Origin of the sequence: Mycobacterium sp. 1245499.0 (assembly GCF_001673615.1) — a bacterium.
Classification (GTDB): domain Bacteria; phylum Actinomycetota; class Actinomycetes; order Mycobacteriales; family Mycobacteriaceae; genus Mycobacterium; species Mycobacterium europaeum_A.
Genome location: NZ_LZMG01000382.1, coordinates 1 through 44,090, shown reverse-complemented (window position 1 = coordinate 44,090; position 44,090 = coordinate 1). Strand labels below are relative to the sequence as shown.

The following is a 44,090-nucleotide window of genomic DNA, read 5'->3' as shown; positions in this document are numbered from 1 at the left end:
GATGGCCATGTACCGCTCGTAGCGCACCATGATGTAGACGCCGACCAGCACCAAGAACACGGCCAGCGCGATCAGCGCCTTGTCGGTGATCTGATCACCCCACGTCTCGGAGACCGCCGCGTCGCTGATCGCCTGCTTGCTGGGCTTGCCGTCGGCGCCCTTGGGTCCGAACGCATCGAAGAGGGCGTTGCGCAGCTTGGTCGTCTGATCGTTGGTCAGCGTCTCCGAGCGAATCTGCACGGTCGCGCCGGCGCCGTTGCCGACGACCACCACCGATTCCGGATCCTTGCCGAGGGCCTGGTGGAACACCTCCGAGACCTGCGAGGTCTGCACGGTGCCCGTCTTCCCGGCGGCCGGCATCGACACCGTCGTGCCGCCGTTGAAGTCGATGCCGAAGGTGAAGCCCCGCAGCAGGATCGACAGGATGGCGACCGCGACGATCGCGCCGCTGATGCCGAACCACAGCCGGCGCCGCCCGACCACCTCGAAGGCGCCGGTGCCGGTGTACAGGCGCGACAGGAACCCGTGGTGCGGGGCGCCGTCGGTCAACTCGGTGGCGCCCTCGGAGGCTTCGGTGAGCTCGGTTGCGTTCTTGGAGGCTTTGGAGGAAGTCATGCGCTATCCCCGTCCCGTCTTGACCTGCGCCGAAGCCCGGCGTTCGCGGGCCACCTGCTGAACGGCGCCCAGGCCGTTGTAGGCCGGCTTTGCCAGCGTCGGGGACTTGGACGCCAGGTACACCAGCGGCCAGGTCACCAGGAACACCACCACGATGTCGAGGACGGTGGTGAGGCCCAACGTGAAGGCGAAGCCGCGCACCTGGCCGATCGCCAGGGCGTAGAGCACCGCGGCGGCCAGGAAGGTGACGGCGTTACCCGACACGATGGTCTTGCGGGCCCGCACCCAGCCTCGGGGCACCGCGGACCGGAACGAACGGCCTTCGCGGATCTCGTCTTTGATGCGTTCGAAGAAGACGACGAACGAGTCGGCGGTGGTACCGATACCGATGATCAGACCCGCGATGCCCGCCAGATCCAGGGTGTAGTTGATCTGGCGACCCAGGATCACCAGGATCGCGAAAATCATTGCGCCGGAAGCGCCCAGCGACAGGGCGGTGAGCAGTCCCAGCACCCGGTAGTAGAGCAGCGAGTACACCAGCACCAGGATCAGGCCGATGGCGCCCGCGATCAGGCCCGCCCGCAGCGAGGTCAATCCCAGTGTCGCCGAGACGGTTTGGGCCTCCGAGGCCTCGAAGGACAGCGGCAGTGAGCCGTATTTGAGGACGTTGGCCAGCTGCTTGGCCGTCGCGGCGGTGAACGGCGGATCGCCACCGCTGATCTGGGTGCGGCCGCCGGGGATCGCCTCCTGGATCATCGGCGCGCTGACCACCTGCGAGTCCAGCGTGAAGGCGGTCTGGGTGCCGATGTGGGCGGCGGTGAAGTCGGCCCAGGTGTTCGCCGCGGCGGACTTGAACTGCAGGTCGACAACGTAGCCGATGCCGCGCTGGTTCTGGCTGGCGCTGGCGTCCTGGATCTGGTCACCGCTGATGATCGACGGCCCCAGCAGGTAGGCGACCTTGTGGTCGGTGGAGCAGGTGATCAACGGCTGGGCGGGATCGTCGTTGCCGGCCAGGATGTCTTCCTTGTCGCAGCGCGTCGCCTGGAATTGCAGGGCCAGGAACTGGATGCCCTGACGCGTGCTCTGGCGCCACTTCTTCTCGTCGGCGATGCGGTCGGCGAGTTCCTTGCGCGGGTCGGGCGGCGCGGGTTGTTCCCCGGGCGGCGCCTCGGCCGCGGGACCCCCGGGCGCGGGCGCCGGTGCGGGTGCCCCGGGCGCTGGCGCTGGCGCGGGGCTGGGTGCCGGGCTGGGAGTCGGGGGCGGGTCCTGCGGATACGGCCGGGGCTGGGCACCCGGGTGCGCGGGAGCCGGCTGAGCCGGTTGTCCCGGAGCCGGCTGTGCTGGCGCCGGTTGTCCCGGAGCGGGCTGGCCGGGCGCCGGTTGTCCCGGAGCGGGCTGGCCGGGCGCGGGCTGGCGCGGCGCCGGCTTGGGCTCCGCGCTCTGGGCCGGCATGGAGTTGAGCACCGGCCGGATGTAGAGCCGGGCGGTCTGGCCCAGGTTGCGCGCCTCGTTGCCGTCGTTTCCGGGGACGGTGATGATCAGGTTGTCGCCGTCGACCACGACCTCCGAACCGGAGACGCCGAGCCCGTTGACCCGGGCGCCGATGATCTGCTGGGCCTGCGCCAACGCCTCACGGCTGGGCTTCGACCCGTCCGGGGTGCGCGCGGTCAGCGTGACGCGGGTGCCGCCCTGCAGGTCGATACCGAGCTTCGGAGCGGCTCGCTTGTCCCCGGTGAGGAACACCAACAGGTAGACGCCGACGAGCAATAACAAGAAGACCGACAGGTAGCGGGCAGGGTGCACCGGCGCCGAAGACGATGCCACGTTCCTTCTATCTCCTCGAATATCGGTTACTTACCCCGGAGGAGAGCCTACGTGGCCCTCGATTACCGGTTGCGCAAGCGGTCCGCCGGGTGGCGATCGGCCGTCAGGAATCCTTGCTGATCGAGCCCTCGTCGGCGGGGTCGTCGCCGTCGGCCAGGTCCTCGTCGTCGTCGGGCAGGATCCGGTCACGGATCGCCAGCTTCATCCAGGTGGTCACCACCCCGGGGGAGATCTCCAGATCCACGTTGTCCTCGGTGATGGCGACGACGGTGGCCTGCAGGCCAGACGTGGTGTGCACCCGATCGCCCGGGCGCAAGGACTCGTGCAGGTCGATGGTGGCCTGCATCGCGCGCTTCTGACGGCGCGATGCCAAGTACATGAACCCGCCCATGATGAGCAGGAACGGCAGGAACAGGATCAGACTCTGCATGGACGCGCCTGTCTTTCGTCGTAAATATTCTTCGGCATACGGGGCATTACTACGGCTGGGTGCCGGTAGGACTCGTGCGTCGCGCACCTCGTAACGGTCCAGTGTGCCCGTTCAGTCTGGCAGGCCACGGGTCGCGACCGACCGCCACGGTGCACGCAGTGCCCGCCGGGGTCAAGCTCGATAGGCTTTTGATGCGACGTGACACGCGCGCCGCGGGGAGGAGTTTTGTGGTGGCCAGCCTCGAGCAGACCCGCCAGCTGGTCACCGAGATCCCCGGTCCGGCATCGCTGGAACTGAGCAAGCGCCGGGCCGCGGCGGTGTCGCACGCGGTGAACGTGTCGGTGCCGGTTTTCGTGGCCCGCGCCGGCGGCGGAATCATCGAGGACGTCGACGGCAACCGGCTGATCGACCTGGGCTCCGGCATCGCGGTGACGACGATCGGCAACTCGTCACCCCGGGTGGTCGAAGCGGTGCGCGCACAGGTCGAAGAGTTCACCCACACCTGTTTCATGGTGACGCCCTACGAGTCCTACGTCGCCGTCGCCGAGACGCTCAACCGCATCACCCCGGGTTCGGGCGAGAAGCGCTCGGTGCTGTTCAACTCCGGCGCCGAGGCGGTGGAGAACGCCGTCAAGGTCGCGCGCGCCTACACCCGCAAGCCCGCCGTGGTGGCGTTCAACCACGCCTACCACGGCCGAACCAACCTGGCCCTGGCGCTGACCGCCAAGTCGATGCCCTACAAGGGCGGCTTCGGCCCGTTCGCGCCGGAGATCTACCGTGCGCCGCTGTCCTACCCCTATCGGGACGGCCTGGTCGACAAGGAACTGGCCACCGACGGGGAGAAGGCCGCCGCGCGCAGCATCAACATCATCGAGAGCCAGATCGGCGCCGACAGCCTGGCCGCGCTCATCATCGAGCCGATCCAGGGCGAGGGCGGGTTCATCGTTCCGGCCGAGGGCTTCCTGCCCACCCTGCTGGACTGGTGCCACAAGAACGACGTGGTGTTCATCGCCGACGAGGTGCAGACCGGATTCGCGCGGTCGGGCGCCATGTTCGCGTGTGAGCACGAGGGCATCGAACCCGACCTGATCTGCACCGCCAAGGCCATCGCCGACGGACTGCCGCTGTCGGCGGTCACCGGGCGGGCGCAGATCATGGACGCCCCGCAGGTCGGCGGTTTGGGTGGCACCTTCGGCGGAAACCCGTTGGCTTGCGCGGCGGCGTTGGCCACCATCGAGACGATCGAGAACGACGGTTTGATCGAGCGCGCGCAGCGGTTGGAACGCCTGATCACCGAGCCGCTGTTGCGTCTGCAGGCCGGCGACGACCGGATCGGCGACGTGCGCGGCCGGGGCGCCATGATCGCCATCGAACTGGTGAAGTCGGGAACCGCCGAGCCCGACAAGGAACTGACCCAGAAGCTGACCGTCGCGGCCGCCGCCGCCGGCGTGATCGTGTTGACGTGCGGAATGTGGGGCAACATCATCCGGCTGCTGCCCCCGCTGACCATCAGCGACGAGCTGCTGGCCGAGGGCATCGACATCCTCGGCGGCTTGCTGCGCGAGCTGTAGACCGGGACTTCCCACCGCGCGTGGGCAATCTCACAAACACCACAAACGCCAGATCATGGTGGAATACCTTTACTTTAGCTAACGTTCTATATGTCAGCGCGGACAGCGCAATTTGACTCGCTAACTTTCATTTGCAAGGGATCTGTTATGTCGACTGCTATTCACGACGAAGAACTCAACCGCCGCATCGAGCAACTCATTGCCAACGACCCCCAGTTCGCCGCCGCCCGGCCGGACCCGGCGATCACCGCCGCCACCGAGCAGCCGGGGCTGCGGCTGCCCCAGATCATCCGGACCGTGCTCGACGGCTATGCCGACCGGCCCGCACTGGCGCAGCGCGTCGTGGAATTCGTCAAGGACGCCAAGACCGGACGCACCACCGCCGAGCTGCTCCCCCGCTTCGAGACCATCACGTATGGCGAACTGGGCGAACGGGTTTCGGCTCTCGGCCGCGCCTGGGCCAGCGACTCGGTGAGCCCCGGCGACCGCGTCTGCGTGCTGGGCTTCAACAGCGTGGACTACGCCACGATCGACATCACGCTGGGCACCATCGGTGCCGTGTCGGTGCCGCTGCAGACCAGCGCGGCGATCTCGTCGCTGCAGCCGATCGTCGCCGAGACCGAGCCCAGCCTGATCGCCTCGAGCGTCAACCAGCTGCCCGACGCCGTGGAGCTGATCCTGGCCGGCGACCACGTGCCCGGCAAGCTCGTCGTGTTCGACTACCAGCCCGAGGTCGACGACCAGCGCGAGGCCGTGGAGAGTGCCGTGGCCCGGCTGGCCGGCACCGATGTGGTGGTCGAGAAGCTCGCCGACGTGTTGGAGCGCGGCAAGCACCAACCCCCGGTTCCCGAGCAGCAGACCGACGAGGACTCGCTCGCGCTGTTGATCTACACCTCCGGCAGCACCGGCGCCCCGAAGGGTGCGATGTACCCGCAGAGCAACGTCGGCAAGATGTGGCGGCGCGGCAGCAAGAACTGGTTCGGCGAGAGCGCCGCGTCGATCACCCTCAACTTCATGCCGATGAGCCACGTCATGGGCCGCGGGATCCTCTACGGCACGTTGGGCAACGGCGGCACCGCCTACTTCGCGGCCCGCAGCGACCTGTCCACCCTGCTCGAGGACCTCGAGCTGGTGCGGCCCACCGAGATGAACTTCGTCCCGCGGATCTGGGAAACGCTGTACGGCGAATTCCAGCGCCAGGTCGAGCGCCGGCTGGCCGACGGTGCCGATCGCGAGGCCGTTGAGGAAGAGGTGCTGGCGGAACAGCGCCAGTACCTGTTGGGCGGGCGGTTCATCTTCGCGATGACGGGCTCCGCACCCACCTCACCGGAACTGAAGAAGTGGGCCGAGTCGCTGCTGCAGATGCACTTGATGGACGGCTACGGCTCGACCGAGGCCGGAATGGTGTTGTTCGACGGGGAGATTCAGCGTCCGCCGGTGATCGACTACAAGTTGGTCGACGTTCCCGACCTGGGCTACTTCAGCACCGACCGCCCGCACCCGCGCGGTGAGCTGTTGCTGCGGACCGAGAACATGTTCCCCGGCTACTACAAGCGGGCCGAGACCACCGCGAACGTGTTCGACGAGGACGGGTACTACCGGACCGGTGACGTGTTCGCCGAGATCGCCCCGGACCGGCTGGTGTACGTCGACCGACGCAACAACGTGCTCAAGCTCGCCCAGGGTGAGTTCGTCACGCTGGCCAAGCTCGAGGCGGTGTTCGGCAACAGCCCGCTGATCCGCCAGATCTACGTCTACGGCAACAGCTCCCAGCCCTACCTGCTGGCCGTGGTGGTGCCGACCGAAGAGGCGTTGGCGGACAATGACATCGAGTCGCTCAAGCCCAAGATCGCCGACTCGCTGCAGAAGGTCGCCAAAGAAACCGGCCTGCAGTCCTACGAGGTGCCGCGCGACTTCATCATCGAGACCACCCCGTTCAGCCTAGAAAACGGTCTGCTGACCGGGATCCGCAAGCTGGCGTGGCCGAAGCTCAAGGCGCACTACGGCGAACGGCTCGAGCAGATCTACGCCGACCTGGCCGCCGGCCAGGCCAACGAGCTGGCCGAACTGCGCCGCAGCGGCGCCCAGGCGCCGGTGCTGCAGACCGTCAGCCGCGCCGCGGCCGCCATGCTGGGCGCGACGGCCGGCGACCTGTCACCCGACGCCCACTTCACCGATCTGGGTGGAGACTCGTTGTCCGCGTTGACATTCGGCAACCTGCTGCGCGAGATCTTCGACGTCGACGTGCCGGTGGGTGTGATCGTCAGCCCGGCCAACGACCTGGCGGCCATCGCCGCCTACATCGAGGCCGAGCGCCAGGGCTCCAAGCGGCCGACGTTCGCGGCCGTGCACGGACGCGGCGCCACCACGGTGCACGCCAGTGACCTCACGCTGGACAAGTTCCTCGACGAGGCCGTCCTGGCCGGCGCGCCGAGCCTGCCCAAGCCGGCGACCGAGGTGCGCACGGTGCTGTTGACCGGCGCGACCGGATTCCTGGGCCGCTACCTGGCGCTGGACTGGCTCGAGCGGATGGACATGGTCGACGGCAAGGTCATCGCACTGGTGCGGGCCCGCTCCGACGACGAAGCGCGCGCCCGGTTGGACAAGACCTTCGGCGTGGGCTCTCCCGAAAGCGACCCGAAGCTGCTGGCGCACTACCAGAAGCTGGCCGCCGACCACCTCGAGGTGATCGCGGGCGACAAGGGCGAGGCCAACCTCGGCCTGGACCAGCAAACCTGGCAGCGACTGGCCGAGGAGGTCGACACCATCGTCGACCCGGCGGCCCTGGTGAACCACGTGTTGCCCTACAGCGAGCTGTTCGGGCCCAACGCGCTGGGCACCGCGGAGCTGATCCGGATCGCGTTGACCTCCAAGCAGAAGCCGTACACCTACGTGTCGACGATCGGCGTGGGCGACCAGATCAAGCCGGGTGAGTTCGTCGAGGACGCCGACATCCGGCAGATCAGCGCCACCCGGGCGATCAACGACAACTACGCCAACGGCTACGGCAACAGCAAGTGGGCCGGCGAGGTGCTCCTGCGCGAGGCGCACGACCTGTGCGGTCTGCCCGTCTCGGTGTTCCGCTGCGACATGATCCTGGCCGACACCACCTACTCCGGTCAGCTCAACCTGCCCGACATGTTCACCCGGCTGATGCTGAGCCTGGTCGCCACCGGTATCGCGCCCGGTTCGTTCTACGAACTCGACGCCGACGGCAACCGGCAGCGGGCGCACTACGACGGCCTGCCGGTCGAGTTCATCGCCGCGGCGATCTCGACGCTGGGGACGCAGATCACCGACAGCGACACCGGCTTCCAGACCTACCACGTGATGAACCCGTACGACGACGGCATCGGTCTAGACGAGTACGTCGACTGGCTGGTCGAGGCCGGGTACTCGATCGAGCGCATCGCCGACTACTCCGAATGGCTGCGGCGGTTCGAGACGTCGCTGCGGGCCCTGCCGGATCGGCAGCGTCAGTACTCGCTGCTGCCGCTGTTGCACAACTACCAGAAGCCGGAAAAGCCGATCAACGGCTCGATGGCGCCCACCGATGTGTTCCGCGCGGCGGTGCAGGAAGCGAAAATCGGCCCCGACAAAGACATTCCGCATGTCACGGCGCCGGTGATCGTCAAGTACATCACCAACCTGCAGTTGCTCGGACTGCTCTAAGGGCAAACAAGCAATCGCCCAGTCCCGTTGCGGGACTGGGCGATTGCTGTTGATTGGCGCAGAACTACTGCTGCGGGTGCGGCCAACGCAGATACGCGGCGTTGGCGCCGGCCCCCGCGCCGGCGCGGTTACGGCGCCAGCCCCGCTTCGGCTCGGGGTCCGCCGCGGCGCGCGGCTTGGTCAGCGCGCCCGAGGAGACCTCGGCGGGCTCGTAAACCGAATCCCGGTAGGGCTCCACGCCCCCGGGGGCCGCGGCGGGTTCGGCCGCCACCGGATGTACGTCGCGGGCCAGGCGCACGGCGGTGCGGGCCAGCACGACCCCACCCACGAAGATGATCAGCGCGCCCAGGCCCGAGAAGTAGGTGACCTCGAGCACCGCGCGCTTGCGTTCGGTCGCCGCGATCGGGTCACCGGCGGAGCCGATTCCCAACAGCGGGGCGACCTGGCCGCCCACGACGAACCAGGCGCCGGCCAGCACGGCCAGCCAGCCGCCCAGCATGGCGGCGACCCGGTTTCCGGCGACGATCAACAACAGGCCGCCGAGCACGGTGGCCGCGCCCGGCGCCACTTCCAGCCAGCCCCGGGCGGAGCTCCACGCCCAATCCCGGTCCGGTGTATAGGCGAAATTAAAGTGCGGACCAACAAACGGTATTAACGCCCCCCAAGCTCCCAAAATGACCAGGAGCAATCCGCTGACCGCGCCTCGCGAACGCGGCATACTCAGCCCGCGGGTTTGGCCGTCTTGTGCGTATTTCATGACATCCCCTCGTTGAATACCGGGTCTGATTCCGGCCTGGGATGGTTACCCAGCGCCTTCCACTACTAACCCACGCGGCAAACGAAAGCCACCGCTAGCCGGGGGCTTTTGAGGCTGGTGAGACTGGTGTTACTAGTGAAGGCCGAGCAACAGGAGCACGATCGCGATCGCGGGAAACGCGCCCTGCGTCGCGGCGGCACGGGCCTTGTCGCGCGCCGACGCGACCAGCACCACCGCCGCCGCGGCCATCGACCCGACGCCGGCGAAGACGAGCGCCGCACCAATGCCCCTGTGCCCCAACGCGACTGCGGCGATGCCCACGCCGGTGACGATGGCCAGGAAAAGGTTGTAGAAGCCTTGGTTGAACGCCAGCGCCTTGGTGGTCTCGGCGTCGGCCGCGGTGGTGCCGAAGGTGGCGCGGGTGCGCGGCGAGGTCCAGGTCAACGATTCGATCACAAAGATGTAGACGTGCAGCAACGCCGCCAGCGCGGCGAACACCAATCCGGCGGCGATCATCGCTCCTCCTCGCTGTTCGGGCGCCGGTGAACTCTACCGATCGGGGGTTGACCGGGCCAGCCTGACGCGGCAAGGCCCCGGTAGCCGAGGGCTACCGGGGCCTTGCCGACTCAGCGGGTCAGGCGCCCGCGTGGTGGTGCCGGTGGAACAGGCCACCGCCTTCGCCGGTGCGCCGGCGGAACAGGCCGCCGCCGGTGCGTCCGCGGGGCTGCGGTCCGGCCGCGACGGCGTCGGTCCGCGCCGGCGCCGCGCCGCGGGTCTCGTCGTACATGGCCGGTTCGGCGGCCGGCACGGCCTCGCCCGCGACCGGCGCCGGGTGGCTCACCACGACGTCGCGCGCGTGCCGCACGGCCAGCCGCGCCACCGCGGCGCCGCCCAGGAACACGATTAGCGCACCCAGGCCGGTGAAGTAGGTGACCTCGAGCAGGGCGCGTTTGAGGTCCGTCGCCGCCACCGGTTGGCCGGCATCGCCGATCCGGAGCGTCGACGCGAACGCGCGGCCGACCACGAACCAGGCGCCGCCGACGACCGCCAGCCAGCCGCCGAACACGGCGCTGGCCCGATTGCCGGACATGAGCACCAGCAGGCCGCCCACCGCCGTCGCGACGCCGGGGAGCACCTCCAGCCAGCCCTTGGCCGTGGTCCACGTCCAGGCCGGATCGGCCATGTACGCCCAGTCGACGTTGGGCCCGAAGAAGGGCACCAGTGCGCCCCACGCGCCCAGCAGTATCAGCAGTAGCCCGGTTAGCGCGCCGCGGGTGCGTGGCATGTACAGCGCGCGGGGTCGGTCGTAGTCGTCGCTCGTGGTCCTCATCGGAACCTCCTTCAACAGGTATCGCTGCTGTGAGCCTGGTTACCCGGCGATGCCGGGGTGTAACCGGTCGACGGCCGCGCGCGTGTTTGCTGGGGCCGTCGCAGCGGGGGTGCACGCGGATGGCCCGGCGCCTGACCGGCGGCGGTCTAGCGGGTCTGACCAGGCCGGACGCCGGACCGCGCGAAGGGCCGGACGCCGCTGGGCGCAAAGGTCACGATTTGGCCGCGAAACGGCCCGGCGGCCACCGAACCAGCCGCTAGTCGAACAGGCCGGGTTGGCCCAGCCCGGTGACCCCGGCCGGCGGGGCCATGCCGAGGTGCGTCCACGCCTGGGCGGTGGCCACCCGGCCCCGCGGGGTCCGCGCGACCATGCCGGCGCGGACCAGAAACGGCTCGCACACCTCCTCGACGGTGGTGGCCTCCTCGCCCACCGCCACCGCCAGCGTCGACACCCCGACCGGGCCGCCGCCGAAGCTGCGGGTCAGCGCCGAGAGCACCGCCCGGTCCAGCCGGTCCAGGCCCAGCTCGTCGACGTCGTACACCGCCAGCGCGGCCTTGGCGACATCGCGGGTGATCACGCCGTCGGCGCGCACCTCGGCGAAGTCGCGAACCCGGCGCAGCAGCCGGTTGGCGATCCGCGGCGTCCCGCGCGAACGGCGGGCGATCTCCTCGGCCGCATCGCCGCCCAGCTCGATGCCCAGGATCCCGGCGGAGCGGGCCAGCACCCGCTCCAGCTCGGCGGGCTCGTAGAAGTCCATGTGCGCGGTGAAACCGAACCGGTCCCGCAGCGGGCCGGTCAACGCGCCGGACCGGGTGGTGGCGCCGACCAGGGTGAAGGGCGCCACTTCCAGGGGGATCGACGTCGCGCCGGGACCCTTGCCGACCACCACGTCGACCCGGAAGTCCTCCATGGCCAGGTACAGCATCTCCTCGGCGGGCCGGGCGATGCGGTGGATCTCGTCGATGAACAGCACGTCGTGCTCGACGAGGTTGGACAGCATGGCCGCCAAGTCACCGGCACGTTCCAGCGCGGGCCCGGACGTCAGCCGCAGCGAGGACCCCAACTCGGCGGCGATGATCATCGCCAGCGACGTCTTGCCCAGCCCCGGCGGACCGGACAACAGGATGTGATCCGGTGTGCCGCCACGGTTTTTGGCGCCCTCGATGACCAGCTGCAGCTGTTCGCGCACCCGCGGCTGGCCGATGAACTCGCGCAGCGAGCGCGGCCGCAGGCTGACGTCGATGTCGCCCTCGCCGGACGCCAGCGCGCCGGAGACCTCCCGGTCGGCGTAGTCGTCGCCGACGTCGTGCGGACTCATCGGGCCTTGCCCAGCAACGACAGGGCGGCGCGCAGGGCGCCCGAGGTGGTGGCGTCGTGCTCGGCGGCCAGCACCTTGTCAGTGGCTTCCTCGGCCTGCTTGACGGCGAACCCGAGCCCCACCAACGCCTCCACCACCGGCCCGCGGACCGCGTGGCCGTTGAGCGCCGCACCCGGCGACGCTCCCCCGCCCGCCCCGGCGGCGCCGACCTTGTCGCGCAGTTCCAGGACCATCCGTTCGGCGCTGCGCTTGCCGATGCCGGGCACCCGGGTGAGCGCGGTGACGTCGCCGTCGTACAGCGCCTGACGCAGCGCCGCGGCGTCGTGCACGGCCAGCGTCGCCATCGCCAGCCGGGGCCCCACCCCGGACACCGACAGCAGCGTCAGGAACAGGTCGCGGGTATCGGTGTCGGTGAAGCCGTACAACGTCATCGAGTCCTCGCGCACGATCATCGCGGTGATCAGCCGCGCCTCGGTCCCGGCCCGCAACGTGGACAGGGTCGACGGGGTCGCGTTCACCCGGTAGCCGACGCCGGCGGCCTCGATCACCACGTGATCGAGCGCCACCTCGAGGACCTCGCCCCGCACCGAGGCGATCATCGCGCGGCCTTCAGCTTGGCGCCCAACTTGGCGCGGTATTTCTCGCGCTGCTCGGCGGCCATCGCTTCGGCCGCGGCCATCCGGGCGATCATCGGGGCCCGCCAGCAGTGACAGATCGCCAGGGCCAGCGCGTCGGCGGCGTCGGCCGGCGACGGTTTGGCTTGCAGCGCAAGGATTCTGGTGACCATCGCGGTGACCTGCGCCTTGTCGGCCGCGCCGTTGCCGGTGACCGCGGCCTTGACCTCGCTGGGGGTGTGGAAGTGCACGTCGATGCCGCGTTTGGCGGCCGCCAGCGCGACCACGCCGCCGGCCTGAGCGGTGCCCATCACCGTCGACACGTTCAGTTGGGAGAACACCCGCTCGATCGCCACGACGTCGGGTTGGTGGGTGACCAGCCAATGCTCGACGGCGTCGCTGATCCGCAGCAGCCGCTCGGCCAGCGGCGCGTCCGACGGGGTGCGCACCACGTCGACGTCCAGCGCCACCACCGTGCGCCCGCGCCCGCTTTCGACGACCGACAGACCGCATCGGGTCAGGCCGGGATCGACGCCCATCACCCGCATTCCCGCTCCCACCTAGTAGAACAGCTGTTCGATACCCTAGCGGCCGGCGCCGACGGGCCCGGGTAGGACACGCGGCGCCACCCCCGATTCCCGCCGCGACGTTACGGCGCCGAACCCGCGAAAAAGCTGTTAGCTTTAGCCCACGTTCGCTCGAGCAAGGTGGCAACGAAGGGGTTGGCGTGGGATCTCTGCTGGTCATGATCGCCGTGGTGCTCTTCATCGCGTCCATCGTGGTGTTGGTGGTGGCTTTGCGGCGGCCCAAGCAGCCGGCCCAGCGGGGCGGGCGCCCGGATCCGCTCGCCGCCGACGCGATGCCCCAGTTCGGGCCGCGCCAGCTCGGGCCCGGCGCCATCGTCAGCTACGGCGGTACCGACTACATCGTGCGCGGTTCGGTCACCTTCCGCGAAGGCCCGTTCGTCTGGTGGGAGCACCTGCTGGAGGGCGGCGACCAGCCGCTCTGGTTCAGCGTCGAGGAGGACGACGGGCGCCTGGAACTCGCGCTGTGGGTGACCCGCAAGGACGTGCCGCTGCGGCCCGGCGACCCCTACGTCGTCGACGGCGTGATGTTCCACGAGTCCGAACGCGGCCGCGCCTCCTACACCACCGAGGGCACCACCGGCCTGCCGGCCGGCGGCGAGATGGAGTTCGTCGACTGCACCAACGCCGACGAGTCGGCGCTGCTCTCGTTCGAGCGCTGGGCCCCGGACATGCCCTGGGAGGTCTCGACGGGCAAGTCCGTCTCGCCGGGCGAGATCACCGTGTATTCGGCGCCCCCACCCAGCCCGGCGTAGCGCAGAGGTCAGGTCGGTGCCCCTTCATCAGCTCGCCGTGACCCCGGCCGATGTATCCGGCGAACGGCTGAGGCTGGCCCTCAACGCACCCGTGCCCGCGCCGCTGGCCAGCTGCCGGCTCGACCACCCCGGCGGCGGCCCGGCGCTACTGCTCGGGGTGCTCGGGGCCTCACACGTCGTCGCGGTGGAGCAGGCGTTCTCGGAGGAAATCTCTTGCACCGCGCGTAATCTCGGGGCCGACCTGCCCGAGCGCACCGACGCGCCCGGCTACCGCCTGCGGTCGCGCACCGACACCCACGACGAGGCGAGCTTTCGCCGGCTCGCACGGGACCTGCGCGCCCGGTGCGCCCGAGCGGGCTGGCTCGGCGGCACCTTCCCCGGCGACGACGCCGCACTGACCGTGCTGGCCGCCGAAGCCGACGGCGCCGGCTGGCGCTGGCGGACCTGGCACCTCTACCCGGGGCGGCACGGCGGAACGGTGGTCCACACGGCCAGCCGGTGGCGCCCGTGAGCCGCAACCGCCTGTTCGTGATCGCCGGCGTGCTGGGCGCGGCCGGCCTGGCGTGCCTGATCTTCGGAATCATCTTGTTGCAGAAAAACATTGGGTCATACGTCGCCGGGCACTATCACGAATACGCCCGCGACGTGAACGGGACTCGCTACCAGTGCAGCGGGTCCCCCGACCAGGTGGCCGACGCGCTCGCCGACTATGCCGAACCCAACGCGCGGGCCGACAACGGCAAAACCGAGTACCTGCGCTACAGCAACAACATCGTGATCGTCGGGCCCGACGGCGGCTACCCGTGCAGCATCCGCGTCGAACCCCTGAGCGCCGGATACAGCCACGGCGCCTTCATCTTCCTCGGCCCCGGGTTTTCCCCCGGATCCCCATCGGGCGGCGCCGGAGGCACCCCCGGCGGCCCCGGCGGAACCAAATGACTCCCACCACCGCAAAGGAGAGCACCATGTATCTCGCCGTCGAGATCGGCACCGTCGACCTCAATCCCGTGCTGAAGGGCGCGGTCGCGACCATCCTGTACTTCGCGGTCGGCATGGCCGTGCTGCTCGTCGGGTTTTACGCGGTCGACGTGCTGACCCCGGGCAAGCTGCGCCAGCTGGTGTTCATCGACCGCCGGCCCAACGCGGTGGTGGTCGCCGGCGCGATGTACATCGCGCTGACGATCGTGATCATCACCGCGATCGCCAACAGCTACAGCCAGCTGGGCCAGGGCCTGGTGGGCGTGGCGGTGTACGGGTTGATGGGCGTGATCCTGCTGGGCGTCGCGCTGTTGACCATGCACCTGCTGATCCCGGGCAGTTTCCACGAGCACATCGACGAGCCCGAGCTGCATCCGGGATCGTTCGCGGTGGCGCTGATACTGCTCGCCGTGGGAGGGGTGACCGCCGCGGCGGTGTCATGAGCGCGGTCGGGTCTGCGGGCGAGGTGCGGGCGCCCGAGGCGATGTGGCCCGCGGCGACGTCGGGGCGGTGGCGGGCGCTGTTGCTGGCCGCCGTGGCGGCCTGCGCGGCGTGCGGCATCATCTACGAACTCGCGCTGCTGACGCTGTCGGCGAGCCTAGACGGCGGCGGCATCGTCGCCACGTCGCTGATCGTCGCGGGCTACATCGCCGCGCTGGGCGTGGGCGCCCTGGTGGTCAAACCCCTGCTGGCGCACGCCGCGATCACCTTCATCGCCGTCGAAGCGCTGCTGGGCATCGTCGGCGGCCTGTCGGCGGCGGCGCTGTACGTGGCGTTCGCGTTCCTGGACGGGTCCGACGGGTCGACGTGGGTGCTGGCGGTGGGCACCGCGCTGATCGGCGGCCTGGTCGGTGCCGAGGTGCCGCTGCTGATGACGCTGCTGCACCGGGGGCGGACAGGGCCCGACGAAGACCAGGCGGCCGATGCCGGCCGCACGCTGGCCAACCTCAACGCCGCGGACTACCTGGGCGCGCTGCTGGGCGGGCTGGTCTGGCCGTTCCTGCTGCTGCCGCAACTGGGGATGATCCGCGGCGCCGCGGCCACCGGCATGATCAACCTGGCCGCGGCGGCCGTCGTCGCGGTTTTCCTTCTGCGCCAAGTGGTTTCGATACGGCAGCTGGCGTTGGCGCTGGGCGCGCTGGCCGCCGCCGCGGCGCTGCTGGCCACCCTGCTGTTGCGCTCGGCGGACGTCGAAACCACAAGCAGGCAAAGGCTTTACGCGGACCCGATCATCGCCTACCGGCACACGGCCTATCAGGAGATCGTGGTGACCCGCCGCGGCAACGACACCCGGCTGTATCTGGACGGCGGGCTGCAGTTCTCCACCCGCGACGAATACCGCTACACCGAGAGCCTCGTCTACCCCGCCCTCGGCGGGGTTTCCCAAGGCGCACGATCGGTGCTGGTGCTCGGCGGCGGAGACGGTCTGGCGGCCCGCGAATTGCTGCGTGTGCCCGGCATTTCCACGATCGTGCAAGTCGAGCTCGATCCCGCGGTGATCGACATCGCGCGCACCACGCTGCGCAACGCCAACGGCGGTTCGTTGGACAACCCGCGGGTGGCCGTGGTGACCGAGGACGCGATGAACTGGTTACGCCGGCCGAACGTGGACCGCTTCGACGCGGTCATCGTCGACCTTCCCGACCCCGACACACCGGTGCTGGGCCGGTTGTACTCGGCGGAGTTCTACGCGCTGATCGCCCGGGCGCTGACCCCCGGTGGGCTGATGGCGGTGCAGGCGGGCAGCCCCTTCTCCACCCCGACGGCGTACTGGCGCACGGTGTCGACGATCCGCGCCGCCGGCTACGCCGTCACGCCGTATCACGTGCACGTGCCCACGTTCGGGGACTGGGGATTCGCCCTGGCCCAGCGCGGCGACGCCGCCCCCGCACCGAGGGTGCCCGCGAATGCGCCGCCGCTGCGTTTCCTCAATCAGCAGGTGCTCGACGCCGCCGGCGTCTTCTCCGGTGACATCGGCCCGCGGCCGGTGGAGCCGTCGACCCTGGACAATCCGCGCATCGTCGAGGACATGCGGCACGGCTACGACTAAAACCGGGGTCGGGCCCGCGAAAAGTGGCCACCCTGAGCCGGCGTGTCGTCTCCGCGAACGAAAGGACCGAACCGAAATGCAGAAACCGCGGTTGGTGGGCGAGGCGCGCCGGGCCCTCGTGCTGTTGGGCACAGTGTTCGGTCTCGCGATGCTCGGTGCTGGTGGGGCAAGTGCCGATGGTCCGGTCCAGTTGAGAAGCCGGTTAGGCGATGCCTGTGTGGACGGCCCGGGATCGGGATGGCTGGCCCCGGTGGTGGTCAACCCGTGCAACGGTGCGGACTCGCAGCGTTGGACTCTCAGCGGTATCGGGCGACTCGAGAGCGCGGCCTTTCCCGGGCAATGCCTGAATTCCGACGGCACGGGGGCGGCGCACCTCGTGGCCTGTTGGGACAGCCAGCGGTGGAACGTGCAGCCCAACGGCCAGATCACGGCCGTCCTGGGTGGTTGCCTCGCCGTCCTCGGCGGCCCCGACCCGGGGACCTGGGTGTCAACCCGCTGGTGCAATGGAGATCCAGGCCAGGGGTGGGATATCGTACCCTGACGCCGCAGGCCTATTCTTCGTCGAGCGCGGCCAGCACCTCGTCGGACAGGTCGACGTTCGTCCAGACGTTCTGCACGTCGTCACTGTCCTCCAGGGCGTCGACGAGCTTGAACACCTTGCGCGCGCCCTCGACGTCGACCGGCACGCTGACGGACGGCTGGAAGCTGGCCTCCGCGGACTCGTAGTCGATGCCGGCGTCCTGTAGTGCGGTGCGTACCGCGACCAGGTCGGTCGGCTCGGAGATGATCTCGAAGCTGTCGCCGAGGTCGTTGACGTCCTCGGCGCCGGCGTCCAGCACCGCGGTCAGCACGTCGTCCTCGGTCAGGCCGTTCTTCTCCAGCGTGACGACGCCCTTGCGGGTGAACAGGTAGGACACCGAGCCGGGATCGGCCATGTTGCCGCCGTTGCGGGTGACCGCGACCCGGACCTCGCCGGCGGCCCGGTTGCGGTTGTCGGTCAGACACTCGATGAGCACCGCCACGCCGTTGGGCCCGTAGCCCTCGTACATGATGGTCTGGTAGTCGGCGCCGCCGGCTTCCTCGCCCGCCCCACGCTTGCGGGCGCGCTCGATGTTGTCGTTGGGCACCGAGGTCTTCTTCGCCTTCTGGATGGCGTCGTAGAGCGTCGGGTTGCCCGCCGGGTCACCGCCGCCGGTGCGGGCGGCGACCTCGATGTTCTTGATCAGCCGGGCGAACTCCTTGCCCCGGCGCGCGTCTTTGACGGCCTTCTGGTGCTTGGTGGTGGCCCACTTGGAATGGCCGCTCATCGCTGTCCTATCTGAAAGTCCTCTTGTTTTTGTGGCCAGACGAGTCTACGTGGACGCCCGATGCGCCGACCGTCACGCCAGCATGGCAGTCGTTACCGGACGTCACTCCTGCGTGACGCTCGGCGGCCCCGGTGCGGTCAATCGTCACCTCCGGTGACGAGGTCGACGAACAGGTGGTGGATGCGCCGGTCGCCGGTCATCTCGGGGTGAAACGCCGTCGCCAGGTTGCGTCCTTGCCGCACCGCGACGCCATGTCCGGCCGCGCTGGCCAGCACCTCGACGCCGTCGCCCGTGCGCTCCACCCAGGGGGCGCGGATGAACACCGCGCGCACCGGATCGTCGAGCCCAGCGAACGGGATGTCACCCTCGAACGAGTCGACCTGTCGTCCAAAAGCGTTGCGCCGCACCGTCATATCGATCGCCCGCAGCGGTAGCGCCTCGCGCCCGCCCGCGCCGGCGTCCAGAATCTCGCTGGCCAGCAGGATCATCCCGGCGCAGGCGCCGTAGGCGGGCAGCCCGTCGGCCAGCAGGCCCCGCAACGGCTCCAGCAGCCCGAGATCTCCCAGCAGATGGCTCATGGTGGTCGATTCGCCACCGGGGATGACCAACCCGTCGACCGACTCGAGCTCGCTGCGCCGCCGCACCGGCATCGATTCGGCGCCGGCCTCGCCCAGGGCGGCCAGGTGCTCGCGGGTGTCGCCCTGCAGCGCCAGCACCCCGATCCTGGGATGGGTCACGGCGCGCTCACGTCGGCTGGTATCCGCGCTTGAAGCGGGTCAGCCCCTCCTGCATGACCGCCGCGACCATCTCACCGGACTGGGTGAAGATCTTGCCCTGGCACAGCGAGCGGCCGCCGCTGGCCGACGGCGAGCTCTGGTCGTAGAGCAGCCATTCGTCGGCCCGGAACGCCCGCATGAACCACATCGCGTGGTCCAGCGACGCCACCTGCAGGTGCTCGCGCACGTCGAGATGGGTGACCTGGGCCGATCCCAGCAGCGTCAGGTCGCTCATGTAGGCCAGCGCGCAGATGTGCAGCACCGGGTCGTCCGGCAGCGGATCACGATGGCGGAACCACACCTGCTGCTGGGAAGCCTTGCCCGGCGACAGCTGCAGCCGATCGCGCGGCACGATGCAGACGTCCCACTCCTCGAACTGCTTGAATCCGGCGTCGTCGAAGACCTTGATCGAGTCCAGCCCCGGCAGCCCGTCCGGCGGCGGCGCGGCCGGCATCGGGTCCTGGTGGTGGATGCCCTCCTGGTCGGTATGGAAGGAGGCGCCCATGGAAAAGATGATTTCGCCGTGCTGGATGGCGTTCACCCGCCGGGTGGCGAAGGACCCGCCGTCGCGGGAGCGCTCGACGATGAAGACCGTGCGCTCCTTGGCGTCCCCGGGCCGCAGGAAGTACCCGTGCAGCGAATGCACCTGATAGTGCGGGTCGACGGTGCGCACCGCCGACACCAGCGACTGCCCGGCTACATGCCCCCCGAAGGTGCGCTGCAAAAATCCCGACTCTGGGCTGAAGATGCTGCCCCGGTAGATGTTGAACTCGAGTTGCTCGAGATCAAGAATCTCTTCGATCGCCACGGAGAAGTTTTACCAGCCGCGTTCGGCCAGCCGGTGCGGCTCCGCGATCTGTTCGACGTTGATGCCGACCATCGCCTCGCCCAACCCGCGCGACACCTTGGCCAGCACGTCGGGGTCGTCGTAGAACGTGGTCGCCTTGACGATCGCGGCAGCGCGCGCGGCGGGGTCACCGGACTTGAAGATGCCCGAGCCCACGAACACGCCCTCGGCGCCGAGCTGCATCATCATCGCCGCATCCGCCGGGGTGGCGATGCCGCCCGCGGTGAACAGCGTCACCGGCAGCTTGCCCGCCCGGGCCACCTCCACGACCAGGTCGTAGGGGGCCTGCAATTCCTTTGCGGCCACGAACAATTCGTCTTCGGACAGCGATGTCAGGCGGCGGATCTCGCCGCCGATGGCCCGCATGTGCGTGGTCGCGTTGGAGACGTCGCCGGTGCCGGCCTCACCCTTGGAGCGGATCATGGCCGCGCCCTCGCTGATGCGCCGCAGCGCCTCACCGAGGTTGGTCGCCCCGCACACGAACGGCACGGTGAACTTCCATTTGTCGATGTGGTGGGTGTAGTCGGCCGGGGTGAGCACCTCGGACTCGTCGACGTAGTCCACGCCGAGGCTCTGCAGGATCTGCGCCTCGACGAAGTGGCCGATGCGGGCCTTGGCCATCACCGGGATGGTCACCGCGGCAATGATGCCCTCGATCATGTCCGGGTCGCTCATCCGCGACACCCCGCCCTGGGCGCGGATGTCGGCGGGCACCCGTTCCAGCGCCATGACGGCGACGGCGCCGGCGGCCTCGGCGATCTTGGCCTGCTCGGGGGTGACGACGTCCATGATGACGCCGCCCTTGAGCATCTCGGCCATGCCGCGCTTGACGCGCGCCGTCCCGGTTCGCCCGTTGCCGTTCGGGGGGTGGGCGGTACTCACTGCTTGATCTCCTTCAACCGTTGTCGACCCAGTCTAATGAGGCGCTTTGGCCGCGTTCACCACGCGGAGTCAGCGGATGGACAGCAGCGGGCCGGGCGCGCGGCCGCCGGCCAGCGCGGCCGCGTCGGTGAGCAGTCCGGATAGCTGCATGGGATACACCGTCTCCCCCGCCGCCACCAGCTGCGCGATGTCAGCAGCGTCACACCAGCGGTGGCCGTGGATGTAGCTGCGTTCCAGCTCGGTTCGTCCGGTGCGCGACGGCTCGAACCGCCGGGTGCGGTAGACGAAGTAGAACTCCTCGCTGTCGATCAGCGAGCCGTTGAACTCGAAGACCTCGTCGCGGCGCCAGACCGGCCCGATCATCTCGGCCGGCGCGACCCGCAGGCCGGTTTCCTCGGCCAGCTCCCGCGCGGCGGCCTCGGCCAGCCGCTCCCCTTGCTGAACTTCGCCGCCCACCGTGAACCACCATTTCGGCGCGTGCCGCTCGGCCAGCGCGGGGTCCGACCCGCACAGCAGCAGCACCGCGCCGGTCTCGTCGAGCAGCACGACGCGCGCCGAGGTGCGGTGGTTGAGGACGCCGTGATCGCCGTGGGCCAGCGCGTGTGGTCGCTCGACGATCTCGAAATAGCTCGGCAGCGCCGCGGTGCCGCCCAGGTGAAAGAGCCGCACCAGGGGCCGTTCGGCCAGGGCCAGGGTGTCGCGGACCGCGTCGTTGTGGAAGCGGCGGGCCAGCACCACCCGGGCCTCGGCGTCGGCCAGCTCGGCGATCAGCCCGGCCGGCAGCGACGCCGGATCGACGACGGCCAGCGCGGCCGACAGCTCGTTCTCGGCGTTCTCCCGCGCGGGCCGGGGCGCGCCTTCGGCGGCGTCGGCCAGCGCCGCCAGCCGTCGCCCTTCGGACGCGCCGCCGTAGGCGTCGATGGCGACCGCGCGCGACACCACCGCGCGCCGGGCCAGCGCGCCGTCGAGTGCCTGCCAGGACAGGTCGTAGCGGACGTGCAGCCGGTCCAGCCGGTTGGCGGTCCGGTAGGCCCAGGCGCCGACGACCGCCAGCACCGCGACGAAGACCGCGATGGCGACAATCAGCCATGTCATCAACTGGCCACCTCAACCTTGGCGCCTGACGCGGCGACCGTCTCGTACACCCGCATGATCTGGCTGGCGACCACTGACCAGTCGTAGCGCTGGACAGCTGCCGAACCGGCCGCCACATATCGTTCCCGCAGCACATCATCCTCCAGCACCGCGATCAGCGCATCGGCAAGCGCGTCGCTGTCGCCGACGGGCACCAGGCAGCCCACGTCACCGTTGGCCAGCACGCGCCGGAAGGCGTCCAGGTCGCTGGCCACCACCGGCGTCCCGGCGGCCAGCGCCTCGACGAGGACGATGCCGAAGCTCTCCCCGCCGAGGTTGGGCGCGCAATACACGTCCGCGCTGCGCATGGCCGAGGCCTTCCCGGCATCGTCGACCTGCCCCAGAAAGCGGAGGCGGTCCACGAATTCGCCTGCCGCGACGCGCAATTGGTCCTCGTCGCCGCGGCCGACGACCAGCAGCTGCACGTCATCGAACCGCTCGACCAGCCCGGGCAGCGCCTCGAGCAGCACCGACATGCCCTTGCGCGGTTCGTCGTAGCGGCCCAGGAACAGCACGGTCTTGCCGGCGCGCGGGTAGCCGTCCAGGGGCGGGGCGGAGGCGAACGAGGCGACGTCGACGCCGTTGGGGATCTCCACCGCGTCGGTGCCCAGCGCCTCCATCTGCCAGCGTCGCGCCAGGTCGGAGACCGCGATCCGGCCGACGATCTTCTCGTGCATCGGGCGCAGGATGCCCTGAAACACCGTCAGCGTCAGCGATTTGGTGGTCGACGTGTGAAACGTCGCCACGATCGGGCCCTCGGCGATGTTGAGGGCCAGCATGGACAGGCTCGGTGCGTTCGGCTCGTGCAGGTGCAACACGTCGAATTCGCCTTCGGCGAGCCACTTTTTGACCTTGCGATGAGTGGCCGGCCCGAACCGCAGCCGGGCCACGGACCCGTTGTAGGGAATCGGGACGGCCTTGCCGGCCGAGACGACGTAGTCGGGCAGCGCGGCGTGCGGCGAGGACGGCGCGAGCACGCTGACGTCATGGCCCCGGGCGCGCATCACCTCGGCCAGTTGCAGGACGTGCGACTGCACCCCGCCCGGAACGTCGAACGAGTAGGGGCAGACCATCCCGATCCGCATCAGGTGTCCTTTAGCCGGGCCTGCTTGGCTTCCGGGAGGTCGGCCAGCCACTGCGGCTGCATCATGTGCCAGTCCTCGGGACGGGCGGCGATGTTCTTGGCGAAATGATCGGCCAACACCTGGGTGATGGCGCCGACGTCGCCGCCGGTGCAATCCAGCGGCGACTGTATGTCGACGCCCCAGCCCCGCTCCTCGAACCAGCAGTGCGCCGGCAGCAGGGCCGCGCCGGTCGCGATCGCGAGCTTCGCCGGCCCGGCCGGCATCCGGGTGGGCTCACCGAAGAAGTCGACCTGCACGCCGGTGCGGGTCAGGTCGCGCTCGGCCATCAGGCACACCACCCGGTTGGCCCGCAGCCGATCGCACAACACGTCGAACGCCGGCCGCTCTCCCCCGGACAGCGGCAGCACCTCGAAGCCGAGGCCCTCGCGGTAGGCGATGAAGCGCCGATAGAGCGACTCGGGTTTGAGGCGCTCGGCGACGGTGGTGAAGGTGCCGTGGGTCTGCGCCAGCCATACCCCGGCCATGTCCCAGTTGCCGCTGTGCGGCAAGGCGATCACCGCGCCGCGGCCGCTGGCCAGCGCCGCCTCGATGTTCTCTCGCCCCAGCACCGAGTCGTGCAGCGCGCGGCCCACCGCAACCAGGTCCATGCCCGGCAGCCGGAACGCCTCGCGCCAGTAGCGGGCGTAGGAGGCCAGCGAGGCCCGCATCAGCGAGTCCGGCACCTCCTCGGGCGGTACAGCAATGACGCGGGCCAGGTTCTTGCGCAGCTGGTCGGGGCCGCCGCCGCGCGCGGCATAGCGCGCCCCGGCCTCAAAGGCGTTGCGCGCGGCGAACTCCGGCATCGCCCGCACCGCCATCCACCCCGAGGCGTACGCCCAGTCGGCGCCCATCCCGCCGGTCAGGCGGCCCACCGTCCGGCTGGCCAGCTGGCGGGCCATCCGACGTTGCGCCCCAAGCGTTTTCATGCCCGGCGGAGTGGGAATCACGGGCCGTCCGATCCGACCAGCCGGTCGGTCGCCCCCGGCGAGGTGCGCACCGCGTGCAGCCGCTGCGCGCAGGTGAGCAGGCTGGCCAGCGCCAGCACCCACATCGCGACCGGCAGCGCGGGCGGCCAGGCGACGTAGGGAAAGTCCGACACGCCCGCGCCGACCAGCACGATGATCAGCCGCTCCGGCCGTTCGATCAGGCCCCCGTCGCCGCGCAGCCCGCTGGCTTCCGCGCGGGCCTTGATGTAGGAGATCACCTGCGAGGTGACCAGGCAGATCAGCGTCGCCACCGCCAGCAGCTTGTCGTGCAGGCCGAAGACGATCCACCACAGCAGCCCGCAGAACACCGCGCCGTCGCTGACCCGGTCGCAGGTGGCGTCCAGCACCGCGCCGAATCGGGTGCCGCCGCCGCGTTCCCGGGCCATCGCCCCGTCGAGCATGTCGAAGAGGACGAAGAACCAGACCACCAGCGTGCCGATGAACAGCTTGCCCATCGGGAACAGGATCAGCGCCCCCGCCACCGCGACGATGGTGCCCAGGACGGTGACGACGTCGGGGGTCAATCCCAGCCGCAGGCATGCCCGTGCGGTCGGAGTGGTCAGCCGCGCGAACGCCGCCCGCGACAGGAACGGCACTCTACTCATGCGCGCCGCTCTCCCCCGCAAGCGGGAGGCGCCCCCGCCTCATCGCTTCGTCCCCCGCAAGCGGGTGGTACCCCCGCTGCATCGTCGCCGGCGCAGCTCATGGTTGTTTCGTCCACTCCGTGGCCAGCAGCTGACGCGTCTCGCGCAGCAATTGCGGGATCACCTTGGACCCGCCGATGATGGTGATGAAATTCGCGTCGCCACCCCAGCGCGGCACCACGTGCACGTGCAGGTGTTCGGCCAGCGAGCCACCCGCCGACGTCCCCAGGTTCAGGCCGACGTTGAAACCGTGCGGCCGGGACACGTTCTTGATGACGCGAATCGCCTTCTGAATGAAGGACATCAGCTCCGCGCTTTCCGGGTCGGTCAGATCCTCGAGTTCGGAGACCCGCCGATAGGGCACCACCATCAGGTGGCCGGGGTTGTACGGGTACAGGTTGAGCACGGCGTAGACGAGTTCGCCGCGGGCGACCACCAGGCCGTCTTCGTCGGCGAGGTGCGGAATGTCGGTGAACGGCTGCTCGCTCTTGCTCGACGAGTTGGGGTCGCGCTTCAGCGGCGCCTCGGCCAGGTAGGTCATCCGGTACGGCGTCCACAGCCGCTGCAGGTGGTCTTGCTCGCCGACACCCCTGTCCAGGATGGTGTCATCGGTGCCCTGCTCGGCGGGTTGGCGATCACTCACAGTCACTCACCACTTGACACTTTCACGAGTTCGGCTGTGGGCACGGAATTCTCGCGATCGGCGATCCACTTCACGATCGCGTCGACCGCGCTGTCGCGGGGCACGCCGTTGATCTGGGTGCGGTCCCCGAACCGGAAGCTGACGGCGCCGGCCTCGACGTCGCGGTCGCCGGCCAGCAACATGAACGGGACCTTCTGATTGGTGTGGTTGACGATCTTCTTGGCCATCCGGTCGTCGCTGGCGTCGACCTCGATCCGCACACCGTGCGATTTCAACTGTGCGGCAATGCTTTCCAGGTATTCCACGTGGTCGTCGGCGACCGGTATGCCCACCACCTGCACCGGCGCCAGCCACGCCGGGAACGCCCCCGCGTAGTGCTCGGTGAGGATGCCGAAGAATCGCTCGATCGATCCGAACAGCGCGCGGTGGATCAGCACCGGCCGCTGCCGCGACCCGTCGGACGCGGTGTATTCCAACTCGAATCGGTCGGGCATGTTGAAGTCGAGCTGGATGGTCGACATCTGCCAGCTGCGGCCCAACGCGTCCTTGACCTGCACCGAGATCTTCGGGCCGTAGAACGCCGCGCCGCCGGGGTCGGGAACGAAATGCAACCCGGACGCCACGGCGACCTCGCGCAGGACTTCGGTGGCCTCGTCCCACATCTCGTCGGAGCCCGAGTACTTCTCCGGGTCCTTGGTGGACAGTTCCAGGTAGAAGTCGTTGAGCCCGTAGTCGGCCAGCAGGTCGAGCACGAAGCGCAGCAGCGAGGTCAGCTCGTCGCGCATCTGCTCCCGCGTGCAGTAGATGTGGGCGTCGTCCTGGGTCATGCCGCGCACCCGGGTCAGGCCGTGCACCACGCCCGACTTCTCGTAGCGGTACACGCTGCCGAATTCGAAGAGCCGCAACGGAAGCTCACGGTACGAGCGGCCGCGCGACCGGTAGATCAGGTGGTGCATCGGGCAGTTCATCGGCTTGAGGTAGTAGTCCTGCCCGGGCTTGCGCACCGTGCCGTCCGCGTTGAACTCCGCGTCGAGGTGCATCGGCGGGTACATGCCGTCGGCGTACCACTCGAGGTGGCCCGACGTGATGTACAGCTGTTCCTTGGTGATGTGCGGGGTGTTGACGAACTCGTAACCGGCCTCGATGTGCTTGCGCCGCGAGTACTCCTCCAGCTCGCGACGGATGATGCCGCCCTTGGGGTGGAAAACCGCCAGGCCGGAACCGATTTCGTCGGGGAAACTGAACAGGTCCAGCTCGACGCCCAGCCTGCGGTGGTCGCGGCGCTGGGCCTCTTCGATCAGCTCGAGGTAGGCGTCCAGCGCCTCCTGTGACTCCCAGGCGGTGCCGTAGATGCGTTGCAGACTGGCGTTGCTCTGGTCGCCGCGCCAGTAGGCGGCCGAGCTTCGGGTCAGCTTGAACGCCGGGATGTGCTTGGTCGTCGGGATGTGCGGACCCCGGCACAGATCACCCCAAACCCGTTGCCGGGTACGGGGATTGAGGTTGTCATAGGCGGTGAGTTCGTCATTGGAACCAGGGGGGCCGACCTCCATTATTTCGGGGTCGCCGGACTTGTCGTCGACGAGTTCGAGCTTGTACGGCTCGTTGGCCAGCTCGGTGCGCGCCTGGTCCTTGGACTCGTACACCCGCCGCTCGAACAGCTGGCCCTCTTTGACGATCTGGCGCATCCGCTTTTCCAGCTTGGCCAGATCTTCCGGTGTGAACGGCTCCGGCACGTCGAAGTCGTAGTAGAAGCCGTCGGTGATCGGCGGCCCGATCCCCAGCTTGGCTTGCGGGAACAGCTCCTGGACGGCTTGGGCCAGTACGTGGGCGGCCGAATGCCGGATGACGCTGCGGCCCTCGTCGGTGTTGGCGGCCACCGGGACCACCTCGGCGTCGGCGTCGGGCGTCCAGCTCAGGTCGCGCAGCTTTCCCGAGTCGTCGCGCACCACCACGACGGCATCGGGCGTGCCGCGCCTCGGCAACCCGGCTTCGCCGACCGCGGCGGCCGCGGTGGTCCCGGCGGGCACCCGGATAGGGGCAAGCGGGACGTGGTTGGCGGGGGCGCTCATGAGGCTGGTTCTCCAAGGTTGGTCGTGTGAGGCGTCGATCGCTGCAATGCTATCGGGGCCGACCCCGCTCAGGGCTGGCCAGGTTTGAGCCGCACGAACAACGCGTCGGCTTCGGTCAGCAACCGATCACCGTCGGTCAGCCGGCCTGACACGAAGATCTTGCGCCCGTCCACCCGATCGACGCCCGCGTCGAACTGCAGTTCCTTTTCGATCGGGACGATGTGGCGGTAGTCGATCTTGAGGTAGGCGGTGCGCTGGCGCGGGTTGCCGGTGAGCACCGAGGCCGACAACCCGAGGACCGAGTCGAACAGCATGCCCAGCGCGCCGCCGTGCACGGCGCCATTGCGGCCCAGGTGGAACCGGGCGAAGCGGGCCTGGCCGTGGACGCGGCCGTCGTCGCCTCTGTGCGCCGACATCGGGATGGTCAGGATGTTGCCGCGCATCGGCAGGTCCATCCGCCGGCCCGACGGGGACGCCCATTCGTCGGCGTCGTACGGGGCCAGCAGCGCCGACACCTTCTCCAGCAGGTCGGCCGCCTCGGTGATCACCTCATCGGGCGCGTCGGCGGCCCGGGCGTGATCCTGCAACGAGCGCACGGCGTCGATGAACCTGCCGTAGTCGGGCCCGCCCTTGGTCGTCGGTTCCGGCGGATTGAACCCGCCGCCGGGGTGTCGCTGGTGTTCGGCCACCACCACACCGTATTGCCCGGCCGGCGGGCTTTCGCGCGGTGGTTAGGCCGGCTGCTGGGCGCCGGCCGCCGACAACGTCTCGAATTCGTCGTCGGACAGCTCGATCTCGGCGGCGGCGACGTTCTCCTCGAGGTGCGCGACCTTGGACGTCCCCGGGATCGGCACCATAACCGACGAGCGTTTCAGCAGCCAAGCCAGCGCCAACTGTGACGGCGAGGCGTCGTGGTCGGCGGCGATGCGCTGCAGCGGACCGTCGGCGGCCGCCAGCGGCCCGGCCGCCAGCGGGAACCACGGGATGAACCCGATGCCCTGTTTGGTCGCCTCGTCCAGCAGCGGCTCGGCGCTGCGGGCCGTCAGGTTGTACATGTTCTGCACCGAGACGATCTCGGTGATGCGCAGGGCGGTCTTCAGCTGGTCGACGTCGATCTCGGACAGGCCGATGTGGCGGATCTTGCCTTCGTTCTTCAGGGTGAGCAGCTCGCCCACCTGGTCTTCCAGCGGGAAGTTCGCATCGATGCGGTGCAGCTGGAACAGGTCGATGGTGTCGACGCCCAGCCGGCGCAGGCTCATCTCGCATTCCTGGCGCAGGTAATTCGGGTTGCCCAACGGAATCCAGACGTCGGGGCCCGTGCGCAGCAGCCCCGCCTTGGTCGCGATCACCAGGCCGTCGTAGGGGTGTAGCGCCTCGCGGATGATCTCCTCGGAGTAGTACGGGCCGTAGGAGTCGGCGGTGTCGATGAAGTTCACCCCGAGTTCGACTGCCCGCCGCAGCACCCGGACGCACTCGTCGCGGTCGTCGGGCGGGCCCCACACGCCCTTGGCCGTCAGGCGCATGGCGCCGAAGCCGAGTCGGTTGACGGTCAGGTCACCGCCGAAGGTGAATGTTCCGGACGCCCCTGCAACAGTTTTCGTGTTTTCTGCGGTCACACCTTTAGACCGTACGCGCCGACTGCCACCGCGCATCCCGGCGTGGCAAGCTGAGCACGTGGACCTGCGCGCGCTCGAGGAACTACCCCTGACCTACCCCGAAGTGGGGGCGACCGCGAGCGGCGATCTGCCCGCCGGCTACGACCATCAACACGCCGAGCGCCAAATCGGCACGGGCCAGCAGCGTTTCGAGCAGGCCGCGGCCGCCGTCATGCGCTGGGGCATGCAGCGCGGGTCCGGGTTGCGCGTGCAGGCCAGCTCCGAGATCGCCGTCGTCGACGCGGTGGTGGTGGTGAAGCTGGGCTTTGTGCCGGCACCCTGCCGCGTCGTCTACGTCGTCGACGAACCCGACATCCGCGGCTTCGGCTACGGCACCCTGCCGGGCCATCCGGAGTCCGGCGAGGAACGCTTCGTGGTGCGGCGCGACCCGGCCACCTCGGCGGTGTACGCGGAGGTGTCGGCCTTCTCCCGGCCCGCGACCTGGTGGAGCAAGGCCGGCGGGCCGGTGGTGAAGGTCGGTCAGCGCCTCATCGCCAGGCGCTACCTGCGGGCGGTGTGACCGTCATCGGGTGGTGACGGCACCCCCGATGGCGCCCGTGTGCACGCCCTGCGCCAGCCGGGCCAGCGCGATTGCGCCGACGAGCAGACCGAAGTCGCGCAGCGCGACGTCGTAGAAGCCGGGCCCGCTGACCAGGTCGATGATGATGCCGGCCAGCCACGCCGCGACCACCCAGGCGCCGAGCCGCGGCGCCACCGCGACCAGCAGCCCGGCCACGATCTCGATGACCCCCACCAGGTACATGCACTGATCGGCGGTGCCGGGCACCAGATCGTCGATCCATCCGGCCAGGTACATGCTCCAGCGATGCGGGTGCGTCAGCAGGTTGAAGAACTTGTCCAGGCCGAAAACGATGGGCGCGACCGTGAATACGGCGCGCAGCGCGAAGTATGCCGAGTAGGCCGGATCCCGCAGCTGATCGGCCAGGGCGTTGGTGGTGCTGACGTGGTTGGTGCTCATGGCGACCTCCATTTCTAACGGATATATTTTGAACGTTAGATTGGGTAGACTGTAGCGTCAAGGATTTTGTCTGTTAGAACGGGTGGTCGATGGACGACGCGGACGCCCTGGAGCGCGACGCCGCTGGTATCGGCGCGCTCGCCGACCCGGTGCGCCGCCGGCTCTATCAGTTCGTGTGCGCCCAACCAGGGCTCGTGAGCCGCGACCAGGCGGCCGACGCGGTGGGAATCCCCCACCATCAGGCCAAGTTTCACCTGGACCGGCTCACCGCCGAGGGTCTGCTGGAAACCGAGTTCGCGCGCCGCACCGGCCGCTCCGGGCCCGGCGCCGGACGGACCTCCAAGCTGTATCGGCGGGCGCGCCGCGACATCGCGGTCAGCCTTCCGCAGCGCGAATACGAGCTGGCCGGGCGCCTGATGGCGACGGCCATCGCCCGCTCGGCCGGTACCGGGGAGCCGGTCACCGAGGTGCTCAACCGCGTCGCCCGCGAGTACGGCCACTCGATCGGCGCCGGCAAGCGACCGCCCGCCGACGCCGCGACCGCGCTGCGGCGCGCGGTCAGCCTGCTCGGCCGGTACGGCTACGAGCCGCGGTTTTCCGACGACGAGGTCGAGCTCGCCAATTGTCCCTTCCACGCGCTGGCCCAGGAGCAGACGGAGCTGGCCTGCAACATGAACCACGCGCTGCTCACCGGCGTGGCCGACGCGCTCGCACCGCACGGCCCCGACGCCCGGCTCTGTCCCGGCCCGGACCGCTGTTGCGTCGTGCTCAGGCCCGCCCGCCGGTAGGCCCCCAGCGGGACAGCAATTCCTCGGCCCCGGTACACATCTCGTCGATGACGTCGGCCACCGACGCGTCGTCGCGGATCATCCCCACGCCCTGACCGGCATCCACCGGCGCGATCCGGCAATCGCCGGCGGCGATCGCGGCGGCCAGCTCATCGCAGGCGCCCGCGTCCAGCGCCTCCTCGTGGCCCGTCCAGTGCTCGACGAAGTCGTTGGCCAACACCCGCGACGGGAAGCGTGCGGGCCAGGGCAGGCCCTTGGCGACGTCGAAGACCCGCGTGACGGCGGTGTCGGTCTCGGTGGCCGTGACCAGCGCCCGACGGCCCGTGTCGCCGGTCAACGCCTCCGGACACGCCGACAACCTGGTACCCACCCACGCCCCGCTGGCGCCGGCGGCCAGCACCGCGGCCAGGCTGCGCGCCGAGGCGACACCGCCGCCGGCCAGCACCGGCACCGAGACGGCGTCCAGCACCGCGTCCAGCAGCGGCAGCAGGCCCAGCTTGTCCTCGCCATGTCCGCCGCCCTCGGACCCGCGCGCGACCAGGATGTCGACGCCGGCGTCGACGGCCCGGCGCGCCCCGTCGCTGTCGTAAACCTGTGTGACCGTGGGGATTCCGGCGTCATGCGCCTTGGCGACCCACGACCATTCGGTGCCGAAGCTGATCGACAGCAGCGCGGGCCGGGCGGCCAGCGCGTCCTCGAGCAGCCCGGCCTCGTTGCGCATCACCCAGTCGACCATGCCGATGCCGAATCTGCCCTGGACGTGCTGGAGCTGCTCGGCCAGTAGCTCTCGGGTCGCGACGCTGCCCATGCCGACCATGCCGAGGCCGCCGGCCCGGCGGACCGCCGCGGCCAGGCGGCCGCCCGCGACGCCGCCCATCGGGGCGTTGACGATGGGGACCCGCAGTCCGAAGCTCGTTGACCAGGGCGTCGACAACATCGGGGCTAGTGCGCCGACGGAATGGTCTTCAGCACGGTCAGCAGGACCACCGAATCCTCGACCGCGTGCAGGGCGTGCCGTTCGGCCGGAATCGCGACGTATTCGCCGGCCTTGCCGTCCCAGGCGTCGCCGCTGGTGGTCAGCCGCACGTGGCCCTGCAGCACCTGCAGGGTCGCCTCGCCGGGGCTGTCGTGTTCGGACAGGTCGTGGCCGGCCAGCAGGGCCAGCACGGTCTGGCGAAGCTCGTGGCTGTGACCGCCGTGGATGGTGTGGGCGGCGCGACCGCTGTGCGATTGCTTGGCCTCGGCGATCTTTTCGGCCGAGAGGTCGGTCAGCGAGATGGAATCCATGTCGGTCCTTCGAAATTTGCAAGGCCGCCTGGGGCCTCGTCGGTGGGCAGTTAGCCGCTCAGTAGCAGTATCCCCGCCACCACGAGGGCGACCACCTTGACCGCCTCCAGCGCGACGTAGAAGTAGTGGGCGCGCGAGCGCGGTCCGTCCGATCCGGCGAGCACCTTGTCCGCACGACGGGTCAGCGCCGGACGCACCGCGACCAGCTGGATCGCCAGGGCGGCGACCGCGACGGCGACGGCCATTGTGACGCCCGCCCGGGTGGGACCGGCCACCACGATGGCCCCGATGACCAGGGCGAAGGCCACCTCAACGGTGTTCAGCGCCCGAAAGACCAACCGCCCGATGCTCAGTCCGATCTGCAGCGTCACATTGGGCGCCCGGAATTTCAGCGGGGCTTCCAGGAACGAGATGGCCAGCACCATGCCGAGCCAGACGAAGGTCAGCGCGACGGCAAACGCTGTGCCGGTGGTCATTTGGCCGCCCCTTGCAGCGTCAGGTGAGCCACACACAGGTCCGGCTCGACGAATGGGTCGAGCCGGTCCACCGAGACGGGCGCCCCCCAGGTCTCCATGGCTCCCTGCATGAGGCCCAGATGCACCGGGCACACCACACTGGAGCGGTTTTCGGCCAATTCCAGAAACGGGCAGTGCCGCAACCCGACCTGCTGCTGTCCGTCGCTCACCCGTCGCTCGGGGGCGAAGCCGAGTTCGTCGAGCACGTCGATCAGATGGGCGATCGCCTCTTCGGCGCTGTCGGCGTCGTCGGGCAACGGGTGCAGCTCGGCGTCCATCTTCTGCCCCCACGCCCGGCCCGCGGCCAGGGCCTTGGGCCCGGGATCGCGCTCGGTGGCAAACGCCGTCGCCAAAATCTCGGCCAGCAGCCGATAGTGCCGCGTACCGCCGCGATCCATCTGCCGGACCGCCCGGAACATCAGCGGCGGCCTGCCCGGTCCCTTGCGGCCCAATTCGACGAGTTCCACCTGGCCGTCGGCGACCAGGCTGTCGAGATGGAAGCGAACGGTGTTGGGGTGCACGCCCAGCACGTCGGCGATCCCGGCGATGCTCATCGGATCCGGCGACGCCCGCAACAGCCGCATCACGGCCCGCCGCCGGCCGGCCGATTCCCCGCCCGACGAGTCCTGCGACTTGTCCACCTTCAACGCGCCCCTCCCGCTGCTTGCCCGTTACGCCTCGGTGACACTGGGCTGGCCCGCCACCAGCGGTGTATCGACACCGAGCGGACCGAGCTTGCCCGCCCCGCCCGGGGACCCCAAGGGGGCATCGCGACCCGGCAGCGTCTCCGCGAAGAACGCCTCATTGTCTGCCAGGTGCGGTTTGAGCTCCTCGGGCAGGTCATCTTCGTAGTAAATCGCCTCCACCGGACATACCGGTTCGCACGCGCCGCAATCGACGCATTCGTCGGGATGAATGTAGAGCGCCCGGCCGCCTTCGTAAATGCAATCCACCGGGCATTCGTCGACGCAGGCGCGGTCCATCACATCGATGCATGGCTTCCCGATCACGTAGGTCATGCGCTAGAGTTTACACAACGCCACTTGTAAAAACTAGAGCCGAAGTCGGAGAACCCATGGCGGCCAACGAACTTGACGTGCGCGGGCTGCGCAAGCCCGACCTGCATCCGAGGATCAAGCCGCTGGAAAGCTCTGCGGGGCAGGAGATCTGATGCCAGGACAACGAGCAGGTTTGCGGCCGACACCGGATTGCCCGACGCCAGCGGCGATGTCGTCATCTCAGAAGCGATGCTGAGCATGCAGGGCGACGCGGCCAAGCGGGCCATCGTCGCGGAGGCGGCGCGGGTATTGCGGCCTGGCGGACGCTACGCGATCCACGAGCTCGCCCTCACTCCCGACGACGTGCCCGAGGAGATCAGCACCGAGATCCGGCAGGCACTCGCCCGGGCGATCAAGGTGAACGCCCGGCCGTTGACGGTCGCGGAGTGGTCGAACCTGCTCGCCGAGCACGGACTGGTGGTCGACCAGGTCGCGACGGCGCCGATGGCGCTGCTGCAGCCGCGCCGGCTGGTGTCCGACGAAGGGCTTCCCGGCGCGCTGCGATTCGCCAGGAACGTGCTGGCGCATCGCGACGCCCGCAAGCGGGTCCTGACCATGCGCCGCACGTTCCACAGGCACCGCAAGCGGCTGGCCGCCGTCGCCATCGTCGCCCACAAACCGGAATCCCCGGGCACCGCCTGACATCCGCTGCACCGCTTCGACCTTCGCCTTTGCACTCCCGGCGACTTTGGGCCCGTTCCGCAATCTGTGCGTGACGGTTTAGTGACGCCCCCTGACGTAACTTGGCTGCGGCAGTTGCGGGGAGAACAAAGGAGATTGCCGGCTATGGGTGTTACCCCACCGTTGTTGACGGAGTCCGACCTCGACGCGCTGGCGTCGGACTTCCTGCAGTCGCATTACCTCGGATCGATCTACGCCGATTGGTCACCGGACCGACGGCTCGACGTGTTCCTGCGACGGCGGGGCCTCGTACGGGTGGCCAACGACGGCGACCTGTCCCACAACGTTTTGGAACGCATCATGGACCGGGGCCGCGCCACGATGGCGCGGCATTGACCCAACCGTTATTTCCGTAGGGCCAGGTAGGCGATCCGATGACCAAAAACCTCAAAAAAACGCGATTTCGCGCGGCGAAAATACCGGCCAACGCATTGGTACAGACGTACTATTGCGCCCTAGAGCTGAACGCGCCGCCGGGGTCGGATGAGTCGTTGAGGCTAGCGGGGAGGGCACGATGAATTCACCGAAATGGATGGTTCATTGGTCGCAGCGCAGGCCGACGGCCACGATCTACCAGCTGACCGACCGCCTCCACAAGGGACACATCGCTCGGGTGCCCGCGCACCAGATCACGGCGACGGTGGCGGCGTGGCTGGCCGACCTCGGTGCCGACAGCCCGTTGGTCGACGAGCTCGAGCGCGCGGTGTGCGGCGGCGACTGGGCGGCCGCGCACGCGCTCAGCGAGTGCTTGTCCATCGAGATCGCGGTGGCCGACTGAGAAGTCGCCAGCAAAGCGCGGTTCTTAATCGACATTATTGCTGGTTTTCATCGACAGTTTTGGTGACGTATATCGGCGTGCCCAACAGTTGCGGACGTGTCCGACCTCCCGACACAAACACGGTATCCGCAGGCCTCGCGGGGCCGCCGCGCGTCACACCACTGTCGTGACGACCGCGAGCAGGCGATACTCGCCACCGCCGAGCGGCTGTTGCAAGAACGGCCGCTGGCCGACTTTTCCGTCGACGACCTAGCAAAAGGCGCCGGGATCTCGCGGCCCACCTTCTACTTCTATTTCCGGTCCAAAAACGCGGTGCTGCTCTCGCTGCTCGACGAGATGAACGGCAAGGCGCAGGCGGCGCTGGGCGCCCTCGACGTGGTGTCATCCGGTGACCCCGAAGCGATCTGGCGGGCGCGCATCGAATCGTTCTTCGAGGTGTCCGGGTCGCACCGGGCGGTCGCCGTCGCCGGTGCGGCGGCCACGGCGACCAACCCGGAGGTGCGGCAGCTGTGGTCGGCGCTCATGGGCAGCTGGATCGCCTACACCACCATCGCGATCAAAGCCGAGCGCGGCCGCGGCGCCGCCCCCGACACCATCCCGGCCGCGGAATTGTCCGTGGCGCTCAACATGTTGAGCGAGCGGATGATGGCCGCGGCGTTCACCGCCGAGGATGGGGCCGTCCCCGAAGACCGGGTGATCGACACCCTGCTGCACATCTGGCTGGCCAGCATCTACCAGCGCTGAGCGAGCGCCGTTGCCGCACGGCTCAGGCCCGCGTCGATCAGCTGGTCGGCGGCGCCGACGTAGGTGGCGGACGCCTGCTTGCCCACCAGGTCGGCGATCGCCCGCTGCTCCCCCAAAACGTCCGTCGCGGCCAGGTTTTCGGCCATCCGCTGCGTGTGTACGGTCAGCCCCGCGAGCAGTTCGCCGCTGTGGGATGCCGCGACCAGAGTGCGCCGGGCCAGGGTGCGCAGGGTGTCCCATTCGGCGTGCCATGCCCCGTCGGGACGTTCGTCGCCGGTCAGCGCCGCCGCGGTGTGCAGCGTCGCGGCCAACGGGGGTGCGGCGATCGCGGCACGGCGGATCAGAATGGAGAGCACTGGATTTCGCTTGTGCGGCATCGACGACGAGCCGCCGCGGCCGGCCACCGCCGGCTCGCCGAGTTCGGCGATCTCCGGGCGGGCCAGCGTGACGACGTCGGAGGCGATGCGGCCCCAGCAGTCGGTGCAGCCGACGAAGGCGTCCGCGGCCGCGGTGACGGGCGCGCGGGCGGTGTGCCACACGGGCCGCTCGGCCAGGCCCAGTGCGGTCGCCGTGGCGTGCACCAGTTGCAGCGCGACCCCGGCCGGGTCGGTGGTACCGGTGAGCAACGTCGCCAGCTCCGTCGTCGCCGCCAATGTGCCCGCGGCGCCGCCGATCTGGATCGGTGTGGTGAGCGCGGCCACCCGCTCGAACGCGTCGACGGTCGCGTTGAGCCAGGCGGTGGCCTTGGCGCCGAAGGTGGTGGGCGCGGCGTGCTGGGTGAGCGTGCGGGCCACCATGGGGGTGGCCCGGTGCCGGGTGACGAGATCGGACAGCGTGGAAAGCTGCTGGGCCAGTCGGGTTGTCAGGTCGTCGACGGCGGCGCGCACGGCCAGCATCAGGCCGGTGTCCAGGACGTCCTGGCTGGTGAGTCCGCGGTGAATCCAGGGCGCGACGGCCGGTTCGGCCCGCTGTCGTAGCAGCTTCACCAGCGGAATGGCCGGGTTGCCACCGTCCTCGGCGCCGACCGCCAGGGCCTCGCAATCGTGGCGTGTCACCAGATCCGACAGGTCCGCCGCCGCGCAGCCGGCCGGAGCCAGGCCGGCGGCCACCAGGGCGCTCAGCCACGCGGATTCCGTCGCGACCATCGATCCCAGCAGGGCCGCGTCGGTCAGGTGCTCACCGGCGCGATGGTCACCGGGCCACAACAGGTTGCTCATCGCGCGCCTTCGGAGTACGCCAGGAACACGGTCTCGGCCGGGCCCTGCAGATGGATGTCGAATCGGTAAGCGGCGCCGTCGTTTTCGGCGACGCAGAACAAAGTGGGGCGGCGTTCGGCGGCGACCGCCGTCAGCAGCGGATCGGTGTGCGGGTCGGCGCCGGGCAGGTAGGCGCGGGTGAACAGCCGGTTGAGCAGTCCCCGCGCGAACACGGTGAGCGCGAAGAACGGCGGCGCCCCGGTGGCCGCCGGACCGGGGGTCAGCGTGGTGAAGGAGTAGGTTCCGTCGGGGTCGGTCGCGCAGCGGCCCCATCCGGTGAAGAGGGCGTGCTCGCGGCGCAGCGAACCGGGCTGCCGCACAACGTTTCCCGCGGAGTCGAGTTGCCACAGCTCCACCAGGGCGTCCGGGACGGCGACGCCGGCCCCGTCGTACACGGTGCCGTGCAGCCGGATGGCCCCCGGGTGGCCGGCGTCGACCATCAGGTTGTCACCGGGATACGGCAGTCCCAGATCGAGGAAGGGGCCGACGGTTTGCCCTGGCGTGCAGGCTAATTCAGTCATGCTCGTCCTGCGCCGGGGTGCGAGCAGCGCCCGCCAGCACGATGTCCCACCGGTATCCGGTGGCGTATTCCGGCTCGGTGAGGTCGTGGTCGTAGCGGGCGATCAGTCGTCGGCGTGCGGCGGGATCGAGGATCGACTGGAAGATCGGGTCCAGCTCGAACATCGGGTCGCCCGGAAAATACATCTGGGTGACCAGGCGCTGGGTGAAAGCCGTTCCGAAAACGGAGAAATGGATGTGCGCCGGGCGCCACGCGTTGTGGTGGTTGCGCCACGGGTACGGGCCGGGCTTGATGGTCAGGAACCGGTAGCTGCCGTCCGGCCCGGTCAGGCAGCGGCCCGCGCCGGTGAAGTTCGGGTCCAGGGGCGCCGGGTGCTGGTCGCGCTGATGGCGGTAGCGCCCGGCGGCGTTGGCCTGCCAGATCTCGACCAGCTGGCCCGCGACCGGCCGGCCGGCCGAGTCCAGGACGCGTCCGGCGACGACGACGCGTTCCCCGATCGGCTCGCCCGCCTGGCCGGCCGTCAGGTCGGCGTCGCGAGGTTCGACGTCCTGGTCGCCGAAGCACGGTGCCCAGCGCTCGACCCCTTCGGGATCGACGACCACCAGGGGCTGCTTGGGATGGCGCAGCATGGTGCCGCGGTACGGCGGGTAGTCGAGCCGCGGCTGCCCGTGGTGCGCCCCGGCCGAGGCGGTGCCCCGGTATTGCGCTGCGATGCGGGCGATCTCCGCCGTGATGTCAGCCTGGCAAGCGACCCGCTCGGCGTCCATGTGCCGTGAGGCTACTCTCGGTGGCCCACCGAATCCCGCAAGCGGGCGATGTCGCCGACCAGACGTTTAGAGGGCGCGCACCAACGCCGCGCGGCCCTTGGTCCGCAGGCGGTGCAGGGCCGAGCCGCGATATTGCTCGATCTTGGCGGCCATCTTGTTGCCCAGCTCCTCGATCTGCGCGTCGGTGATCTGCACCTCCGGCGGAGCCGGGATCATGTCGCGTTCCTCTTCGTCAGCGTGCGCCTCCAGCACGGTCTTGAACGAGTTCCACTCGTCCTCATAGCCGGGTGCGCTCTGCGGCGTCTTGAGCAGCACCGAAAGCTGGTCCACCACCTGGCGGTGCTCGGCATGGGCGACCGCGATCAGCTTGCTGGCATCCTTGAGCGCCGGGTAGTACAGGTCGTCCTCGATGCGGAAGTGGATGTCGAGTTCGATCAGCAGGTCATCGAAAAGGGCATGGCGCTCTTCGGAATTCACCGGTGCGTCGCTGATCTTGCGGCCGAGGCCCTTGATCACGATGTGGTGTTCCTTCAAGACGTCGTAGGCGTTCAATTGACTCCTCCTTTGGCGATCCCTACCGCGCCGCCGGGAGCGGGCTGCCGCTCGCCGCGGACTTCGACCACTCCGTCGACCAACCGGGCCTCGTAACACGGCAGCGGCGCCGCGGCCGGACCGCGCACCACCTCGCCGGACTCGGCAGCGAACCATGAACCGTGCCAGGGGCAAACCAGCCGGCCGCGGTCCAACCAACCGTCGGCCATCGGCGCGGCCAGGTGCGGACAGAATTCGCCGTACGCCGCGACCTCACCGGGCTTGGTCTTGCAGACCACCAGGCCCACTCCGTCGACCTCGACGCGCACCGGCTTGCCGTTCAACGAACTCGCGGGCAGCACCGGCGTCCACATGGAGGTGCGCAGCCGCGGACCGGACTGGTCGATGCCGATCCCGGACTCGAAGACCAGCGCGCCGCCCAGGTAGCTGCCGGCGACGGTAATGGCGTAGCCCAGGGCGGTGAGCGCGATGCCGCGACCGTGGCGGCCCTTGTGCCGGTCCCACCAGGACTGCAGGTACAGCGCGGTGGCGGCCACGTTCACCAGGCCGTGCACCGCGCCGACGCGGCGATCCTCCTCGTGGGTGTGCTGCCAGTCGGTGACACCGGTGAGGGCCGAGCCCAGGCTGGCCAGGATGCCCACCCCCAGCGCGCGCGAGGCGAATCGGGAGGCGTCGACGACCTCGGATGCCGGCTGGCCGGGCAGGATGCTGAGCGCGTCGAGCGCCACCGTCGTACCCAGGGCGCCGCTGGTCAGCGACGCCAGCGGCGGGTGCACCGGGTGCCCCAGCCAGACGCCGTTGAGCGCGTTGGTGACGGTGTTGCGGGCGCCGCCGAGCCCGTTGTAGGCGAAGCTGAGCAGGTGTTCGAACCGATAGCTCGGTCGGTCGATCCACTCCTGGCGCCCGATAGCGGCCAGGACCCTCGATCCGACCTGCTGCAATCGACCCCCCCGTGGCCGACCAACCATGGCACCAGTTCCTTCCTCAGATCAGTAGAAAACCACGGTTAATCACCGCAAAACCGAATGATTACCCGTTGTTTACGCCGCGCTCACGGGCGCGGAGTGGCTGTCGTGAACCACCGTAGCCGCGGGCTTCGGCCGCGTAGTTGTGTGCAACCTGTGAATTGGCACCAAGCATTCTTGTAGAAACCTGGTGGCCTGGCTGCCTGGTGATTGACCTGCGCCCTCGGCTGCGGGACTCTACTAAGCGGAGAACATTTCTGTAGAACAGAAAGAACCGGAATGGCAGACCCGTGCCCCGACTTGGTCGAGGTGTTCGAGAACGTGCGCCGGGGGATGATCCCCGCGCACATCTACAACGACTCCGAGCTGTTCGCGCTGGAGAAGCAGCGGCTGTTCGCCCGGGCGTGGACGTTCGTGGGGCACGAGTCGGAGATCCCGCAGGACGGCGACTACATGGTGCGCCGCGTGCTCGACGATTCGTTCATCATCACCCGAGGTTCCGACGGCACGGTGCGGGCCCTGTTCAATATGTGCCTGCATCGCGGGATGCAGGTCTGTCGCGCGGAGATGGGAAACGCCTCCAACTTCCGCTGCCCCTACCACGGCTGGACCTACCGCAACGACGGCCGGCTCACCGGGTTGCCGTTTCACCGGGAGGCCTACGGCGGCGACGAGGGCTTCGCCAAGGGCCAAACCCTGTTGCCCGCACCGAAATTCGCCAGTTACAACGGCTTGCTGTTCATCAACATGGACCGAGGCGCCGAACCGCTCGAAGAGTTCCTCGGCGACTTCAGGTTCTATCTGGACTACTACACCAGGCAAAGCGCCGGGGGCGTCGAGGTGCGCGGGCCGCAACGCTGGCGGATCAAGGCCAACTGGAAGATCGGCGCGGAGAACTTCGCGGGCGACATGTACCACACCCCGCACACCCACGCGTCCATCGTCGACATCGGGTTGTTCCGGGAGCCGAAAGCGCAGAAGCGCAAGGACGGCGCCACCTATTGGGCCCACCGCGGCGGTGGCACCACCTACAAACTTCCGCCGGGCGGCTTCGAGGAACGGATGCGCTACGTCGGCTATCCCGACGACATGATCGGCCGGATCAAGGGCGTCTGGACACCGCAACAGCAACGGGTGGTCGGCGAGGACGGCTTCATGATCTCGGCCGCCACCTGCTTTCCCAACCTCAGCTTCGTGCACAACTGGCCCAAGGTGCACGACCGGGAAGACCAGGTGCTGCCGTTCATCTCCATCCGGCTGTGGCAGCCGATCAGCGCGAACGAGACCGAGGTGTGCTCGTGGTTCGCGGTGGACTCCGCCGCTGCGCCGCAGTACAAACAAGACTCGTACAAGGCGTATCTGATGTGCTTCGGATCGACCGGCATGTTCGAACAAGACGACGTGGAGAACTGGGTGTCGCTGACCACCACCGCGGGCGGCTCGATGGCGCGACGGCTGCTGCTGAACAGCAGGATGGGTCTGCTCGCCGACGACCGCCCGGTCATCGAGGCGTTGTCGCCCAACGCATTCCACGGGCCCGGCCGCGCGCAGGTCGGCTACAACGAACACAACCAGCGAGCGTTGCTGAACATGTGGGCCGACTATCTGCAGCGGGTCCCGGCATGAGAAAGCCATTGCCGTTCAACGACATTCGTCATCTCCAGGCGCATCAGTTCCTGGTGGACGAGGCATACCTGCTCGACGCCCAGCGGTATGAGGCGTGGCTGGACACCCTGACCGACGACGTCCGCTACGTCATGCCGGTGCGCGTCACGACCGCGCGCGGCGCCGGGTTCGACACCTCACCCGGCATGGACCATTTCGACGAGGACAAATACTCGCTGAGCCAGCGGGTCGCGCGCATGGGCACCGAGCACGCGTGGGCCGAGGACCCACCGTCGCGGCTGCGCCATTTCATCACCAACGTGCGCACCTTTGAGCCCGACGACCCAGCAGACACAGCGCACCTGGTCGTCGAATCGGCCGAGCTGCTGTTCCGCAGCCGGGGCGACGTCAACGACGGCGCCCTGCTGTCCTGCGGGCGCGAGGACGTGTTGCGCTGGAGTGATGAATCCAAAAAAACACTGAAGCTGGCCCGGCGCAAGATCATCGCCGACGAGTCGGTGCTACGGATGCAGAACCTGGCGGTGTTCTTATGAACGACGAGCTGCAGCGGCTGCTCGATGGCGCGGTCGGCGAAGCGATCAGCGTCGCAAACGAATTCACCGAGGTCCTGGTGCGCCGGGTCGACACCCGTAACGGGTCACGGCTGTTGATCAGCGCACCCAGATCCGGCCAGTGGATCACCCTGGACGCGCTCGAAATCGAGGCACTGACCTGGCAGAACCCCCGTACCCTGGCTGCCATGGTCGGCAATTCCCAGGCGCCACTGCTGCCCGACGACGGCGAACCCCAGCCGTGACCGGCTGGCTGGAAGGCAACCGTGCCCTAATCGTGGGCGCAGGTTCGGGCATCGGACGGGCCGTGGTGGCGGCCTTCGGCGCCGAGGGTGCGAATGTTGCCGTGCTGGAACGTGATCCACACAAGTGCGACGCGCTGCGCCAGCAGTTGCCGCAGGTGCCGGTGATCGAGGGCGACGCCACCACCCGGGAGGCCAACGACCGGGCCGTCGCCGCCGCGGTGGATACCTTCGGCGGGCTGGACACCCTGGTTAACTGCGTCGGGGTGTTCGACTTCTACCGGGGCGTGGGCGACATCGAGGCCGACGCGCTTGCCGAGGCGTTCGACGAGATGTTTCGCACCAATGTGCTCAGCCATCTGCAGTCGGTCAAGGCGGCGATCCCGGCCCTGCGGGCCGCGCCGGGATCCTCGATCGTGCTGACCGAGTCCGCGTCGTCGTTCTATCCCGGGCGCGGCGGCGTGCTCTACGTGTCGTCGAAATTCGCTGTGCGCGGCCTGGTTTCGGCGCTGGCCCACGAACTGGCCCCGCAGGTCCGGGTCAACGGAGTGGCACCCGGCGGCACGCTCAACACAGACCTGCGTGGCCTGTCCAGCCTGGGACTCGACGCGACCCGACTGGACGACAGCCCGGACCGGGCGAGCGACATCGCCGCGCGCACTCCCCTGCGCGTCGCGCTCACCGGCGAGGACCACGCGTGGAGTTACGTGTTCCTGGCCTCCGAACGGTCCCGCGGGATCACCGGCGAAACCGTGCGACCCGACGGCGGATTCGGGTTGGGCGCACCGCGATGACGGACCTGGACCAGCACCGCGCCGTGGTGGCGCAGGGCTGCCGCGTCGCCGCGGCCCGCGGCCTGGTCGACGGCGTCCTCGGCCACCTGAGCCTGCGAATCGACGACGAGCACCTGCTGGTGCGCTGTCGAAGCGATGCCGACACCGGGGTGGCGTTCACCCGGCCAGGCGACATCCGGCTCGTCAGATTCGACGGAACCGCCGGCGCCCCAGGCGAACTCGACGGCTACCGCGTCCCCAACGAATTGCCGATCCACGTCGAGACGATGCTGGCCGATCCGGGGCACGTCGCCGTCGCGCACCTGCACCCACCCGACGTGGTCGCCGCCGACCTGGCCGGCATCACGATCCGGCCCATCTACGGCGCCTACGACATCCCCGGCGCCCGGCTGGCCCGCGGCGGCGTCCCCGTCTACGAACGCGCGGTGCTGATCCGAAATTCGCGCCTGGGCAAGGAGATGGTGGCGGCGATGCGCGGCCGTCCGGTGGTGATCTGCCGGGGACACGGAATCACCAGCGCCGCCGCCACGGTGGCGCAGGCGGTGCTGCAGGCCATCAGCCTCGACGCGCTGGCCCGGATGTCGTTGCGGGTGCGCGCGGCCGGGGGCACGCTGCGCGACATCGACAACGCGGACTGGGATGACCTGCCGGACTTGGGATCCGCGTTCACCGCCGAGGCGGCCTGGCGCCACGAAGTGGCACGCCTGGGCGATCAACAGCCGAGCTGATCGCCGATCTCCTTGGCGGCCGCCACAAGTGCGGCGGCCACCACCGGATACCGGGCGGCATCCAGCCGGTTTTGCGGCGCCGCGGCGTTGAGCGCGAGCCGCAGCCCCGGCGCGCGGCTCGGGATCGGCACGGCGACCGAGGCGACGCCTTCCTCGCTCTCCTCGGAGTTGGTGGCGTAACCGCGCTCGCGGATTCCGGCGAGCTCGGCTTCCAACTCGGTGCGGCTGCCGATCGAATGCGAGGTGATCCGCTGAAGCTGCTCGCCCGGCAACAACGCACGCAACTCGGGTGACGGCAACTGCGCCAGCATGACCTTGCCCGTCGACGTGCAATGGGCCGGCATGGCCCGGCCCAACCGCGACGCGACCCGCACCGCGGCCGGCCCCTCGACCGCGGCAACGAACCGCACGCTGGCCCCGTCCAGCATTCCGACGTGCACGGTCTCGCGCAGCTGTTCGGACAGGCTGCGCATGACGGGCGCGGCGGATCGGGCGATGTCGATGCGACCGAAGATCGCGAACGCCACCCCGGTCAACGACGGGCCGGGCAGGTACGCCTTGGACACCGGGTCTTGCCGGACGAACCCGCGATAGGCCAGCATCGCCAGCAACCGGTGCGCGGTCGACGACGCCACACCCAGATAGCGGGTCGCCTCGCTCAACCGGATCTGGGGCCGCTCGCCCAACAGCAGGA

At 69.2% G+C, this 44,090-nt stretch carries 50 protein-coding genes and 3 pseudogenes; 19 read left to right on the top strand and 34 right to left on the bottom strand.

The window, feature by feature from the left end; genetic code table 11:
* From A5646_RS23840 to yajC, 3 genes and pseudogenes are all read right to left on the bottom strand, one after another.
* Positions 1-615 (bottom strand): annotated as a pseudogene (locus A5646_RS23840) (protein translocase subunit SecF); the annotation flags it as partial.
* A 3-nt stretch (positions 616-618) separates the two neighbouring features.
* A complete protein-coding gene (secD, locus tag A5646_RS23835; protein WP_067024656.1) occupies positions 619-2,439 on the bottom strand; it encodes a protein translocase subunit SecD in 1,821 nt (606 codons plus the stop codon).
* 103 nt (positions 2,440-2,542) lie between these two features.
* The gene (yajC, locus tag A5646_RS23830; RefSeq protein WP_066863870.1) at positions 2,543-2,869 is read right to left on the bottom strand and encodes a preprotein translocase subunit YajC; all 327 of its coding nucleotides are present in this window, start codon (positions 2,867-2,869) and stop codon (positions 2,543-2,545) included.
* 230 nt (positions 2,870-3,099) lie between these two features.
* On the opposite strand from yajC, the gene gabT reads away from it, so the two are divergent.
* Together gabT and car are read left to right on the top strand one after the other, a co-directional pair.
* Positions 3,100-4,440, top strand: a complete 1,341-nt coding sequence (gene gabT / locus A5646_RS23825) for a 4-aminobutyrate--2-oxoglutarate transaminase (RefSeq protein WP_066882211.1) — start codon at positions 3,100-3,102, stop codon at positions 4,438-4,440.
* Between the two features lie 147 nt (positions 4,441-4,587).
* Positions 4,588-8,112, top strand: coding sequence for a carboxylic acid reductase (car, locus tag A5646_RS23820; protein ID WP_067024653.1), 3,525 nt, complete (start codon positions 4,588-4,590; stop codon positions 8,110-8,112).
* A 64-nt stretch (positions 8,113-8,176) separates the two neighbouring features.
* Here the strand turns inward: car and A5646_RS23815 are convergent, their stop codons facing one another.
* From A5646_RS23815 to ruvC, 6 genes are all read right to left on the bottom strand, one after another.
* A complete protein-coding gene (locus tag A5646_RS23815) occupies positions 8,177-8,869 on the bottom strand; it encodes a hypothetical protein (protein WP_066863865.1) in 693 nt (230 codons plus the stop codon).
* Between the two features lie 132 nt (positions 8,870-9,001).
* The gene (locus A5646_RS23810; RefSeq protein ID WP_067024650.1) at positions 9,002-9,385 is read right to left on the bottom strand and encodes a DUF1304 domain-containing protein; all 384 of its coding nucleotides are present in this window, start codon (positions 9,383-9,385) and stop codon (positions 9,002-9,004) included.
* Positions 9,386-9,503: 118 nt separating this feature from the next.
* Entirely contained in the window at positions 9,504-10,199 is a 696-nt protein-coding gene (locus A5646_RS23805) for a hypothetical protein (protein WP_067024648.1), read from the bottom strand.
* A 256-nt stretch (positions 10,200-10,455) separates the two neighbouring features.
* Positions 10,456-11,517, bottom strand: a complete 1,062-nt coding sequence (gene ruvB, locus A5646_RS23800; RefSeq protein ID WP_066863860.1) for a Holliday junction branch migration DNA helicase RuvB — start codon at positions 11,515-11,517, stop codon at positions 10,456-10,458.
* Positions 11,514-12,116 (bottom strand): Holliday junction branch migration protein RuvA, encoded by a 603-nt coding sequence (gene ruvA, locus A5646_RS23795; protein ID WP_067024645.1) that lies wholly within the window; start codon positions 12,114-12,116, stop codon positions 11,514-11,516. Before ruvA ends, ruvB begins: the two co-directional genes overlap by 4 nt.
* Entirely contained in the window at positions 12,113-12,679 is a 567-nt protein-coding gene (ruvC, locus tag A5646_RS23790) for a crossover junction endodeoxyribonuclease RuvC (protein WP_067024638.1), read from the bottom strand. Before ruvC ends, ruvA begins: the two co-directional genes overlap by 4 nt.
* A gap of 179 nt (positions 12,680-12,858) precedes the next feature.
* Between ruvC and A5646_RS23785 the strand changes: the two genes are divergently transcribed.
* The 6 genes from A5646_RS23785 (at position 12,859) to A5646_RS23760 (ending at position 17,039) form a co-directional block, all read left to right on the top strand.
* Positions 12,859-13,470, top strand: a complete 612-nt coding sequence (locus tag A5646_RS23785) for a DUF4178 domain-containing protein (RefSeq protein ID WP_066863852.1) — start codon at positions 12,859-12,861, stop codon at positions 13,468-13,470.
* 16 nt (positions 13,471-13,486) lie between these two features.
* Positions 13,487-13,981 (top strand): DUF2617 family protein, encoded by a 495-nt coding sequence (locus tag A5646_RS23780; protein ID WP_067024635.1) that lies wholly within the window; start codon positions 13,487-13,489, stop codon positions 13,979-13,981.
* Positions 13,978-14,409 carry a DUF4247 domain-containing protein gene (locus tag A5646_RS23775; protein ID WP_066882213.1) on the top strand — a complete coding sequence of 144 codons (432 nt, stop codon included), beginning with the start codon at positions 13,978-13,980 and terminating at the stop codon, positions 14,407-14,409. Before A5646_RS23780 ends, A5646_RS23775 begins: the two co-directional genes overlap by 4 nt.
* A 26-nt stretch (positions 14,410-14,435) precedes the next feature.
* Positions 14,436-14,891 (top strand): DUF350 domain-containing protein, encoded by a 456-nt coding sequence (locus A5646_RS23770; RefSeq protein WP_066863848.1) that lies wholly within the window; start codon positions 14,436-14,438, stop codon positions 14,889-14,891.
* A gap of 41 nt (positions 14,892-14,932) precedes the next feature.
* Entirely contained in the window at positions 14,933-16,498 is a 1,566-nt protein-coding gene (locus A5646_RS23765) for a polyamine aminopropyltransferase (protein ID WP_369806986.1), read from the top strand.
* 76 nt (positions 16,499-16,574) lie between these two features.
* Positions 16,575-17,039, top strand: a complete 465-nt coding sequence (locus tag A5646_RS23760; protein WP_066863843.1) for an RICIN domain-containing protein — start codon at positions 16,575-16,577, stop codon at positions 17,037-17,039.
* 10 nt (positions 17,040-17,049) lie between these two features.
* Here the strand turns inward: A5646_RS23760 and A5646_RS23755 are convergent, their stop codons facing one another.
* The 13 genes and pseudogenes from A5646_RS23755 to A5646_RS23700 form a co-directional block, all read right to left on the bottom strand.
* A complete protein-coding gene (locus A5646_RS23755; protein ID WP_066863840.1) occupies positions 17,050-17,805 on the bottom strand; it encodes a YebC/PmpR family DNA-binding transcriptional regulator in 756 nt (251 codons plus the stop codon).
* Positions 17,806-17,942: 137 nt separating this feature from the next.
* Positions 17,943-18,542: a pyridoxal 5'-phosphate synthase glutaminase subunit PdxT gene (pdxT, locus tag A5646_RS23750; protein WP_066863837.1), complete on the bottom strand. Its 600-nt coding sequence runs from the start codon at positions 18,540-18,542 to the stop codon at positions 17,943-17,945.
* 7 nt (positions 18,543-18,549) lie between these two features.
* The gene (gene tesB / locus A5646_RS23745) at positions 18,550-19,389 is read right to left on the bottom strand and encodes an acyl-CoA thioesterase II (protein WP_066863834.1); all 840 of its coding nucleotides are present in this window, start codon (positions 19,387-19,389) and stop codon (positions 18,550-18,552) included.
* Between the two features lie 9 nt (positions 19,390-19,398).
* Positions 19,399-20,310, bottom strand: a complete 912-nt coding sequence (gene pdxS, locus A5646_RS23740) for a pyridoxal 5'-phosphate synthase lyase subunit PdxS (protein WP_066863831.1) — start codon at positions 20,308-20,310, stop codon at positions 19,399-19,401.
* A gap of 69 nt (positions 20,311-20,379) precedes the next feature.
* Positions 20,380-21,405: an NUDIX domain-containing protein gene (locus tag A5646_RS23735; protein ID WP_066863828.1), complete on the bottom strand. Its 1,026-nt coding sequence runs from the start codon at positions 21,403-21,405 to the stop codon at positions 20,380-20,382.
* The gene (locus A5646_RS23730; protein ID WP_067024629.1) at positions 21,405-22,529 is read right to left on the bottom strand and encodes a glycosyltransferase family 4 protein; all 1,125 of its coding nucleotides are present in this window, start codon (positions 22,527-22,529) and stop codon (positions 21,405-21,407) included. The genes A5646_RS23735 and A5646_RS23730 overlap by 1 nt, the downstream gene beginning before the upstream one ends.
* Positions 22,529-23,467 carry a phosphatidylinositol mannoside acyltransferase gene (locus A5646_RS23725; RefSeq protein WP_156748900.1) on the bottom strand — a complete coding sequence of 313 codons (939 nt, stop codon included), beginning with the start codon at positions 23,465-23,467 and terminating at the stop codon, positions 22,529-22,531. Before A5646_RS23725 ends, A5646_RS23730 begins: the two co-directional genes overlap by 1 nt.
* A gap of 44 nt (positions 23,468-23,511) precedes the next feature.
* A complete protein-coding gene (pgsA, locus tag A5646_RS23720; RefSeq protein WP_066863819.1) occupies positions 23,512-24,159 on the bottom strand; it encodes a phosphatidylinositol phosphate synthase in 648 nt (215 codons plus the stop codon).
* Between the two features lies 1 nt (position 24,160).
* A pseudogene (locus A5646_RS30505) lies at positions 24,161-24,260 on the bottom strand (hypothetical protein); the annotation flags it as partial.
* Entirely contained in the window at positions 24,257-24,841 is a 585-nt protein-coding gene (locus A5646_RS23715) for an HIT domain-containing protein (protein ID WP_066863818.1), read from the bottom strand. The gene A5646_RS23715 and the pseudogene A5646_RS30505, both read right to left, overlap by 4 nt.
* A gap of 2 nt (positions 24,842-24,843) precedes the next feature.
* Positions 24,844-26,910, bottom strand: coding sequence for a threonine--tRNA ligase (thrS, locus tag A5646_RS23710; RefSeq protein ID WP_066863815.1), 2,067 nt, complete (start codon positions 26,908-26,910; stop codon positions 24,844-24,846).
* A 68-nt stretch (positions 26,911-26,978) separates the two neighbouring features.
* Positions 26,979-27,605 (bottom strand): PaaI family thioesterase, encoded by a 627-nt coding sequence (locus tag A5646_RS23705; RefSeq protein WP_067024626.1) that lies wholly within the window; start codon positions 27,603-27,605, stop codon positions 26,979-26,981.
* 36 nt (positions 27,606-27,641) lie between these two features.
* The gene (locus A5646_RS23700; RefSeq protein WP_231997824.1) at positions 27,642-28,526 is read right to left on the bottom strand and encodes an aldo/keto reductase; all 885 of its coding nucleotides are present in this window, start codon (positions 28,524-28,526) and stop codon (positions 27,642-27,644) included.
* Positions 28,527-28,584: 58 nt separating this feature from the next.
* Here A5646_RS23700 and A5646_RS23695 point away from each other — a divergent pair, with 58 nt between their 5' ends.
* Positions 28,585-29,085, top strand: a complete 501-nt coding sequence (locus tag A5646_RS23695) for a DUF1990 family protein (RefSeq protein WP_066866084.1) — start codon at positions 28,585-28,587, stop codon at positions 29,083-29,085.
* Between the two features lie 3 nt (positions 29,086-29,088).
* On the opposite strand, the gene A5646_RS23690 is transcribed toward A5646_RS23695, so the two are convergent.
* Positions 29,089-29,544, bottom strand: coding sequence for a DoxX family membrane protein (locus A5646_RS23690; RefSeq protein WP_067024659.1), 456 nt, complete (start codon positions 29,542-29,544; stop codon positions 29,089-29,091).
* A gap of 89 nt (positions 29,545-29,633) precedes the next feature.
* Between A5646_RS23690 and A5646_RS23685 the strand changes: the two genes are divergently transcribed.
* Positions 29,634-30,332 carry a metalloregulator ArsR/SmtB family transcription factor gene (locus A5646_RS23685; protein ID WP_067024620.1) on the top strand — a complete coding sequence of 233 codons (699 nt, stop codon included), beginning with the start codon at positions 29,634-29,636 and terminating at the stop codon, positions 30,330-30,332.
* Here A5646_RS23685 and A5646_RS23680 read toward each other — a convergent pair.
* The 5 genes from A5646_RS23680 to fdxA all read right to left on the bottom strand — a co-directional run bounded on the left by A5646_RS23680 (position 30,313) and on the right by fdxA (position 33,153).
* On the bottom strand, positions 30,313-31,269 hold the full coding sequence (locus A5646_RS23680) for a nitronate monooxygenase family protein (protein ID WP_067024618.1): 957 nt from the start codon (positions 31,267-31,269) through the stop codon (positions 30,313-30,315). The genes A5646_RS23685 and A5646_RS23680 overlap by 20 nt on opposite strands.
* 5 nt (positions 31,270-31,274) lie before the next feature.
* On the bottom strand, positions 31,275-31,619 hold the full coding sequence (locus A5646_RS23675) for a cupin domain-containing protein (protein ID WP_066866090.1): 345 nt from the start codon (positions 31,617-31,619) through the stop codon (positions 31,275-31,277).
* A 50-nt stretch (positions 31,620-31,669) separates the two neighbouring features.
* Entirely contained in the window at positions 31,670-32,095 is a 426-nt protein-coding gene (locus tag A5646_RS23670) for a hypothetical protein (RefSeq protein ID WP_067024615.1), read from the bottom strand.
* Entirely contained in the window at positions 32,092-32,718 is a 627-nt protein-coding gene (locus A5646_RS23665) for a metalloregulator ArsR/SmtB family transcription factor (RefSeq protein ID WP_231997825.1), read from the bottom strand. The genes A5646_RS23670 and A5646_RS23665 overlap by 4 nt, the downstream gene beginning before the upstream one ends.
* Before the next feature lie 87 nt (positions 32,719-32,805).
* Positions 32,806-33,153 (bottom strand): ferredoxin, encoded by a 348-nt coding sequence (gene fdxA, locus A5646_RS23660; protein ID WP_066882188.1) that lies wholly within the window; start codon positions 33,151-33,153, stop codon positions 32,806-32,808.
* Between the two features lie 144 nt (positions 33,154-33,297).
* On the opposite strand from fdxA, the pseudogene A5646_RS23655 reads away from it, so the two are divergent.
* The 4 genes and pseudogenes from A5646_RS23655 to A5646_RS23640 form a co-directional block, all read left to right on the top strand.
* Positions 33,298-33,834 (top strand): annotated as a pseudogene (locus A5646_RS23655) (methyltransferase domain-containing protein); the annotation flags it as partial.
* A 165-nt stretch (positions 33,835-33,999) separates the two neighbouring features.
* Complete coding sequence (locus A5646_RS23650; RefSeq protein WP_197505270.1) at positions 34,000-34,209, top strand: hypothetical protein; 210 nt, start codon at positions 34,000-34,002, stop codon at positions 34,207-34,209.
* Positions 34,210-34,387: 178 nt separating this feature from the next.
* Positions 34,388-34,651, top strand: coding sequence for a hypothetical protein (locus tag A5646_RS23645; RefSeq protein ID WP_066882193.1), 264 nt, complete (start codon positions 34,388-34,390; stop codon positions 34,649-34,651).
* Between the two features lie 96 nt (positions 34,652-34,747).
* Positions 34,748-35,395 carry a TetR/AcrR family transcriptional regulator gene (locus A5646_RS23640; protein ID WP_067024607.1) on the top strand — a complete coding sequence of 216 codons (648 nt, stop codon included), beginning with the start codon at positions 34,748-34,750 and terminating at the stop codon, positions 35,393-35,395.
* Here A5646_RS23640 and A5646_RS23635 read toward each other — a convergent pair.
* The 5 genes from A5646_RS23635 to A5646_RS23615 form a co-directional block, all read right to left on the bottom strand.
* A complete protein-coding gene (locus A5646_RS23635; protein ID WP_067024604.1) occupies positions 35,383-36,612 on the bottom strand; it encodes a lyase family protein in 1,230 nt (409 codons plus the stop codon). The genes A5646_RS23640 and A5646_RS23635 overlap by 13 nt on opposite strands.
* The gene (gene pcaG / locus A5646_RS23630; RefSeq protein WP_067024601.1) at positions 36,609-37,172 is read right to left on the bottom strand and encodes a protocatechuate 3,4-dioxygenase subunit alpha; all 564 of its coding nucleotides are present in this window, start codon (positions 37,170-37,172) and stop codon (positions 36,609-36,611) included. Before pcaG ends, A5646_RS23635 begins: the two co-directional genes overlap by 4 nt.
* Positions 37,165-37,938: a protocatechuate 3,4-dioxygenase subunit beta gene (gene pcaH, locus A5646_RS23625; protein WP_067024597.1), complete on the bottom strand. Its 774-nt coding sequence runs from the start codon at positions 37,936-37,938 to the stop codon at positions 37,165-37,167. Before pcaH ends, pcaG begins: the two co-directional genes overlap by 8 nt.
* 66 nt (positions 37,939-38,004) lie before the next feature.
* Positions 38,005-38,490 (bottom strand): hemerythrin domain-containing protein, encoded by a 486-nt coding sequence (locus A5646_RS23620; RefSeq protein WP_066866110.1) that lies wholly within the window; start codon positions 38,488-38,490, stop codon positions 38,005-38,007.
* A complete protein-coding gene (locus tag A5646_RS23615; protein ID WP_067024593.1) occupies positions 38,487-39,458 on the bottom strand; it encodes a Rieske 2Fe-2S domain-containing protein in 972 nt (323 codons plus the stop codon). Before A5646_RS23615 ends, A5646_RS23620 begins: the two co-directional genes overlap by 4 nt.
* Before the next feature lie 276 nt (positions 39,459-39,734).
* Between A5646_RS23615 and A5646_RS23610 the strand changes: the two genes are divergently transcribed.
* From A5646_RS23610 to A5646_RS23590, 5 genes are read left to right on the top strand one after another with little or no spacing between them, the layout of a single operon-like run.
* Positions 39,735-41,081: a Rieske 2Fe-2S domain-containing protein gene (locus A5646_RS23610; protein WP_066882205.1), complete on the top strand. Its 1,347-nt coding sequence runs from the start codon at positions 39,735-39,737 to the stop codon at positions 41,079-41,081.
* Positions 41,078-41,614 carry a 3-phenylpropionate/cinnamic acid dioxygenase subunit beta gene (locus A5646_RS23605; protein ID WP_066882207.1) on the top strand — a complete coding sequence of 179 codons (537 nt, stop codon included), beginning with the start codon at positions 41,078-41,080 and terminating at the stop codon, positions 41,612-41,614. The genes A5646_RS23610 and A5646_RS23605 overlap by 4 nt, the downstream gene beginning before the upstream one ends.
* A complete protein-coding gene (locus tag A5646_RS23600) occupies positions 41,611-41,877 on the top strand; it encodes a dihydrodiol dehydrogenase (protein ID WP_066866118.1) in 267 nt (88 codons plus the stop codon). Before A5646_RS23605 ends, A5646_RS23600 begins: the two co-directional genes overlap by 4 nt.
* Entirely contained in the window at positions 41,874-42,668 is a 795-nt protein-coding gene (hcaB, locus tag A5646_RS23595; RefSeq protein ID WP_066866120.1) for a 3-(cis-5,6-dihydroxycyclohexa-1,3-dien-1-yl)propanoate dehydrogenase, read from the top strand. The genes A5646_RS23600 and hcaB overlap by 4 nt, the downstream gene beginning before the upstream one ends.
* The gene (locus A5646_RS23590) at positions 42,665-43,396 is read left to right on the top strand and encodes a class II aldolase/adducin family protein (RefSeq protein WP_067024589.1); all 732 of its coding nucleotides are present in this window, start codon (positions 42,665-42,667) and stop codon (positions 43,394-43,396) included. The genes hcaB and A5646_RS23590 overlap by 4 nt, the downstream gene beginning before the upstream one ends.
* Here the strand turns inward: A5646_RS23590 and A5646_RS23585 are convergent.
* Positions 43,381-44,090 (bottom strand): IclR family transcriptional regulator (locus A5646_RS23585; protein ID WP_067024586.1); only part of this gene is annotated, 710 nt, incomplete at its 5' end. The genes A5646_RS23590 and A5646_RS23585 overlap by 16 nt on opposite strands.

Bases quoted from the DNA above. Each gene is read 5' to 3' on its own strand.
- A5646_RS23770 (WP_066863848.1), top strand. From the start codon at position 14,436: ATGTATCTCGCCGTCGAGATCGGCACCGTCGACCTCAATCCCGTGCTG.
- A5646_RS23765 (WP_369806986.1), top strand. From the start codon at position 14,933: ATGTGGCCCGCGGCGACGTCGGGGCGGTGGCGGGCGCTGTTGCTGGCC.
- A5646_RS23610 (WP_066882205.1), top strand. From the start codon at position 39,735: ATGGCAGACCCGTGCCCCGACTTGGTCGAGGTGTTCGAGAACGTGCGC.
- ruvA (WP_067024645.1), bottom strand. From the start codon at position 12,116: ATGATCGCCTCGGTGCGGGGCGAGGTCCTCGAGGTGGCGCTCGATCAC.
- yajC (WP_066863870.1), bottom strand. From the start codon at position 2,869: ATGCAGAGTCTGATCCTGTTCCTGCCGTTCCTGCTCATCATGGGCGGG.
- A5646_RS23815 (WP_066863865.1), bottom strand. From the start codon at position 8,869: ATGAAATACGCACAAGACGGCCAAACCCGCGGGCTGAGTATGCCGCGT.
- A5646_RS23665 (WP_231997825.1), bottom strand. From the start codon at position 32,718: ATGCGGCTGTTGCGGGCGTCGCCGGATCCGATGAGCATCGCCGGGATC.
- A5646_RS23730 (WP_067024629.1), bottom strand. From the start codon at position 22,529: ATGCGGATCGGGATGGTCTGCCCCTACTCGTTCGACGTTCCGGGCGGG.
- ruvC (WP_067024638.1), bottom strand. From the start codon at position 12,679: ATGCGGGTGATGGGCGTCGATCCCGGCCTGACCCGATGCGGTCTGTCG.
- A5646_RS23735 (WP_066863828.1), bottom strand. From the start codon at position 21,405: ATGACATGGCTGATTGTCGCCATCGCGGTCTTCGTCGCGGTGCTGGCG.
- A5646_RS23645 (WP_066882193.1), top strand. From the start codon at position 34,388: ATGAATTCACCGAAATGGATGGTTCATTGGTCGCAGCGCAGGCCGACG.
- pcaH (WP_067024597.1), bottom strand. From the start codon at position 37,938: ATGGACGCCGAGCGGGTCGCTTGCCAGGCTGACATCACGGCGGAGATC.
- A5646_RS23590 (WP_067024589.1), top strand. From the start codon at position 42,665: ATGACGGACCTGGACCAGCACCGCGCCGTGGTGGCGCAGGGCTGCCGC.
- A5646_RS23675 (WP_066866090.1), bottom strand. From the start codon at position 31,619: ATGGATTCCATCTCGCTGACCGACCTCTCGGCCGAAAAGATCGCCGAG.
- fdxA (WP_066882188.1), bottom strand. From the start codon at position 33,153: ATGACCTACGTGATCGGGAAGCCATGCATCGATGTGATGGACCGCGCC.
- pcaG (WP_067024601.1), bottom strand. From the start codon at position 37,172: ATGACTGAATTAGCCTGCACGCCAGGGCAAACCGTCGGCCCCTTCCTC.
- car (WP_067024653.1), top strand. From the start codon at position 4,588: ATGTCGACTGCTATTCACGACGAAGAACTCAACCGCCGCATCGAGCAA.
- A5646_RS23685 (WP_067024620.1), top strand. From the start codon at position 29,634: ATGGACGACGCGGACGCCCTGGAGCGCGACGCCGCTGGTATCGGCGCG.
- A5646_RS23725 (WP_156748900.1), bottom strand. From the start codon at position 23,467: ATGGCCCGCCAGCTGGCCAGCCGGACGGTGGGCCGCCTGACCGGCGGG.
- A5646_RS23600 (WP_066866118.1), top strand. From the start codon at position 41,611: ATGAACGACGAGCTGCAGCGGCTGCTCGATGGCGCGGTCGGCGAAGCG.
- A5646_RS23615 (WP_067024593.1), bottom strand. From the start codon at position 39,458: ATGGTTGGTCGGCCACGGGGGGGTCGATTGCAGCAGGTCGGATCGAGG.
- A5646_RS23760 (WP_066863843.1), top strand. From the start codon at position 16,575: ATGCAGAAACCGCGGTTGGTGGGCGAGGCGCGCCGGGCCCTCGTGCTG.
- A5646_RS23810 (WP_067024650.1), bottom strand. From the start codon at position 9,385: ATGATCGCCGCCGGATTGGTGTTCGCCGCGCTGGCGGCGTTGCTGCAC.
- A5646_RS23755 (WP_066863840.1), bottom strand. From the start codon at position 17,805: ATGAGCGGCCATTCCAAGTGGGCCACCACCAAGCACCAGAAGGCCGTC.
- pgsA (WP_066863819.1), bottom strand. From the start codon at position 24,159: ATGAGTAGAGTGCCGTTCCTGTCGCGGGCGGCGTTCGCGCGGCTGACC.
- thrS (WP_066863815.1), bottom strand. From the start codon at position 26,910: ATGAGCGCCCCCGCCAACCACGTCCCGCTTGCCCCTATCCGGGTGCCC.
- A5646_RS23605 (WP_066882207.1), top strand. From the start codon at position 41,078: ATGAGAAAGCCATTGCCGTTCAACGACATTCGTCATCTCCAGGCGCAT.
- A5646_RS23680 (WP_067024618.1), bottom strand. From the start codon at position 31,269: ATGTTGTCGACGCCCTGGTCAACGAGCTTCGGACTGCGGGTCCCCATC.
- A5646_RS23670 (WP_067024615.1), bottom strand. From the start codon at position 32,095: ATGACCACCGGCACAGCGTTTGCCGTCGCGCTGACCTTCGTCTGGCTC.
- A5646_RS23635 (WP_067024604.1), bottom strand. From the start codon at position 36,612: ATGAGCAACCTGTTGTGGCCCGGTGACCATCGCGCCGGTGAGCACCTG.
- A5646_RS23690 (WP_067024659.1), bottom strand. From the start codon at position 29,544: ATGAGCACCAACCACGTCAGCACCACCAACGCCCTGGCCGATCAGCTG.
- ruvB (WP_066863860.1), bottom strand. From the start codon at position 11,517: ATGAGTCCGCACGACGTCGGCGACGACTACGCCGACCGGGAGGTCTCC.
- A5646_RS23805 (WP_067024648.1), bottom strand. From the start codon at position 10,199: ATGAGGACCACGAGCGACGACTACGACCGACCCCGCGCGCTGTACATG.